The sequence below is a fragment of the Citrobacter telavivensis genome (assembly GCF_041807075.1).
GTDB lineage: Bacteria > Pseudomonadota > Gammaproteobacteria > Enterobacterales > Enterobacteriaceae > Citrobacter_A > Citrobacter_A telavivensis.
Genome location: NZ_JBGUBF010000001.1, coordinates 1,203,799 through 1,260,302, shown reverse-complemented (window position 1 = coordinate 1,260,302; position 56,504 = coordinate 1,203,799). Strand labels below are relative to the sequence as shown.

Annotated in this window: 54 protein-coding genes, 2 tRNA genes and 1 pseudogene (1 of these 57 running past the window's edge); 27 read left to right on the top strand and 30 right to left on the bottom strand. The window is 55.0% G+C overall.

The genetic code is table 11. From position 1 onward, the window contains the following. Window positions 1-286: pseudogene (locus tag ACERJC_RS06055) on the top strand (FUSC family protein); it begins 1,755 nt to the left of the window's first position. Here ACERJC_RS06055 and sodC read toward each other — a convergent pair. The 3 genes from sodC to ACERJC_RS06040 all read right to left on the bottom strand — a co-directional run bounded on the left by sodC (window position 262) and on the right by ACERJC_RS06040 (window position 2,047). After that, window positions 262-783, bottom strand: a complete 522-nt coding sequence (sodC, locus tag ACERJC_RS06050) for a superoxide dismutase [Cu-Zn] SodC (protein WP_286633195.1) — start codon at window positions 781-783, stop codon at window positions 262-264. The pseudogene ACERJC_RS06055 and the gene sodC sit on opposite strands and share 25 nt — an antisense overlap. A gap of 78 nt (window positions 784-861) precedes the next feature. Then, complete coding sequence (locus ACERJC_RS06045) at window positions 862-1,758, bottom strand: aldo/keto reductase (RefSeq protein ID WP_286633194.1); 897 nt, start codon at window positions 1,756-1,758, stop codon at window positions 862-864. 49 nt (window positions 1,759-1,807) lie between these two features. After that, complete coding sequence (locus tag ACERJC_RS06040; protein WP_373671260.1) at window positions 1,808-2,047, bottom strand: DUF1289 domain-containing protein; 240 nt, start codon at window positions 2,045-2,047, stop codon at window positions 1,808-1,810. A gap of 101 nt (window positions 2,048-2,148) precedes the next feature. On the opposite strand from ACERJC_RS06040, the gene ACERJC_RS06035 reads away from it, so the two are divergent. The 5 genes from ACERJC_RS06035 to ACERJC_RS06015 all read left to right on the top strand — a co-directional run bounded on the left by ACERJC_RS06035 (window position 2,149) and on the right by ACERJC_RS06015 (window position 9,986). Further along, on the top strand, window positions 2,149-2,748 hold the full coding sequence (locus ACERJC_RS06035; RefSeq protein ID WP_152404832.1) for a TetR/AcrR family transcriptional regulator: 600 nt from the start codon (window positions 2,149-2,151) through the stop codon (window positions 2,746-2,748). Window positions 2,749-2,805: 57 nt separating this feature from the next. Further along, window positions 2,806-3,903 (top strand): alkene reductase, encoded by a 1,098-nt coding sequence (locus ACERJC_RS06030; protein ID WP_152404833.1) that lies wholly within the window; start codon window positions 2,806-2,808, stop codon window positions 3,901-3,903. A gap of 97 nt (window positions 3,904-4,000) precedes the next feature. Next, window positions 4,001-4,408, top strand: a complete 408-nt coding sequence (gloA, locus tag ACERJC_RS06025) for a lactoylglutathione lyase (RefSeq protein ID WP_373671259.1) — start codon at window positions 4,001-4,003, stop codon at window positions 4,406-4,408. 103 nt (window positions 4,409-4,511) lie between these two features. Then, window positions 4,512-5,159, top strand: a complete 648-nt coding sequence (rnt, locus tag ACERJC_RS06020) for a ribonuclease T (RefSeq protein ID WP_102601897.1) — start codon at window positions 4,512-4,514, stop codon at window positions 5,157-5,159. 147 nt (window positions 5,160-5,306) lie between these two features. Further along, on the top strand, window positions 5,307-9,986 hold the full coding sequence (locus ACERJC_RS06015) for an ATP-dependent helicase (protein ID WP_373671258.1): 4,680 nt from the start codon (window positions 5,307-5,309) through the stop codon (window positions 9,984-9,986). Between the two features lie 82 nt (window positions 9,987-10,068). On the opposite strand, the gene grxD is transcribed toward ACERJC_RS06015, so the two are convergent. After that, window positions 10,069-10,416, bottom strand: coding sequence for a monothiol glutaredoxin 4 (grxD, locus tag ACERJC_RS06010; RefSeq protein ID WP_042319226.1), 348 nt, complete (start codon window positions 10,414-10,416; stop codon window positions 10,069-10,071). A 335-nt stretch (window positions 10,417-10,751) separates the two neighbouring features. Here grxD and ACERJC_RS06005 point away from each other — a divergent pair, with 335 nt between their 5' ends. Beyond that, window positions 10,752-11,585, top strand: a complete 834-nt coding sequence (locus tag ACERJC_RS06005; RefSeq protein WP_373671257.1) for a C40 family peptidase — start codon at window positions 10,752-10,754, stop codon at window positions 11,583-11,585. A 126-nt stretch (window positions 11,586-11,711) separates the two neighbouring features. Next, window positions 11,712-12,293 carry a superoxide dismutase [Fe] gene (sodB, locus tag ACERJC_RS06000; RefSeq protein ID WP_061077390.1) on the top strand — a complete coding sequence of 194 codons (582 nt, stop codon included), beginning with the start codon at window positions 11,712-11,714 and terminating at the stop codon, window positions 12,291-12,293. Window positions 12,294-12,339: 46 nt separating this feature from the next. On the opposite strand, the gene ACERJC_RS05995 is transcribed toward sodB, so the two are convergent. Together ACERJC_RS05995 and cydH are read right to left on the bottom strand one after the other, a co-directional pair. Then, window positions 12,340-13,506, bottom strand: coding sequence for an MFS transporter (locus ACERJC_RS05995; protein WP_286633191.1), 1,167 nt, complete (start codon window positions 13,504-13,506; stop codon window positions 12,340-12,342). Window positions 13,507-13,674: 168 nt separating this feature from the next. Further along, window positions 13,675-13,764 (bottom strand): cytochrome bd-I oxidase subunit CydH, encoded by a 90-nt coding sequence (gene cydH, locus ACERJC_RS05990; RefSeq protein ID WP_086512609.1) that lies wholly within the window; start codon window positions 13,762-13,764, stop codon window positions 13,675-13,677. 294 nt (window positions 13,765-14,058) lie between these two features. Here cydH and purR point away from each other — a divergent pair, with 294 nt between their 5' ends. Further along, window positions 14,059-15,084, top strand: coding sequence for an HTH-type transcriptional repressor PurR (gene purR / locus ACERJC_RS05985; protein WP_373671256.1), 1,026 nt, complete (start codon window positions 14,059-14,061; stop codon window positions 15,082-15,084). Here purR and punR read toward each other — a convergent pair. Continuing rightward, window positions 15,081-16,013: a DNA-binding transcriptional activator PunR gene (punR, locus tag ACERJC_RS05980; protein ID WP_152404843.1), complete on the bottom strand. Its 933-nt coding sequence runs from the start codon at window positions 16,011-16,013 to the stop codon at window positions 15,081-15,083. The genes purR and punR overlap by 4 nt on opposite strands. 111 nt (window positions 16,014-16,124) lie before the next feature. Here punR and punC point away from each other — a divergent pair, with 111 nt between their 5' ends. After that, window positions 16,125-17,330, top strand: coding sequence for a purine nucleoside transporter PunC (gene punC, locus ACERJC_RS05975; RefSeq protein ID WP_373671255.1), 1,206 nt, complete (start codon window positions 16,125-16,127; stop codon window positions 17,328-17,330). A 291-nt stretch (window positions 17,331-17,621) separates the two neighbouring features. Next, entirely contained in the window at window positions 17,622-18,770 is a 1,149-nt protein-coding gene (gene cfa, locus ACERJC_RS05970; RefSeq protein ID WP_152404845.1) for a cyclopropane fatty acyl phospholipid synthase, read from the top strand. 38 nt (window positions 18,771-18,808) lie between these two features. Here cfa and ACERJC_RS05965 read toward each other — a convergent pair whose 3' ends face one another. Next, window positions 18,809-19,450 carry a riboflavin synthase subunit alpha gene (locus ACERJC_RS05965; protein ID WP_373671254.1) on the bottom strand — a complete coding sequence of 214 codons (642 nt, stop codon included), beginning with the start codon at window positions 19,448-19,450 and terminating at the stop codon, window positions 18,809-18,811. Between the two features lie 218 nt (window positions 19,451-19,668). On the opposite strand from ACERJC_RS05965, the gene mdtK reads away from it, so the two are divergent. From mdtK to ACERJC_RS05950, 3 genes are all read left to right on the top strand, one after another. Continuing rightward, window positions 19,669-21,042: a multidrug efflux MATE transporter MdtK gene (gene mdtK / locus ACERJC_RS05960; protein ID WP_152404847.1), complete on the top strand. Its 1,374-nt coding sequence runs from the start codon at window positions 19,669-19,671 to the stop codon at window positions 21,040-21,042. Between the two features lie 151 nt (window positions 21,043-21,193). After that, a tRNA-Val gene (locus ACERJC_RS05955) sits at window positions 21,194-21,270 on the top strand. 14 nt (window positions 21,271-21,284) lie between these two features. Then, window positions 21,285-21,361 (top strand) — tRNA-Val (locus ACERJC_RS05950). A gap of 54 nt (window positions 21,362-21,415) precedes the next feature. Here the strand turns inward: ACERJC_RS05950 and ACERJC_RS05945 are convergent. Together ACERJC_RS05945 and ACERJC_RS05940 are read right to left on the bottom strand one after the other, a co-directional pair. Then, entirely contained in the window at window positions 21,416-23,146 is a 1,731-nt protein-coding gene (locus tag ACERJC_RS05945) for a phospholipase D-like domain-containing protein (RefSeq protein WP_373671253.1), read from the bottom strand. A 45-nt stretch (window positions 23,147-23,191) separates the two neighbouring features. Next, on the bottom strand, window positions 23,192-24,256 hold the full coding sequence (locus tag ACERJC_RS05940; RefSeq protein ID WP_373671252.1) for a hypothetical protein: 1,065 nt from the start codon (window positions 24,254-24,256) through the stop codon (window positions 23,192-23,194). Between the two features lie 240 nt (window positions 24,257-24,496). On the opposite strand from ACERJC_RS05940, the gene ACERJC_RS05935 reads away from it, so the two are divergent. Beyond that, a complete protein-coding gene (locus ACERJC_RS05935; RefSeq protein WP_152404851.1) occupies window positions 24,497-24,802 on the top strand; it encodes a monooxygenase in 306 nt (101 codons plus the stop codon). 36 nt (window positions 24,803-24,838) lie between these two features. Here the strand turns inward: ACERJC_RS05935 and ACERJC_RS05930 are convergent, their stop codons facing one another. Further along, window positions 24,839-25,636, bottom strand: coding sequence for an MBL fold metallo-hydrolase (locus tag ACERJC_RS05930; protein ID WP_373671251.1), 798 nt, complete (start codon window positions 25,634-25,636; stop codon window positions 24,839-24,841). A gap of 167 nt (window positions 25,637-25,803) precedes the next feature. On the opposite strand from ACERJC_RS05930, the gene ACERJC_RS05925 reads away from it, so the two are divergent. Together ACERJC_RS05925 and ACERJC_RS05920 are read left to right on the top strand one after the other, a co-directional pair. Next, entirely contained in the window at window positions 25,804-27,414 is a 1,611-nt protein-coding gene (locus tag ACERJC_RS05925) for an FAD-NAD(P)-binding protein (protein WP_373671250.1), read from the top strand. An 83-nt stretch (window positions 27,415-27,497) separates the two neighbouring features. After that, the gene (locus ACERJC_RS05920) at window positions 27,498-27,638 is read left to right on the top strand and encodes a hypothetical protein (RefSeq protein ID WP_152404854.1); all 141 of its coding nucleotides are present in this window, start codon (window positions 27,498-27,500) and stop codon (window positions 27,636-27,638) included. A 117-nt stretch (window positions 27,639-27,755) separates the two neighbouring features. Here ACERJC_RS05920 and ACERJC_RS05915 read toward each other — a convergent pair whose 3' ends face one another. After that, a complete protein-coding gene (locus ACERJC_RS05915) occupies window positions 27,756-27,947 on the bottom strand; it encodes a hypothetical protein (protein ID WP_152404855.1) in 192 nt (63 codons plus the stop codon). Between the two features lie 231 nt (window positions 27,948-28,178). Here ACERJC_RS05915 and ACERJC_RS05910 point away from each other — a divergent pair, with 231 nt between their 5' ends. Genes ACERJC_RS05910 through ACERJC_RS05895 form a run of 4 tightly spaced genes read left to right on the top strand, consistent with a single transcriptional unit; the run spans window position 28,179 to window position 31,278 of the window. Continuing rightward, the gene (locus ACERJC_RS05910) at window positions 28,179-29,012 is read left to right on the top strand and encodes an ABC transporter substrate-binding protein (RefSeq protein ID WP_373671249.1); all 834 of its coding nucleotides are present in this window, start codon (window positions 28,179-28,181) and stop codon (window positions 29,010-29,012) included. Window position 29,013: 1 nt separating this feature from the next. Further along, window positions 29,014-29,832 carry an amino acid ABC transporter ATP-binding protein gene (locus ACERJC_RS05905; protein ID WP_373671248.1) on the top strand — a complete coding sequence of 273 codons (819 nt, stop codon included), beginning with the start codon at window positions 29,014-29,016 and terminating at the stop codon, window positions 29,830-29,832. Further along, window positions 29,829-30,611 (top strand): amino acid ABC transporter permease, encoded by a 783-nt coding sequence (locus tag ACERJC_RS05900; protein WP_373671681.1) that lies wholly within the window; start codon window positions 29,829-29,831, stop codon window positions 30,609-30,611. Before ACERJC_RS05905 ends, ACERJC_RS05900 begins: the two co-directional genes overlap by 4 nt. Next, window positions 30,601-31,278: an amino acid ABC transporter permease gene (locus ACERJC_RS05895; protein WP_152404859.1), complete on the top strand. Its 678-nt coding sequence runs from the start codon at window positions 30,601-30,603 to the stop codon at window positions 31,276-31,278. The genes ACERJC_RS05900 and ACERJC_RS05895 overlap by 11 nt, the downstream gene beginning before the upstream one ends. 4 nt (window positions 31,279-31,282) lie before the next feature. Here ACERJC_RS05895 and ydhT read toward each other — a convergent pair whose 3' ends face one another. From ydhT to ttrS, 9 genes are all read right to left on the bottom strand, one after another. Next, a complete protein-coding gene (gene ydhT, locus ACERJC_RS05890) occupies window positions 31,283-32,092 on the bottom strand; it encodes a protein YdhT (RefSeq protein ID WP_373671247.1) in 810 nt (269 codons plus the stop codon). Window positions 32,093-32,095: 3 nt separating this feature from the next. Then, window positions 32,096-32,881, bottom strand: coding sequence for a thiosulfate reductase cytochrome B subunit (gene phsC / locus ACERJC_RS05885; protein ID WP_373671246.1), 786 nt, complete (start codon window positions 32,879-32,881; stop codon window positions 32,096-32,098). After that, window positions 32,878-33,546, bottom strand: coding sequence for a 4Fe-4S dicluster domain-containing protein (locus ACERJC_RS05880; protein WP_373671245.1), 669 nt, complete (start codon window positions 33,544-33,546; stop codon window positions 32,878-32,880). Before ACERJC_RS05880 ends, phsC begins: the two co-directional genes overlap by 4 nt. 50 nt (window positions 33,547-33,596) lie before the next feature. After that, window positions 33,597-34,247 (bottom strand): YdhW family putative oxidoreductase system protein, encoded by a 651-nt coding sequence (locus ACERJC_RS05875; RefSeq protein WP_373671244.1) that lies wholly within the window; start codon window positions 34,245-34,247, stop codon window positions 33,597-33,599. Between the two features lie 10 nt (window positions 34,248-34,257). Then, window positions 34,258-36,360, bottom strand: coding sequence for an aldehyde ferredoxin oxidoreductase (locus ACERJC_RS05870; protein WP_286633180.1), 2,103 nt, complete (start codon window positions 36,358-36,360; stop codon window positions 34,258-34,260). 20 nt (window positions 36,361-36,380) lie between these two features. Beyond that, window positions 36,381-37,007, bottom strand: a complete 627-nt coding sequence (locus ACERJC_RS05865; protein ID WP_042319271.1) for a ferredoxin-like protein — start codon at window positions 37,005-37,007, stop codon at window positions 36,381-36,383. 464 nt (window positions 37,008-37,471) lie between these two features. Then, a complete protein-coding gene (gene fumD, locus ACERJC_RS05860; protein ID WP_178823322.1) occupies window positions 37,472-37,681 on the bottom strand; it encodes a fumarate hydratase FumD in 210 nt (69 codons plus the stop codon). A gap of 93 nt (window positions 37,682-37,774) precedes the next feature. Then, complete coding sequence (ttrR, locus tag ACERJC_RS05855) at window positions 37,775-38,377, bottom strand: tetrathionate respiration response regulator TtrR (protein WP_373671243.1); 603 nt, start codon at window positions 38,375-38,377, stop codon at window positions 37,775-37,777. After that, a complete protein-coding gene (gene ttrS / locus ACERJC_RS05850) occupies window positions 38,352-40,124 on the bottom strand; it encodes a tetrathionate respiration histidine kinase TtrS (RefSeq protein WP_373671242.1) in 1,773 nt (590 codons plus the stop codon). The genes ttrR and ttrS overlap by 26 nt, the downstream gene beginning before the upstream one ends. 178 nt (window positions 40,125-40,302) lie before the next feature. On the opposite strand from ttrS, the gene ttrB reads away from it, so the two are divergent. Genes ttrB through ttrA form a run of 3 tightly spaced genes read left to right on the top strand, consistent with a single transcriptional unit; the run spans window position 40,303 to window position 45,117 of the window. Beyond that, the gene (ttrB, locus tag ACERJC_RS05845) at window positions 40,303-41,031 is read left to right on the top strand and encodes a tetrathionate reductase subunit TtrB (protein WP_373671241.1); all 729 of its coding nucleotides are present in this window, start codon (window positions 40,303-40,305) and stop codon (window positions 41,029-41,031) included. Further along, window positions 41,031-42,053 carry a tetrathionate reductase subunit TtrC gene (ttrC, locus tag ACERJC_RS05840; protein ID WP_373671240.1) on the top strand — a complete coding sequence of 341 codons (1,023 nt, stop codon included), beginning with the start codon at window positions 41,031-41,033 and terminating at the stop codon, window positions 42,051-42,053. Before ttrB ends, ttrC begins: the two co-directional genes overlap by 1 nt. Continuing rightward, window positions 42,046-45,117, top strand: a complete 3,072-nt coding sequence (ttrA, locus tag ACERJC_RS05835; protein ID WP_373671239.1) for a tetrathionate reductase subunit TtrA — start codon at window positions 42,046-42,048, stop codon at window positions 45,115-45,117. The genes ttrC and ttrA overlap by 8 nt, the downstream gene beginning before the upstream one ends. An 88-nt stretch (window positions 45,118-45,205) precedes the next feature. Here ttrA and ACERJC_RS05830 read toward each other — a convergent pair whose 3' ends face one another. From ACERJC_RS05830 to ACERJC_RS05820, 3 genes are read right to left on the bottom strand one after another with little or no spacing between them, the layout of a single operon-like run. Continuing rightward, window positions 45,206-46,018, bottom strand: coding sequence for a MetQ/NlpA family ABC transporter substrate-binding protein (locus tag ACERJC_RS05830; RefSeq protein WP_046480434.1), 813 nt, complete (start codon window positions 46,016-46,018; stop codon window positions 45,206-45,208). Between the two features lie 21 nt (window positions 46,019-46,039). Next, window positions 46,040-46,708 (bottom strand): methionine ABC transporter permease, encoded by a 669-nt coding sequence (locus ACERJC_RS05825; RefSeq protein WP_042319288.1) that lies wholly within the window; start codon window positions 46,706-46,708, stop codon window positions 46,040-46,042. After that, entirely contained in the window at window positions 46,701-47,723 is a 1,023-nt protein-coding gene (locus ACERJC_RS05820; RefSeq protein ID WP_373671238.1) for a methionine ABC transporter ATP-binding protein, read from the bottom strand. Before ACERJC_RS05820 ends, ACERJC_RS05825 begins: the two co-directional genes overlap by 8 nt. Window positions 47,724-48,008: 285 nt before the next feature. On the opposite strand from ACERJC_RS05820, the gene ynhH reads away from it, so the two are divergent. The 3 genes from ynhH (at window position 48,009) to lpp (ending at window position 50,205) form a co-directional block, all read left to right on the top strand. Further along, window positions 48,009-48,239: a protein YnhH gene (ynhH, locus tag ACERJC_RS25500; protein WP_442548511.1), complete on the top strand. Its 231-nt coding sequence runs from the start codon at window positions 48,009-48,011 to the stop codon at window positions 48,237-48,239. 7 nt (window positions 48,240-48,246) lie between these two features. Next, window positions 48,247-49,659, top strand: a complete 1,413-nt coding sequence (gene pykF, locus ACERJC_RS05815) for a pyruvate kinase PykF (RefSeq protein WP_152404873.1) — start codon at window positions 48,247-48,249, stop codon at window positions 49,657-49,659. A gap of 309 nt (window positions 49,660-49,968) precedes the next feature. Then, on the top strand, window positions 49,969-50,205 hold the full coding sequence (gene lpp / locus ACERJC_RS05810; RefSeq protein ID WP_001082307.1) for a murein lipoprotein Lpp: 237 nt from the start codon (window positions 49,969-49,971) through the stop codon (window positions 50,203-50,205). 68 nt (window positions 50,206-50,273) lie between these two features. Here the strand turns inward: lpp and ldtE are convergent, their stop codons facing one another. The 6 genes from ldtE to sufB all read right to left on the bottom strand — a co-directional run bounded on the left by ldtE (window position 50,274) and on the right by sufB (window position 56,503). Further along, the gene (gene ldtE, locus ACERJC_RS05805; RefSeq protein WP_373671237.1) at window positions 50,274-51,269 is read right to left on the bottom strand and encodes a L,D-transpeptidase LdtE; all 996 of its coding nucleotides are present in this window, start codon (window positions 51,267-51,269) and stop codon (window positions 50,274-50,276) included. Window positions 51,270-51,367: 98 nt separating this feature from the next. Next, a complete protein-coding gene (sufE, locus tag ACERJC_RS05800; protein ID WP_152404875.1) occupies window positions 51,368-51,784 on the bottom strand; it encodes a cysteine desulfuration protein SufE in 417 nt (138 codons plus the stop codon). Window positions 51,785-51,796: 12 nt separating this feature from the next. After that, the gene (gene sufS, locus ACERJC_RS05795; RefSeq protein ID WP_373671236.1) at window positions 51,797-53,017 is read right to left on the bottom strand and encodes a cysteine desulfurase SufS; all 1,221 of its coding nucleotides are present in this window, start codon (window positions 53,015-53,017) and stop codon (window positions 51,797-51,799) included. Continuing rightward, window positions 53,014-54,285, bottom strand: coding sequence for a Fe-S cluster assembly protein SufD (gene sufD, locus ACERJC_RS05790; protein ID WP_373671235.1), 1,272 nt, complete (start codon window positions 54,283-54,285; stop codon window positions 53,014-53,016). Before sufD ends, sufS begins: the two co-directional genes overlap by 4 nt. Continuing rightward, on the bottom strand, window positions 54,260-55,006 hold the full coding sequence (gene sufC / locus ACERJC_RS05785; RefSeq protein ID WP_152404878.1) for a Fe-S cluster assembly ATPase SufC: 747 nt from the start codon (window positions 55,004-55,006) through the stop codon (window positions 54,260-54,262). Before sufC ends, sufD begins: the two co-directional genes overlap by 26 nt. A 9-nt stretch (window positions 55,007-55,015) precedes the next feature. Further along, window positions 55,016-56,503, bottom strand: coding sequence for a Fe-S cluster assembly protein SufB (sufB, locus tag ACERJC_RS05780; RefSeq protein ID WP_152404879.1), 1,488 nt, complete (start codon window positions 56,501-56,503; stop codon window positions 55,016-55,018). Between the last annotated feature and the right edge of the window lies 1 nt (window position 56,504).

The window sequence follows — 56,504 nt, the reverse complement described above, 5'->3', positions numbered from 1 at the left end:
CTTCGCGCCTGGGAATCGCGCTCCGATCCGCTGTCGCGCGTGCGGGATATCTGTATTTCGTTACTACGCGATGTAATGAATGAGCGCGGTGTCCAGCAGCGCCCCCTCGCCGCCACGCTCACCGAATTGCTGCGCATCTGTGAGACGCTTTCGCATCATCATCAGCCGGCTGCGCAAGAACTGGCAGCCATCATCTGGCGGCTGTATTGCTCACTTTCTCAGCTGGAACAAGCGCCGCCAGAAGGAACGCTCACGTCCTGATTACTTGATCACCCCACAGGCGTAACGCGCCCCGCCGCCGCCCAGCGGTTTAGGCTGATCGGACATATTATCGCCGCCGACATGGATCATCAGCGCTTTGTCTTTGACATCATTCAGGGATTTCAGGCGTGTTGCCGTGACGGGAATAATGGCTTTACCTTCGTTATTAACCACCAGCACAGGCAGATCGCCCTGGTGCCCTTCGCCATCCGGTCCGGCATGTTTACCGGTTTTGTGCGGGTCAAAATGTCCTCCTGCGGACTCAGCAGGAGACGCTTTGCCATCTTTAATCGCGGGCTGACAGCTGCCGTTGGCATGGATATGAAAACCATGTTCTCCCGGCGGCAGCGCTTTCAGATCCGGCGTAAACTCCAGCCCTTTCTCCGTTTGGGTAATGGTCACCTCCCCAATAGACTGCCCAACGCCTTGCGAGGTGACCAGATTCATCTCCACTGTCTCACTGGCGGCTTGCGCGCCCGTACAGGCTAACAGGGTTAACACAGCCAGACTCAATCGCTTCATAGGACCTCCGTTCTGTATGCATGTCGGTTAAGTGTAAACCAGTGACACCATTTTGAACGCAGAACCATGATTTAGCGATTACGGTACGTCGTACCCCAACGCCGCTTTTCGGATACGGAACCACTGCTGACGGCTCATTTTGAGCGACTCCGCTTCCACCGCCGCGCGAACGCGTTCAATTTTACCGGAGCCGATGATCGGCAGCGGCTGCGACGGCAGACGCAGTATCCAGGCGTAAACCACTTGCTCAATGGACGAGGCGTTGAGTTCTTGTGCAATGACCGCCAGTTCGTTGCGCAGTGGCTGGAACGCATCGTCATTAAACAGGCGCCCGCCACCGAGGCAGGACCAGGCCATCGGACGAATACGCAGTTGCTGAAGTTGATCGAGCGTGCCGTCTAATAGCAGCGGTTGGTAAACCGGTGAAATCTCCACCTGATTGGTCGCCAGCGTGAAAGGAAGACGCGATTGCAACAGCGTGAACTGTGCGGGGGTAAAGTTGGAGACGCCAAAATGGCGCACTTTACCGCTCTGGTGCAGGTGTTTGAAGGCTTCAGCGACCTCATCGGCATCCATCAGTGGGTCCGGGCGGTGGATCAACAGCAGATCCAGATGGTCAGTCGCCAGGTTAGTCAGCGACTGTTCCGCGCTTTTCACAATATGATCGCGGTCAGTGATGTAGTGGCCAAGCGCGTTTTCCGCGCGGGCGGTGGTGGCGATACCGCATTTGGTGACGATCTGCATGCGCTCGCGCAGATGAGGAGCCAGTTTCAGCGCCTCGCCAAAGGCGGCTTCGCACAGATAACCACCGTAAATATCCGCATGGTCCACGGTGGTGACACCTAAATCCAGGTGCGCTTCAATAAAGCTCACCAGCTCCCGGGGGGACATTTTCCAGTCCATCAGTCGCCAGTATCCCATGACAAAGCGGGAGAATTCCGGGCCTTGCGGTGCAAGAGTAATACGCTGAACCATAACAGCTTCCTCGTGAAGTAAATTACTGCGAGTATATACAATTAGTGGCTTAAAAGAGTGAAGGCTGTTGAGGTTCTTCTGGCACCGCAGGTTTATTTGCGCGTAATTTACGCAGCAGACGCTGGCGGCATAACCGCAGCACGTCTTGTTTTTGTCCGTCGCTCATGTTTTGCCAGTTGAATCGCTCCTCCCTGCTGCGCAGACACCCCCGGCAAAAACCGCGCTCATCTGACTGGCAAATTCCCCGACACGGGCTCTGCACGGGGAAAAACTCTAACTGCTCTGCCACGCCCTTTCCTCTTAATCAGGTCTTCATTCTATTGAAGACGTAAACACGCTTTCTGGCAACCTGACTTGCATTAGACCGACTGGTCTATTACACTCCCTGCCATGAACAAGCAAACTGAATACGATACTCGCGAACACTTACTGGCTACCGGTGAGCATCTTTGCATGCAGCGGGGCTTTACCGGTATGGGACTGAGCGAGTTGCTTAAAACCGCCGGGGTGCCGAAAGGATCGTTTTATCACTATTTTCGATCCAAAGAAGCCTTTGGCGTCGCGATGCTGGAACGTCACTTTGCCGGTTATCATCAGCGGCTGGCGGCGCATTTTGACACGGGCCCTGGCAATTATCGCGATCGCATTCTGGCTTATTATCAGCAAACTCTGAACCAGTTTTGCCAGCAAGGGATCATCAGCGGCTGCCTGACGGTTAAACTTTCCGCCGAAGTGTGCGATCTGTCGGAAGATATGCGCACCGCGATGGACCAGGGCGCCGGAAAGATTATGACGATCCTGGCGCAGGCGCTGGAAAAAGGCCGCGACAGTCATTGTTTGACGTTTGCAGGCGAGCCGCTGCAACAGGCGCAAATTCTCTACGCGTTGTGGCTGGGGGCGAATCTGCAGGCCAAGATTTCGCGCAGTGCCACCCCACTGGAAAATGCGCTGGCACATGTGGAACGTATTATTGCAACGCCTGGTGCTTAACAGGCGTTTTATTTACTCTCTCACTAGACGACCGGTCTATTTATAACGGGAAATATTATGTCATCTGATAAACTGTTTACCCCACTGAAAGTGGGCGCGATCACCGCACCAAACCGTATTTTTATGGCTCCTCTGACGCGTTTGCGCAGTATTGAGCCTGGCGACATCCCGACTCCGTTAATGGCCGAGTATTATCGCCAGCGCGCCAGCGCGGGTCTTATCATCAGCGAAGCAACACAGATTTCCGCACAGGCGAAGGGTTACGCCGGCGCGCCGGGTCTGCACAGCGATGAGCAAATCGCCGCGTGGAAGAAAATCACCGCGGGCGTCCATGCTGAAAACGGTCATATCGCCGTTCAGTTATGGCACACAGGCCGTATTTCTCACTCCAGCCTGCAACCGGGCGGTCAACCGCCGGTGTCAGCATCGGCTATCAGTGCCGGTACCCGTACTTCCCTGCGTGATGAACACGGTCAGGCGATCCGCGTAGATACCTCAATGCCTCGTGCACTGGAAATCGATGAAATTCCGGGCATCGTCAATGATTTCCGCCAGGCCATCGCCAATGCGCGTGAAGCCGGTTTCGATCTGGTTGAACTGCACTCCGCGCACGGTTACCTGCTGCACCAGTTCCTTTCCCCTTCTTCTAACCATCGTAACGATCGGTACGGCGGCAGCGTAGAGAATCGCGCACGTCTGGTGCTGGAAGTGGTTGATGCAGGCATTAAAGAATGGGGTGCAGACCGTATCGGTATTCGCGTCTCGCCTGTCGGCACCTTCCAGAACGTTGACAATGGTCCGAACGAAGAAGCCGATGCGCTGTATCTGATTGAAGAACTGGGTAAACGCGGCATCGCTTATCTGCACATGTCTGAACCCGACTGGGCGGGCGGCAAGCCGTATACCGACGCGTTCCGTGAAAAAGTGCGCGCTCGTTTCCACGGTCCGATCATCGGGGCCGGCGCCTATACGCCAGAGAAAGCAGAAACCTTAATTGAGAAAGGACTGATCGATGCTGTCGCCTTTGGGCGCGATTACATCGCTAACCCGGATCTGGTCGCGCGCCTGCAACGTAAAGCCGAACTCAACCCACAGCGCAGCGAAAGTTTCTACGGCGGCGGCGCGGAAGGTTATACCGATTACCCGACGCTCTGATCCCCCCATCCGCATTACTGCATTGATAGCGGCGTAAAAACGCCGCTATACTAAAACAACATTTTGAATGTATTGACCATTTTTAAGGGGACAAAACATGCGTTTACTTCACACGATGCTGCGCGTTGGCGATCTGCAACGCTCCATTGATTTTTACACTAAAGTCCTGGGCATGACGTTGCTGCGTACCAGCGAAAACACGGAATACAAATACTCTCTGGCGTTCGTCGGCTACGGCGAAGAGAGTGATGAAGCGGTGATTGAGCTGACCTACAACTGGGGCGTCGATAAATACGAACTGGGCACCGCTTACGGTCATATCGCCCTGAGCGTGGATAATGCGGCCGAAGCCTGTGAACGCATTCGTCAGAACGGCGGAAACATCACCCGTGAAGCCGGTCCGGTGAAAGGCGGCACGACCGTTATTGCATTTGTTGAAGATCCGGACGGTTACAAAATCGAACTGATCGAAGAGAAAGATGCCGGGAAAGGTCTCGGTAACTGATTCCTGCCGGGCGCAGTCGCTTTCTGCGCCCGTAGTTTTACTGCATCACTCCGCTTTTTTTGGCATAATGCGCGCTGCAATTTTTCCGTACTAAGAGACCCTGATGTCCGATAACGCTCAACTTACCGGTCTGTGCGACCGTTTTCGTGGTTTCTATCCCGTCGTCATTGATGTTGAAACGGCTGGATTTAACGCCAAAACCGATGCGCTGCTTGAGATAGCCGCCATCACGCTGAAAATGGATGAACAAGGCTGGCTGATGCCGGACAGCACGCTACAATTCCACGTGGAGCCGTTTGAAGGCGCGAATTTGCAGCCGGAAGCGCTGGCGTTTAACGGTATCGACCCGTCTAACCCACTGCGTGGCGCGGTAAGCGAATATGACGCCCTGCACGCCATTTTCAAAATGGTGCGCAAAGGCATTAAAGACAGCGGTTGCAGTCGCGCCATCATGGTGGCGCATAATGCGACGTTCGATCATAGCTTTATGATGGCTGCCGCCGAGCGAGCGTCGCTCAAGCGCAACCCGTTCCATCCGTTCGTGACGTTTGATACCGCCGCCCTGAGCGGACTTGCTCTCGGACAAACGGTGCTCTCCAAAGCGTGTCTTGCGGCAGGCATGGAGTTTGACGGTACCCAGGCGCACTCTGCGCTTTATGATACCGAGCGCACCGCCGTGCTGTTTTGCGAAATCGTCAACCGCTGGAAGCGTCTGGGCGGTTGGCCGTTACCCCTGCCTGAAGAAGCCTGATGATATGGCCTGATAACGCGGTTTATCAGGTCGTGCCTCCCCCACTCCCGACACTGTATATTTGACCAGTATCAATACACCCTGCTTATTTCCCGCTATTCTGTAAAAAGGTCTTGATCCGCCAACACCGCAAAAGGGACAGGGAACATGTCAGCAAACAATGCGTCGCCCCCACTGCCGGATATTTTCTCGCAGGCGACCCGCGACTGGTTTATCTCGGCATTTCGGCATCCCACGCTGGTGCAGTCGCAAACGTGGGCCGTTACCGCGACGAATCAACATGCGCTGGTGATCGCCCCAACCGGTTCGGGGAAAACCCTTGCCGCGTTTCTCTACGCACTGGATCGCCTGTTTCGTGAAGGTGAGGAAAAGCCCACGACGCCGCTCTCCGGCAAAGAAAAGAAAGTCACCCGCATCCTCTATATTTCTCCGATAAAAGCCCTCGGCACGGATGTTCAGCGCAATCTGCAAATTCCCCTTCAGGGGATTAGCGAAGAGCGGAAGAAATGCGGCGCGACAGAGGTGGCCATTCGGGTCGGTATCCGTACAGGAGATACGCCACCTCAGGAGCGTGCGAAGCTCAGTCGTCATCCGCCCGATATTCTGATCACCACGCCGGAGTCGCTTTATCTGATGCTCACCTCGCGCGCCAGAGAGTCGCTGCGCGGGGTTGAAACGGTGATCGTCGATGAAGTACACGCGGTGGCAGGCACAAAACGTGGTGCGCACCTCGCGCTCAGCCTTGAACGACTGGATGCGCTTCTGACGAGGTCGGCGCAGCGTATTGGTCTGTCGGCGACGGTGCGTTCCGTTACGGAGGTTGCGGCTTTTCTGGGCGGCGATCGCCCGGTTACCGTGGTCAATCCCCCCGCGACTCGTCACCCGGATATCCGCATTGTTGCACCTGCCGCCAATCTGGATGACGTCTTAGCCGATAATAGTGACAGCAGCGATGCCATTCACAAAGGCAGAGAAGGTTCCGTCTGGCCGCGCATTGAATCCGGTATTCTCGATCAAATCCTTCGCCATCGCTCCACCATTGTCTTCACCAACTCGCGCGGGCTGGCGGAAAAACTGACGGCTCGTCTGAATGAACTCTATCTCTCGCGGCGACACGCCCCCCCTGAATCGCAGGCGAAACCCGTACACTATGACTCGTCAACCGGTTCCACCAGCAATCGGGCGCAGGACGCCGGAGAATACATTGCCCGCTCGCATCACGGTTCGGTGTCCAAAGAGCAGCGGGCCGTCACGGAGCATGCCCTGAAATCAGGCGAACTTCGCTGTGTGGTGGCGACGTCAAGTCTGGAGCTGGGGATCGACATGGGTGCCGTTGATCTGGTGATTCAGGTGGCGACGCCCCTTTCAGTCGCCAGCGGCCTGCAGCGCATCGGGCGGGCCAGTCACCAGGTTGGCGGTGTCTCGAAGGGGCTGTTTTACCCCAGGACCCGCCGGGACCTGATTGATTCGGCGGTGATTGTCGAGTGCATGTACGCCGGGCAACTTGAGACCCTGACGCCTCCGCGCAACCCGCTGGATATTCTGGCGCAACAAACCGTGGCCACCGTTTCCATGGATCCGGTCAATGTCGATGACTGGTATGCCCTCGTCCGCCGGGCTTCTCCATGGAAAGCGCTGCCAAGAGGCGCGTTTGACGCCACGCTGGATATGCTGGCGGGACGCTATCCCTCTGGCGATTTTGCGGTATTCCGACCGCGTATTATCTGGAACCGCGAAACCGGGTTATTAACGGCACGCCCCGGCGCACAACTTCTGGCGGTGACCAGCGGTGGTACCATTCCGGACCGTGGCATGTTCAGCGTGCTGCTCCCCGAAGGGGATGAACAGGCGGGGTCACGACGCGTGGGCGAACTGGATGAAGAGATGGTGTATGAGTCTCGCGTCAACGACATTATTACGCTTGGTGCCAGTTCGTGGCGTATTCAACAGATCACCCGCGACCAGGTTATCGTCGTCCCTGCGCCCGGACGCTCGGCCAGGCTTCCGTTCTGGTGCGGCGAAGGCGTCGGGCGTCCTGCGGAACTGGGGGAACGTATTGGTGATTTTATCCATACCCTGTCCGATGACAACGCGGAACGACAACTCTCCCCCCGACTGCGCGACGATAATGTTTTATCGAATATCAAAGGGTTAATTAACGATCAAAAGAATGCCACGGGCGTGCTCCCCTGGAGCCGTCATCTGGTACTTGAACGCTGTCGTGATGAGATGGGTGACTGGCGGGTCATTCTGCATTCGCCTTATGGCCGCCGGGTACATGCCCCCTGGGCCCTTGCGATTGCCGGACGCCTCCATGCGCAGTGGGGGGCTGACGCATCGATTGTCGCCAGCGATGACGGGATTGTCGCCCGCATTCCGGACAGCGACGGAAAGCTGCCGGATGCCGCCATTTTTCTGTTCGATCCGGAAAAACTGTTGCGCATTGTCCGGGAAGCCGTCAGCAGCACGGCGCTGTTTGCCGCCCGCTTCAGAGAATGCGCCGCCCGCGCTCTGCTGATGCCAGGCCGCACGCCGGGACGTCGCTCACCACTCTGGCAGCAGCGCCTGCGCGCCAGCCAGCTTCTGGAAATTGCAGCGGGCTATCCTGACTTTCCCATTATTCTGGAAACCGCCCGAGAATGCCTCCAGGACGTCTACGATCTTGACGCGCTCGAACAGGTCATACGCCGCCTGAACACCGGCGAGATCCAGATATCTGAAGTCACCACGCCCGCTCCTTCGCCGTTTGCCACCGATCTGTTATTTGGTTATGTCGCGGAATTTATGTACGCCACTGACGTTCCACTGGCGGAGCGGCGGGCCTCGGTACTGGCGCTGGACAGCGAACTGCTGGGCAACCTGTTAGGCCAGGGCGATCCGCTGGAGTTGCTCGACCCGGAGATTATCCGCCAGGTTGAGGATGAACTTCAGCGGCGGGCGACAGGCAGAAAAGCTCAGGGTATGGAAGGCGTTTACGATTTGCTGCGCAAACTGGGGCCAATGACCATCGAGGATATTGCGGCCAGACACGAAGCAACGATCGCTGACATCGATCCCTGGCTCGATGGCCTGACGGCTGACAAGCGTATTTTCCCGGTTGTTATTGCAGGTACTGCGCAGATGGCCTGTATGGATGACGCGGCCAGACTTCGTGATGCGCTGGGTGTCCGCCTGCCAGCGACGATTTCGGCTGCATGGTTGCATCCGGTGAACACACCGCTGCGGGACCTCTTCATGCGCTTCAGCCGCACCCATACGCTCTTTACCGGCGATCAGATTGCGCAGGCGTTCGGGTTGGGCGTAGCCGTCGCCGACGATCTCCTGCGCCAGTTACGCGATGAGGGCGTCCTGATCCAACTGCGGGCGGGGGCGTCATCCACACCCAACGACGCGCGTTCTTCAACGTGGGTGAATGAAGACATATTTCATCGGCTGCGCATCCGCTCGTTGCATGCCGCCAGAGAAGCAACCCGCCCTGTCCCGGCGGCGAGCTACACCCGCCTGCTGCTGGAACGTCATGGGCTCATTTCACCCGCCGACGGCAGCCCGGCGCGCATTCCGGCGTCCTCAGCGGGAATGCTGGAAGGAAGTGACGGTGTCACGAGAGTTATTGAACAACTGGCCGGACTCGGCCTGCCCGCCTCACTGTGGGAAAGCCAGATTTTCCCTGCCCGGGTCAGAGACTATTCGCCGGACATGCTCGATGAGCTGCTTGCAACCGGTGAAGTCATCTGGTCAGGGCAAAAGAAACTGGGCGATGATGACGGACGAGTGGTACTGCATCTACGGGATTATCTGGCGGAGACGCTTTCCCCGCCATCCGGTGACAGCGAGTCGCTTTCAGACTTACAGCGCGCCATTTTAGACGTCCTCTCAGGCGGCGGCGCATGGTTTGCACAGCAACTCAGCGCGTTGATTCAGGCCCGGACGCAAAGGTCTGGCAATGATCAGTGGATAACGCCGGCCACGCTGCATGAGGCCCTTTGGGGGCTGGTCTGGCAAGGGTACATCACAACCGATATCTGGGCCCCGCTACGTGGCCTGTCGCGCAATGTCTCTGCATCACGTCAGCCGTCGCGACGCTCACCGCGTATGCGTCGTGGACGCCCTGTCTATGCCTCAACTCGCCCCACGTCAGTTTCCGTACCGGTTTCTTACACCACTCCTGCGCTGGCCGGACGCTGGTCACTGCTGCCGCGAGAGACGTTAAATGATACCGAGCGAATGTTAGCCTGCGCGGAGAATATGCTCGATCGCTACGGCGTGATCGGTCGGCAGGCGGTGATTGCGGAGAATGTCCCTGGGGGGTTTCCTGCCATGCAGACACTGTGTCGAAGCATGGAGGATTCGGGACGCATTCTACGAGGGCGTTTCGTTGAGGGAATGGGCGGTGCGCAGTTTGCCGAGCGGCCTACTATCGATCGCCTTCGCGATCTTACCTCATCAAATACTGAACATCAGGCTTTTACGGCGGTGGCGTTATCCGCAAACGACCCGGCCAATCCCTGGGGCGCGCTTCTGCCGTGGCCGACGCATCCGTCGTCTCTGGTCCCTGGACGCCGTAATGGCGCATTTGTCGTTATTTCTGCCGGCCAGCTGCGACTGTATCTCGCTCAGGGCGGGAAAAAGATGATGGTCTGGAGCGAAAATGAGGAGACGATTTCAGCGGAAATATTCAGGGCGTTGGCGAGTGCTTTACGCCGTGAGCCGCGACTTCGTTTTACCCTGACAGAAGTTAACGATAAACCGGTCCGGCAAACCCGTCTGTTTACCCTGCTTCGGGAGGTCGGGTTTTCCAGTTCGCCGCAGGGACTTGACTGGGGGTAGACATGCCGAGGGTGCAGCAGAGCGGCAGAAATGAAAAGGAGCTTACCCTGACACGGGAAAGCTCCTCTTAACCATCTACTGATTACTCAGCATCTGATTCTTCAGATTTGTATTTTGCAGCGGTCTCTTTGATCAGTTGCTGCAGTTCGCCACGCTGGTACATTTCGATCAAAATGTCACAGCCGCCAACCAGTTCACCGTCAACCCACAGTTGCGGGAAGGTCGGCCAGTTCGCGTATTTCGGCAGTTCAGCGCGAATATCCGGGTTTTGCAGAATATCCACATAGGCAAAACGCTCACCACAGGCGGAAAGCGCCTGCACAGCCTGGGCTGAAAACCCGCAGCTTGGCAGTTTTGGAGAACCTTTCATGTACAGGAGAATCGGGTTTTCAGCGATCTGGCGCTGGATTTTTTCGATAGTGGTGCTCATTGTCTTGCTTCCTTAACTTCTCTTACGGCAGTCGTCTGACATTGTAGCGGTTCAGGGCGACATCGGAAAATAACATTTTCATTACGCTTTACTATTTTATCGTCTGAACGCTTAAGTTGCATTCCCAATAATGGTTTCCCCGGTGCTTATGTCAGAAGTGCGCGCCAAATAACCAAATTTAGCTTTGGCTGCTGTTTTTTTTTGCACTCAATAGCGAAACCGCATTTTTAACAATAAAAGCTATTAACTTTATCCGTTTCTATAGATTAGAATCATCAGGTTTTGTAAATCACACGCAGGTATGATTGCGACCTGCCTTAACAGAGGAATGCTCAGTGGCGCGGATAAACCGACTTTCCCTCACGCTCTGTGCTTTGCTATTTACAACGATTCCCTTTATGCCGATGGCACATGCGTCCAAGCAAGCCAGGGACACCGCTGATCTTTCGCATAGTAAGAAAGCCAGCGACAAAAAGAAAAGTACGGCAACAGCGAAAAAAACGAATAAAACCAGTCAAAAAACCGTTAAGAAAACCACCAGCAAATCCAGTACTAAAACCGCCTCTTCTTCTAAGAAAAAACTTACCGCTCCCGCTAAAGCCAGCAAAACAGCCAGCCGCAAAGGAAAAACCGTCGCGACGAAAAAGACAGCCTCCGTCACCTGGAGCGAAAAATGCACCCCGCGCAAAGGGCACAAACCGACGTGTGTCAAAGTGAAGAGCACAGTGCCAGGCAAGATTGCGGATGCACATAAAGTCAAAGTGCAAAAAGCGACCAGCACGGCGATGAACAAATTAATGAGCCAGATTGGCAAGCCGTACCGCTGGGGAGGCACGTCGCCGCGCACCGGTTTCGATTGCAGCGGTCTGGTTTATTACGCCTATAAAGATCTCGTAAAATTCCGTATTCCGCGCACCGCAAATGAAATGTATCACCTGCGTGATGCCGCACCGATTGACCGTGAAGAATTAAAAAATGGCGATCTGGTGTTCTTCCGCACTCAGGGACGCGGCACCGCCGATCACGTTGGCGTTTATGTCGGCAACGGCAAATTTATCCAGTCGCCGCGCAGCGGCCAGGAAATCCAGATAACGTCGCTCAGCGAAGATTACTGGCAACGCCACTACGTTGGCGCTCGCCGGGTCATGACCCCCAAAACCATTCGTTAAAACTTTACCCTGTTGTTAACGCAACAGGGTAAGTTCATCTTTTGTCTCACCTTTCAATTTGCTACCCTATCCTTACGCACAATAAGGTTATTGCGCGAAATACTATTAATAATAAGGAGAGAAGCAATGTCGTTCGAATTACCTGCACTACCGTATGCCAAAGACGCGCTTGCGCCGCATATTTCCGCCGAAACGCTGGAATATCACTATGGCAAACACCATCAGACCTATGTCACCAACCTGAACAACCTGATCAAAGGCACCGCCTTTGAAGGAAAATCACTGGAAGAGATCGTACGAAGCTCCGAAGGTGGCGTGTTCAACAACGCCGCTCAGGTCTGGAACCACACATTCTACTGGAACTGCCTGGCGCCGAATGCGGGCGGCGAGCCAACCGGTAAACTGGCTGACGCGATTGCCGCCTCTTTCGGCAGCTTTGCGGAGTTCAAAGCGCAGTTTACCGATGCGGCGATCAAAAACTTCGGTTCCGGCTGGACCTGGCTGGTAAAAGGAAAGGATGGCAAGTTGGCTATCGTTTCAACATCTAACGCCGGCACGCCGTTGACCACCGACGCCACCCCGCTGATGACCGTCGACGTGTGGGAGCATGCGTATTACATTGACTACCGCAATGCGCGTCCTGGCTACCTGGAGCACTTCTGGGCGCTGGTGAACTGGGAGTTTGTCGCGAAGAACTTCGCCGCGTAAAAAAGATAACGCAGAAGGGCGTCCCTTCTGCGTTTTTGTTCTGCCGTTAACCTGCGACGCACACCTGTTCAGGCTGTTTTCTCGCCGAGACAAACACCAACAACAGCGCCATACCTGCCACAATCGCCCCCATCACAGGAACAAAACTGTAGCCTAACCCGCCTGAAATCACGGCCCCACCGGCGGCGGCACCCAGTGCATTTCCGAGATTAAAAGCGCCAATATTCACGGAAGACGACAGGCCCGGCGCTTCGTGAGCCACACGCATGACGCGCATTTGCAGCGGAGGCACCACCGCAAAGGTTGCCGCCCCCCAGACCACCATACTGACCGCCGCCCCCAGTTCATTTTGAGCCAACAAGGGGATAGCCAGCATAATCACCATCAGCAGCAGCAAAAAGCCCTTCAGCGTACCGTTAACCGAGCGATCGGCCAGTTTACCGCCGAGGTAGTTACCAATGGAGAAGCCCACGCCAATCAGAACCAGCATCCCGGTCACGAAGGTCGGGGTCGCATGGGTGATGCTTTGCAGGACAGGCGAAATATAGGTATACAGCGTAAACATAGCGCCCGCCCCCAACACGGTAGTCAGCAGCGCGGAGAGCACCTGAGGACGCATTAACACCGCCAGCTCTTTTTTCACTTCCGGACGCGCCCCGGCACCGCCTTTCGGCAACGAGAAAAAGAGACTCAGCATCGAGATAACGCCCAGACCGGCTGTCGCCATAAACGACATTCGCCAGCCGATGGTTTCCCCCAGCCAGGTCGCCGCCGGAACGCCGCCGATATTGGCGATAGTCAGCCCCATAAACATCGTGGCAACGGCGCTGGCCTGTTTGTGCTTCGGCACCACGCTGGCTGCTACAACGGAACCCAGGCCGAAGAACGCGCCATGGTTGAGGCTGGTTAAAATGCGTGACAGCATCAGCGTGGTGTAATCCGGCGAAATCGCCGAGAGCACGTTACCAAGCGTAAAGATAGCCATCAGAAAAATCAGCGCATTACGGCGTCCACGATGTGACAGAAGCAGCGTCATCAGCGGGGCCCCAACCATCACGCCGACGGCATAGGCGCTAATCAACATGCCTGCGGCGGGGATGGACACATCAACGCCACGCGCAATGACGGGCAGCAGCCCCATTGGCGAGAATTCGGTCGTACCGATGCCGAATGCGCCGATGGCCAGCGCCAGTAACGGATAATTAATTTTCATGCAGTGATGACTCCGGCTCTTCGCGATGAGGCGCGAGGCTTAACTAAGAGTCAAAAGCATGACATCAATCACAAAAAAAGAGAAGTTAACAAAAATACAAAAGACTTTTGCAGATTCGATAACAATATGGCGGGAGGTTCGAGGGAGCAGGCACTCCCCCGAGGGAAATCAATGCAGTGCCGCTGTCAGACCGCCAGCAACGATTAAAGCCAGAACAATAAACGTGGTCACTAATGAAAATTTCAGATCGGTGCTCATCAACTTTTCTCCTTTTTATTCCCACACAAAAAGTGATATAGCGCATTTTTGCACACTTGAGTGCAAAAATCTCCCACGATTTAGAGTGATATGTGCTTTTAATACTTCCCCTTTTCGTTAAGATCAGCCAAAATTCGACGCTTACTTGATTAGCGTACCGGCCATTGACCCCTTCCTGACGCTCTGTGGCGTTTTCCCGGCATGCCGCAACCCTGACGTTGCGCACAGGATGATTAAAGGCAAACGTTTACTTAGCATATTTTAATGTTCAGGTTGGGTCTGGAGTGAGATTTAATGGCAACAATTAAAGATGTAGCGAAACGCGCAAACGTTTCCACTACAACCGTATCACACGTAATTAACAAAACGCGTTTCGTCGCTGAAGAAACACGCAATGCAGTGTGGGCGGCAATCAAAGAATTGCACTATTCCCCCAGCGCTGTTGCCCGTAGTCTGAAGGTCAACCATACCAAGTCTATCGGCTTGCTGGCGACCAGCAGCGAAGCCCCCTACTTTGCCGAAATTATCGAAGCCGTTGAAAAGAACTGCTTCCAGAAAGGCTATACCCTGATCCTCGGTAACGTCTGGAACAATCTGGAAAAACAGCGTGCCTATTTGTCCATGATGGCGCAAAAACGCGTTGATGGCCTGCTGGTGATGTGTTCCGAATATCCCGAACCCCTGCTCTCGATGCTGGAAGAGTACCGTCATATCCCGATGGTGGTCATGGACTGGGGCGAAGCCAAAGCCGACTTCACCGATACGGTGATTGATAACGCCTTTGAGGGCGGTTATATGGCTGGCCGTTACCTTGTCGAACGCGGACATCGCGAAATTGGCGTGATCCCGGGACTGATGGAGCGCAACACCGGCGCGGGCCGTCTGGCCGGTTTTATGAAGGCGATGGATGAAGCGCTGATTAAAGTGCCGGAAAACTGGATTGTGCAGGGCGACTTCGAACCGGAATCCGGCTACCGTGCAATGCAGCAAATTCTGTCGCAGGCGCATCGCCCGACGGCGGTCTTCTGTGGCGGCGATATCATGGCAATGGGTGCCCTTTGCGCTGCGGATGAGATGGGCCTGCGCGTACCGCAGGACGTGTCGCTGATAGGCTATGACAATGTGCGCAACGCCCGCTTCTTTACGCCCGCATTGACCACCATCCACCAGCCAAAAGATTCGCTGGGTGAAACGGCCTTTAACATGCTGCTGGACCGTATCGTCAATAAGCGCGAAGAGTCACAGTCCATTGAAGTCCACCCACGCCTGGTGGAGCGCCGCTCCGTTGCGGATGGCCCTTTCCGCGACTACCGCCGTTAAACCTCTTTTGCGGGAGTCTCGTCAGGCTCCCGCAGCCACTCTTTGTTCAGCGTTTCGCTGTCTCCCAGATAGTCCAGCAGCCAGATCAGCGCAGGTGACATATCGTTCTGCTGCCAGGTCAGGCAACAGGCTGCGTCCGGGAAAGGGTTCTCCAGATCCAACGCCACCCACTGCCCCTTATTGAGATACGGCTTGGCAAAATGTGTCGGCACCATGCCGACACAAAGTCCGGCGCTGATACAGGTCGCGGAAGAGTCCCAGTCCGGAACCACCACCCGCTTCTGGTTGTCCAGCAGCCAGGTCACGCGTTTCGGCAGCGTGCGGGAGGTATCTTCCAGTACCAGTGACGGCCAGTTGCGCAACGTGTCATCGCTTAAAGGCCCGCTCATGGCGGCCAGCGGATGTGTGCTGGCAACGACACAACACCAGCTCAGTTTGCCCATATCGCGGAAGGTGTATCGACCTCCTACCGGGATCGCCTGGGTTGCGCCGATAGCGAGTTCAACCCTGCCATCTGACAGCGCGTCCCAGACGCCATTGAACACCTCCTGAAAGACCAGCAGTTCCACGTCATCAAAGTGGCGATAGAAATCGACTATCAGCTGTCTTGTGCGTTCAGGGCGCACGATATTGTCCACCGCGATGGGAAGTTGCCCACGCCAGCCGTTGGCTATCTGCTGACACTGCTGGCGCGTGATCTGCATTTTTTTGATGACAGAGCGGCCCTCTTTCAAAAACCAGGCTCCCGCCGGGGTCAGTACTACATCGCGATGACGACGTTCAAAGAGCGGGACCGCCAGCCACTCTTCCAGTTGCCGGACCGTATAGCTGACCGCTGAGGGCACCCGGTGCAACTCCTGAGCGGCGGAGCTGAAACTCCCGTTGCGCGCCACGGCATCAACGACTTCCAGTGCATATTCTGACCACATAATCTGCCTACAAAATTTTTGAATGCAATAAACAAATATTACCGTTTCACAAGCCGAAATTCACTCCCTACACTCTGCGCCAGTGTTATTCATTAAAATTAGAGAACAACTATGCAACCAGGAAAAGGGTTTTTAGTCTGGCTGGCAGGGCTCAGCGTGTTGGGTTTTCTGGCAACCGACATGTATTTGCCCGCTTTTGCCGCCATTCAATCTGACCTGCAAACACCGGCATCTGCCGTCAGCGCCAGCCTGAGTCTGTTTTTAGCCGGCTTTGCCGTCGCGCAACTGCTTTGGGGCCCGCTCTCGGACCGCTACGGCCGTAAACCGATCCTGCTGCTGGGTCTGTCCATCTTCGCCCTCGGTAGCCTGGGTATGCTGTGGGTCGAAAGCGCGACAGGGCTGTTGGTTCTGCGCTTTATTCAGGCGGTGGGCGTCTGTGCGGCGACCGTCATCTGGCAGGCGCTGGTCACCGATTACTATCCCTCGCATAAAATTAACCGTATTTTCGCGACGATCATGCCGCTGGTCGGACTGTCTCCTGCCCTGGCGCCGTTATTAGGAAGTTGGATCCTGACCCATCTTTCCTGGCAGGCGATCTTTGCCACGTTGTTTTTCATCACGCTGCTGCTGATGCTGCCTGCGCTGTTCTTAAAACCCTCAACCCGGGCGCGAAACGACAGCAAGGATAAATTGACCTTCACCACGCTGCTGCGCGCGAAAGCGTACCGCGGTAACGTCCTGATTTACGCTGCCTGTTCCGCCAGCTTTTTTGCATGGCTGACCGGCTCGCCGTTTATTCTGAGTGAAATGGGCTACAGCCCGGCGGTGATTGGACTGAGCTATGTACCACAAACCATCGCGTTTCTGATTGGGGGCTACGGTTGTCGCGCCGCGCTGCAAAAGTGGCAGGGACAGCAGCTTCTGCCCTGGCTACTGGTCATCTACGCGCTGAGCGTGGTGGCGACGTGGGCGGCAAGCTTTATCCATCACATTTCGCTTGCGGAGATCCTGATCCCGTTCTGTGTAATGGCGATTGCCAACGGGGCTATCTACCCGATTGTGGTTGCGCAGGCGCTGCGTCCTTTCCCGCAGGCAACGGGTCGTGCCGCTGCCCTGCAAAATACCCTGCAGTTGGGTCTGTGCTTCCTGGCAAGTCTGGTGGTCTCCTGGCTTATCAGCACCCCGCTGCTGACCACGACCAGCGTGATGCTGTCGACGGTCATACTGGCTGGACTGGGTTATAAGATGCAGCTGCAAACCTCAAGCGCCAGTGAACAGCCTGATAATCACGGGATTGCCCACAGCGAATCCCATTGATATTATTGATAATCACCCTTAATTAGTCGGCTAACAATTTTTGGTTGAATCATCGATTTTTGAGGCCTATACTAAATTTCGGTTGTTAAAATTACGATAATAATTATGTGCTAACGGGAACCGGAGCGTTCCCGGTTCACCACGGATGGCCTTTTCGGCAAGGGGTCCTCCCTTCCTCTGTTCTACGTCGGATAATAGACTCGCGGAATGATCCCGCGAGATTTCTCACAAAGCCCAAAAAGCGTCTACGCTGTTTTAAGGTTCTGATCACCGACCAGTGATGGAGAAGCTATGAGTTCATCGTGTATAGAAGAAGTCAGCGTACCGGATGACGACTGGTACCGTATCACTAGCGAATTATTAAGCCGCGCCGGTATTGCCATCAACGGCTCTTCACCAGCAGATATACGCGTCAAAAACCCCGATTTTTTCAAACGTGTTTTACAAGAGGGGTCGCTCGGTCTGGGTGAAAGTTATATGGATGGCTGGTGGGAGTGCGATCGACTGGACCAGTTTTTTAGCAAAGTCCTGCGCGCAGGACTGGAAAACCAACTTCCACACCATTTCAAAGATACTCTCCGCATCGCCGGCGCTCGCCTGTTCAATTTGCAAAGTAAAAAACGCGCCTGGATCGTCGGTAAAGAGCATTACGATCTCGGTAACGATCTGTTCAGCCGCATGCTCGACCCGTACATGCAGTATTCCTGCGCTTACTGGAAGGACGCTGACACTCTGGAAGCGGCGCAGCAGGCCAAACTGCGGTTAATCTGCGAGAAGTTGCAACTGCAACCCGGTATGCGGGTGCTGGATATCGGCTGCGGCTGGGGCGGTTTGTCGCACTACATGGCGACGAACTACGACGTTAGCGTGGTTGGCGTGACAATTTCCGCCGAGCAGCAGAAACTGGCGCAGGCGCGCTGTGCGGGACTGGATGTGTCGATTTTGCTGCAGGATTATCGTGACTTGCGCGATCAGTTCGACCGCATTGTGTCAGTAGGTATGTTTGAGCACGTCGGTCCAAAAAACTACCCGACCTATTTCGACGTCGTTGATCGCAACCTGAAACCGGAGGGGTTGTTCCTGCTGCACACCATCGGTTCGAAAAAAACCGACAACAATGTCGATCCGTGGATCAATAAGTACATCTTCCCCAACGGTTGCCTCCCGTCAGTGCGCCAGATAGCTAACGCCAGCGAAGCGCACTTTGTGATGGAAGACTGGCACAACTTCGGCGCGGATTACGACACAACGCTGATGGCGTGGTACGAACGTTTCCTCGCCGCCTGGCCGGAAATTGCCGATAACTATACCGAGCGCTTTAAACGGATGTTCAGCTACTACCTGAACGCCTGCGCCGGTGCGTTTCGCGCCCGCGATATTCAGCTCTGGCAGGTGGTGTTCTCACGCGGCGTCGAAGACGGCCTGCGCGTTGCCCGCTAATCTTCATGCCCCCGCCGTCCTGCGGGGGCTGCGCTGTCTTACGCTTCGCTGGCGGTTTTCACCACCGCAGCTTCACGCGCAGCCAGCACGCGTTCCACCGTATCCACCACGGCCTGCGTTTGCGGGTCGATTTCGATATTGACGCGCGCGCCCAGTTTCTTTCTCCCAAGCGTCGTGCGTTCCAGTGTTTCCGGAATAAGATGTACGCAAAAGCGCGTCGCAGTCACTTCGCCAACGGTCAGGCTGATCCCGTCAATGCCAATGAATCCTTTGTACAGAATGTACTTCATCAACGTCGGATCCTGGACTTTGAACCAGACCTGACGGTTATTCTCAGACGTCAAAATCTTTGATACTTCCGCCGTGGTCATAATGTGACCGGACATCAGATGTCCGCCAATCTCATCGCTGAATTTTGCCGCGCGCTCGACGTTCACCAGGTCACCCACTTTCAGATCGCCCAGATTGGTAATGCGCAGCGTCTCCTTCATCAGATCAAAACTGATGCGGTTACCGTTAATTTCTGTCACGGTCAGGCAGCAGCCGTTGTGCGCCACCGATGCGCCCGTTTCCAGCGCGTCCAGCATGTATTCAGGTAATTCCACTACATGGGTGCGAAAATTTGGTTTTTCATCAATCGACACCAGTTTGGCGGTGCCCTGCACAATACCTGTAAACATACCTGCAACTCCTGAATTCAGTTAAACCATTTCTGCCTGCCACAATAGCAGTTGGAAAATCAGGTTGCCAGTGAAGCACCCATTGCGCCTGTTTTTTCACTGGAGAAATATGTATTCATCGCTACAATAGACTGAAATTTCCCCTGCATCTTCTTCTTGCTGCCACTCGTGGCGGCTTTTTTAGTCTCTCAAATAAAAACAAAATGATAGGTGTACACGTGCAGAAGTATATCAGTGAAGCGCGTCAGTTATTGGCTCTGGCAATTCCGGTGATTCTTGCGCAAATCGCCCAAACCGCAATGGGGTTCGTTGATACCGTGATGGCGGGTGGCTACAGCGCCACCGACATGGCCGCCGTCGCCATCGGGACGTCCATCTGGCTGCCCGCCATTCTGTTCGGTCACGGGCTGCTGCTGGCGCTAACCCCGGTGATTGCTCAGCTCAACGGTTCCGGACGTCGTGAACGCATTGCGCATCAGGTTCGCCAGGGATTCTGGCTGGCGGGTTTCGTCTCGGTGCTGGTTATGGTCGTGCTGTGGAACGCCGGTTACATCATCCGCGCGATGCACAATATTGATCCGGCCCTGGCGGATAAGGCCGTCGGTTACCTGCGCGCATTATTATGGGGCGCACCGGGTTATCTGTTCTTTCAGGTCGCGCGTAACCAGTGTGAAGGTCTGGCAAAAACCAAACCCGGTATGGTGATGGGTTTTCTTGGTCTGCTGGTCAACATCCCGGTGAACTATATCTTTATCTATGGTCACTTCGGCATGCCGGAACTCGGCGGTGTCGGCTGTGGCGTGGCTACCGCAGCGGTCTATTGGGTGATGTTCTGCGCGATGCTCTGGTATGTCAAACACGCACGTTCAATGCGCGATATTCGTAATGAGCAGCGCTTCAGTAAGCCAGATAGCGTGGTGATGAAACGTCTGGTGCAACTGGGTCTGCCGATTGCGCTGGCGCTGTTTTTTGAAGTCACGCTGTTCGCCGTCGTGGCGCTGCTGGTTTCACCGCTGGGCATTGTCGATGTTGCAGGCCACCAGATTGCCCTGAACTTCAGTTCACTGATGTTTGTATTGCCGATGTCGCTGGCGGCGGCGGTCACCATTCGCGTGGGCTACCGTCTGGGACAAGGCTCTACGCTGGATGCGCAAACCGCTGCGCGTACCGGTTTAGGCGTTGGCGTCTGCATGGCATGCCTCACTGCCATCTTTACCGTGACGCTGCGTGAGCATATCGCCCTGCTCTATAACGACAATCCTGAAGTGGTGACGCTGGCGGCGCAACTGATGCTGCTGGCGGCGGTGTATCAGATTTCAGACTCCATTCAGGTCATCGGTAGCGGGATCCTGCGTGGTTATAAAGATACGCGCTCGATTTTCTTTATCACCTTTACAGCGTACTGGGTGCTGGGACTGCCGAGCGGTTATATCCTCGCACTGACCGATCTGGTGGTAGATCGTATGGGTCCGGCGGGATTCTGGATGGGCTTTATCATCGGCCTGACCTCGGCCGCGATTATGATGATGCTGCGGATGCGCTTCCTGCAACGCCAGCCGTCGACGGTCATTCTGCAACGCGCTGCGCGATAAAACGGCAATAGCCGCCAGTTGGCGGCTATTCTCTCGACATTTTGCGCACTTCCTCCGCAATCGGGTGAAATCCGGAAGAAAATTACCATTTCCCTCTTGCCTCATCCCGGCTCTGCCGCTAATATTCGTCCCCGTTGTCACACACAACATTGCGTTCATAGCTCAGTTGGTTAGAGCACCACCTTGACATGGTGGGGGTCGTTGGTTCGAGTCCAATTGAACGCACCATCTCATCTTTATATGCGTCTGTAGCTCAGTTGGTTAGAGCACCACCTTGACATGGTGGGGGTCGATGGTTCGAGTCCATTCAGACGCACCATTTCGTTATCTTCCTGTTATACCCCAAATTCTCATCTGCTAACCGGTAATCCCGTTAATGACTGAACAGTAAACGGTCGTTTTGCGCCTGGCTGTCCGCGATATAGAAACGGGTAAACCACGCTGGCTGCCCTGTTATCGCCGTGGGTTTGAGCAGTTTGAGCACCTGAACGTCGCCAGCCCCCTGCATTCGCTGACGAAACTGGAGATGATCAAACACTCTGATGGCTTCAATAACATAGGCCGTCGCAATCTTTTGATCTTCAATCATGATCAGGTGGTCACCATTATTCTTCTCACCCGAGGGGGCCAGATTGCTCGAGCCGGTGAACACTTTGGCGCTGGCCAGATTAAAATCGGTCACCACAAATTTATGGTGAATATTGATTCCCTTACCACCTGCCCATTCAGCGCGAAATGGCTCTGGCGCTTTTTTCGCCAGGTAGGCAAAATCGGCAACGGCCAGCGTGCCATCCGGTTTAATCACCTGCAATTCTCCCGCCGTATTCACCGTGCCATAGCTGAAAACAGGACGATTCAGTAATTCTGCAAGCGCAACGCCCACCGGCGATTCCCTCATGTTATTAAGAAAAGCGATGGAGTAGAACACTGACGAACTCGCCTGGTTAATGGCGTTCACCACCGGGTCCAGCGAAAGCGACGTTGCGCGATGGGGAGAATAAGAGACGTTAATCGTCGGCCCATTTGCATGTTTTATTGTCTGTATACTCTGCGATAACGGAGAATGGCGAAACGCTTTAGGCTCGGTAAACGCCTTATCAAACATCTGGCCGAACGATGCCGCAACGCCAGAGGAATGAAAGACCAGCACGTTATTCGCCTGGATATAGAGACCGCGGAAAGAAAAATTGGTTGAGCCACACAGCACTTTAACCGCCTGATTTTGCTTATCGCGCTGGATCAGTACCTTATGGTGCTGAAGGTTAAAAAAGCGGGTACGTGTAACCTGCGCCCCCGCGACAGCCAGTCGCTCCGACGCCACACTTTCGCTGCTGTTCTTCGCGCCGTGCCCTTCCAGGATGCCCGTCTCTTTATCTTTCTTCGAAGAATCATCAATAACCGCGCGCAGGCGTGGGCCGATCGCCTCCAGCTTTTCGACCAGGTCCGGAAGATTCAGATCGTAGGCCATGAAATCAAGACGGAGTTCAGGATTGTCTAATACCTCCTGAATAAAAGTATCAATCAGGGTTTTTGCTTCAAATCCCAGCCAGTCATAAACGGTCTCGCCCCGGTTATTTTTCACCTCGTCGCGCAGTTTAAAATTGAGTCCATCCTCATCCTGACCGGGAATAATGTCAGCGTTATTATTAAACTGGTCGCGATATGCCTGCGACGACGCAAAGTTGCGCGTAAAACCAATATCAACAATATCGTCGTACGTGACCGGCGAAAGTTGAATACTGTTTTCCAGGGTAATTCCCGCGCGTAAACTTCCGTCAGGCTCCATATGCATTTTGGTTGCCTGATAGTGATAGATTCCTGCTACCGGTTGCCAGGGAAAATGGATCCAACGAAATTTCTGCAACGGTGCAATATTGGTATCAAACAACCGATCGCCCGTCACCTTCGCATCCGTATAATCAAAGGCGATACGATTTTTAAGGTAGGTATAATCTTTACTGTTCGGCGGGCACACTTTTATGGCAAAGCCAACAAAGTCTGGTTCGGGTTCATCAACATCAAACCCCAACAGTACCATTCTTTCCCCACGCCACAGCTTAAAATGAAAACCGTTATCCGTGGCATAACAGGTATATCCGGACATAGCGACCTCGATGGTTAAATAATTATGCCTTTCAGCGCTCCGATATTACGGCTGCAGTTTAACGACTGAGAAATCCACAATCGCCCTTGCGGCAAAACAGTAAGGCGCCGAGCGCCTGATATCGGGGATCTTATTGCCGTTCACGTCATAAAGCTGGTTGCTGTTGAGATCGCGAATGGCGAAGTAGTACAGTTTGTCCAGTGCAGTGACGCGCATACCGCCGCTGGCGGGAAGACGAGCGCGCGACGGAAACATTATTGCCTTTAACCGCCCCTCTCCCGGTGGCGTAAAAATCGCCAGGGTCGGTGCTGTCCCCACAGGCGCAACGTCTTCCAGCATTTCAACACTCAGACGCCGTCCTGGCAGAACCGCCGAAATATCCAGCGAAACCCAGGCTTCATTTTGTGCCAGTGAATCCCGTTCGGTATTCGGATCCTGGCGGGGTATCGCGGAGCGAAAGCCAAGCCCTGTCAGGATTTTGTTTACCCCTACGCTGCCACCGCTAACGATCATCGCGGTGAGTATCTCGGTAAACACGCCCCCGGACACCGTGAATCCACGGTAGGCGGAAAATAATTCAGCCATCAGATCGAGCTTAAACGAGCTGACGACAAGCCAGGAGCCCACCAGCATAATGGGGGTACGCCAGGCGCGTCCCACCACAACGGCCTGAAAAAGACGCCAGTTAAACAGTAGCGCGAAGGCGCTTTCCATCAGCAGCGCCAGCACAAAGGCCGCCATCAACACCACGAAGGCCTGCTGGACAGAGGCTGATGAGATCTGGGTCTGTTGTTGCGGAATGACCTGTATCTGCAACGGTTTGTCCCCTGGACAAGGAACGAGGTTGGTTTCTCCGGTATCAATCGTCACCAGGAAAGGAACCTGCTGTGCCGCGGGTACGATGATACTGGCAACGTACAGCTCCCCGTCCTTTTCCACGGCTATCTTACCGACAGGAGAAGCCTCCGGCGGCAGAATACAGGGCGCGCGGGCAATCGCCGTGGCGACGCCCGTCTGCACAGGGACAATGGCACTCGGCGCGGCCCGTAATTCAGTCGTGGGATTTAGCAATAAAAATGCGCTGACAGGAAAAATAATACGTGCTCGCATCGTGGCCTCGTGACGAATAATGAAGGAATATCACGTGATTCAGTTGCTTTTGTGAGAATAGCGGGTTTAAACGTATCGGGACTAAGCGTTATCCATGATCTAAGCGTGAATCTTTCACCCGTTGAGGTGATCGCAAAATAATATTCCGGTCAGAGAAAATGTGTCGACATTATTGTTCCCCCTGAATCTGGTACAATCCATGACACAATTAATCGTTGAGTATTGAGAGGGAGAAGGATTATGCCTAAATTATTACAGCTTCACTTCGCGTTTCATGGACCGTTTGGACAAGAAATGGCAGACCAACTGCGTGGTCTGGCGGAGTCAATTAATCAGGAACCGGGTTTTTTGTGGAAAGTGTGGACAGAAAGCGAGCAAAATCAGGAAGCGGGAGGGATTTATCTTTTCGAAAATGAAGAGACCGCGCTGGCCTATCTGGACAAACATACCGCGCGCTTAAAAAATCTCGGCGTTGAGGAAGTGATTGCCAAAATTTTTGATGTGAATATCCCGCTAAGCAAAATCAATAAGGCAAAAATCGACTAACGGATATTGATGAGGGGGCGTCTCCCCTCAATTAATTCAACGAGACGTCAGGCAGGAGAGATATTTTGCGCCCGAACGTTGCACGATCTCGTGGGCATCGCCAACAATATTCAGTCCTTCAAACGCGCCGTACAAACTGGCGAATTTCACACCTTCGAGCCGACGCATAATGCCTGCCACTGTATCAGACGATAAGGGTAGCATGTTGGGATAACTCCACATAAATGATACCGCGTCGGCGCCGGGGGTGACCTGCAGGATATCCCCGCAGAGGATAGTCCCTTCCCCCTCGTCCTGGTACAGAACGGTTCCACCGGCAAAATGGCCGCCCAGACGCAACAACGTGATGCCGGGAAGCAAACTGTGTTCCTCTCCTTCCCACTGGCGAATCCAGGGACTGTCTCGCATGATCCAGGCACTGTCAGCGGCATGGAGCCAGACGGGAGCGTCAAACGCCTCCGCCCAGTCCTGCATCGTGGTGTAGTAGTGAGGATGAGAGATCGCGATGGCGCTTAATCCGCCCAATGCATGGATGAGCGTTCGGGTTGCCGGATCCAGATTCGCAATACAATCCCAGAGGACATTTCCCACCGGCGTTCTGAGCAGAAACGCCCGCTGGTTTATCGCAAAAGAAGGAACGGTTATCAGGCTTAACAACTGCGGCGTATGTTGCTGCCACTTGTTGGTATGGCTACGCGTCAGTTCGTCAGAATCGATCCACGCCTGCCCGGTGACCGGCACATATTGCCGCTCATCCTGACAAATTTTGCAGCGCTCGACGGGGCGCTGACTGTCGTCATACGAAGTACCACAGGCTTTGCACAGCGTTATCATCTTCACTCCTGACCAGGCCTAAAACCACGGTAAGTATGGCAGAGGATGCTGCCAGTCAGGGACGCAATGCTCTTCCAGACCGGAACAGCCGAACCTTACTCATCTACACTTACCTGATGTATCAGGCGTGTCAGTGGCGAAATAAGAATAATGGGACGGACAGGAATATGAAAAAAATCGCGATTATCGGGGCGGGTCCGACAGGGGTTTATACCTTTTTCTCATTACTCAAAGAGGAGCAGCCGCTGGAGATCGCCGTCTTTGAACGCGGGAGTGAGGCAGGAATTGGAATGCCTTATGGCCATTCTGAAAATACCCCAATGATGTTGGCAAATATTGCCAGTATCGAGGTCCCCCCGCTTTTTGACACCTGGCTTGAGTGGCTGCAGACCCAGGACGCACAGTATCTTGCGCACTATGGCGTTAACAAGGAAGCACTGCACCAGCGTCAGTTTCTGCCACGTATTTTACTGGGCGACTATTTCCGCGCGCAGTTTTTGCTCGCCGTTCGCCACGCAGAAGATCGTGGTTTTAGGGTCACATTGTATGAGTCCTGTGAAGTCACGGATGTGGCAGCCAATCCCACTGGTGTACAACTCTGGACTGAACGGCACACGGAGCCGCTGCAAGTCGACCTCGCGGTGATCGCCACTGGACACGTCTGGCCGGACGATGACGAATCAACGCGCGCATTTTATCCCAGCCCCTGGTCCGGCTTGATGGAGGCCGATGTGCCCGCCGCCAGAGTGGGTATTCTGGGGACCTCGCTGAGCGCCCTGGATGCCGCAATGGCAGTGGCGGTACAACACGGAACGTTTCACGAAACGGATGAAAATCAGGTCCATTTCTCGCTGAATAAACACAGTGAAGCGCTGGAGATCACGCTGATGTCCCGTTCCGGCATTTTGCCGGAAGCCGACTTCTACTGCCCCATTCCCTATGAACCCGTAGAGTACGTTACCGGGGAGGCCATCACGCGCGAAATCGATGCCGGTTCAGTCGGACTCCTCGATCGCGTTTTTAGACTCATGCAACAGGAACTCGCGTTAGCCGATCCGAAATGGGCTGAGCAAATATCGCTCTCCTCGTTGGATGCCGATAGCTTCCCCGTGGCGTTGTTTGCCGACAGAATGCACAGCGATCCATTCGAATGGGCGGCAGCAAATTTGAAAGAGGTCGAGGCCAACAAGCGTGACAAGCGCACCGTTGCCTGGCGCTACACCCTGCTGCGTTTACATGAGCGGGTTCAGGAAATCGTTGCCCATCTGGATGAAAAAGATAGCAAACGGTTCAGCGCGGGGCTCGCCCGCGTGTTTATTGATAATTATGCAGCGATCCCGTCAGAGTCCATTCGCCGTATGCTGGCGTTGCACGCAGCCGGTATTCTGCGCATTCTCACGCTGGGACAGGACTACGGGAAGGAGATAAAGGCGGATCGTACCGAGATTACGACACACAACGATCGCCTGACGTTTGACGTATTCATCGATGCGCGAGGCCAAAGGCCCCTGAAGACAGCGGATTTACCGTTCCCGCGATTACGCAGGCAATTACTGTCGTGTGGTGAGACGATTCCAGAGGTTGGCGAAGACTATACGCTTCAGGCACCGGAGCATGTTCGCGGGAGAATTGCCTTCGGCGCATTGCCCTATTTGATGCATGATCGGCCCTTTATCCAGGGGTTAGTCGCCTGTCAGGAAATTGGCGACGCGATGGCCAGGGCAGTGTCGAAACCGGCATCCCGCCTGCGCAGGCGTTTATCCCTTTACGATCGGTAATGCAGCACACATTGTGGATGCATCCGGCGTCAAATTTGCCCTATACTCGTGTGATGTCAAAAATGAGATAAGAAGGGTGAACGATGGAAATTGATCTCGATAATCTGGTCTTTAACGGGCTGGAAGAAGCACAAGAGCGTAACGCGGAACGTCTGGAAGATGCGGACAAAAAAGCAGAATCGGTGATTGCCGATGATGACTGCGGCGACGCGTGCAAAATCTAATTTAGTTCAACCTGCCGCGCATTTCCGCGCGGCAGGCCTGTAAGCGGTTTACTCCCCTCAGCATTTCCACGGTAATTGCAGATTTCATTCCAGTACACCTCGCGCATCCGACGATGTTCAGCGTGTTGTTTGATCACGAAACCACTCCGGGTCAATGTTAGCAATGTCCACGCCGTACAGGCTGGCGACAGGAAGAATAGACTCCACAACGCGCTGCAGATTGACCTCCGCACCAGGTTGTCGGGTCGGGTCAGGCGTGATAACACCGTGCGCCCAAAGACGCGCTATCCGCATTTTTATCTTCTCCATCTCCCGCTCCTTTGCTTGTCAGATACTTTTCATTGCAACGCAAACGGCGTGAAAAATGAAATACGAATTTTGCTCACCGTTATCTGTTTTTGTTCGTTAGCAACGCTTCGTTAACATGCTGTTCACTAATAACTTTTTGCATATAAATAAGTCCTTTTTCTTCTTTTGTCCTGGGTTTGGGTTGTGGGAGCGTAAAAGGACAAACCAATAACTCCAGGGATATCAAAGAAAATGATGGCAACGAAAATGCACAGCTCAAAAAAAACGATCCTCGCGCTCGGCGTCATGCTCGCCACAAGCTTCATCAGCGCCCAGGCGCAGGCCAACCAACTCGCCGACATCAAAGCCGCGGGCGTGGTCAAAGTCGCGACGTTTGACGCCAACCCGCCGTTTGGCTCCGTTGACCCGAAAACGCATCAGATTGTCGGGTACGATGTCGATTTTGCTCAGGCGCTGGCGAAGTCACTGGGTGTGAAACTGGAACTGGTCGCCACTAACCCCGCCAACCGTATCCCGCTGCTGCAATCGGGCAAAGCTGACCTGATCGTCGCCGATATTACGATCACCCCCGAGCGCGCCCAGGTAATCGACTTTTCTGTCCCCTACTTTGTCACCGGACAGCAGTTCCTGGTACCGGTCTCGTCACCCGATAAGCTTGATGAATACAGCCGTGCGCGCATCGGTGCGGTGAAGGGAACCACCGGTGAGCAGGCGTTGCATCAGCGATTCCCGCAATCCCGCGTTCTGGCTTACGACGATATTCCGCTGGCGTTAACCGCACTGCGTAACGGCAACGTGCAGGCCATCACGCAGGACTCCACTATCCTGGCAGGCTTGCTTGGCGGCGCACCGGACAAAGCACAGTTTAAAATCCTGCCCGATTTACTCAGCAAAGAGGAGATCGGCGTGGGCGTGAAGAAAGGCGAAACGGCATTGCTGAAGGCGGTTAACGATGAATTGCTGAGGCTCGAATCCAGCGGACAGGCAAGCAAAATTTATGACGTCTGGTTTGGCCCGGAAACGAAAAATCCGCAGCCGCGCGCCTTTAAAATTGAGGCCAGATAAGATGCTGGCGGGTTTATTCACCCCTTCCGCAGCCCAGGCTGCGGATTTCAGCCAGTTACACCAGGCGCGGGTTGAATTACGCGATGTGGTGAAAGCGTACGGCGATCACCGGGTACTCAACGGTATTAATCTCACCGTTGAACCTGGCGAAGTCGTGACCATTCTTGGCCCTTCGGGATCGGGAAAATCAACCCTGATTCGCCTGATCAACCAACTGGAATCACTAAGTGGTGGCGACATCCTTATTGATGACAAGTCTGTCGGTCGGCTCAAGGGGGCCGCGCTGCGCCACTTGCGCAGCCGTATAGGCTTTGTTTTCCAGCAGTTCAATCTGTATGCACACCTGACGGCACAGCAGAATATCACCCTCGCACTGGAGTACGTCCACGGCTGGAATAAAGCCGACGCCACACAGCGCGCCTTTGCCTTGCTGGAGCAGGTCGGGCTGGAAGAGAAAGCCAATGCTTATCCGGCACAGCTTTCCGGCGGTCAACAGCAGCGGGTGGCGATCGCCCGCGCGCTGGCCTCCTCACCGCAAATCATCCTGTTTGATGAACCCACCTCCGCGCTCGATCCGGAAATGATCGGTGAGGTTTTGCTTGTGATGAAACGCCTGGCGCACAGCGGTATTACGATGATTGTGGTCACTCACGAGATGCATTTTGCTCGCGAAATTGCTGACCGGGTCGTGTTTATCGACGGCGGCGATATTCTCGAAGTCGCGCCACCGGACGACTTTTTTACCCGACCACAGCACCCGCGGACTCAGCGCTTTCTGCAAAAGGTGCTGGATCCGCTGCATCAGGAGTCATCGCGATAATGCCGTCAATGGACTGGCAGGGAGTGCTCACCGGCCTTCCCCTGCAATGGATCCTCTCCGGATTTCTCACCACGCTGTGGGTCAGCGCCGCAGGAATTCTTCTCGCCACGCTGCTGGCGATTATTCTGTTGGCCCTTCGTCTTTCCGGCCATATTACTGGTCGCCGCGTAGTAGCCGGCTGGGTATCGCTGTTTCGAAACACCCCGCTGCTGGTACAACTGCTGTTCTGGTACTTCGCTGGCTGGAACCTGCTTCCTCGCGGGTTTGTTGATTTTGTAAACGCAGAACATAGCGGGTCAATCCTGCCCGGCAACGTCTGGTGGTTGACGCCCGAGTTTCTCTGCTCGGCTTGGGGACTCGGCGTGTTTACCTCGGCGTTCCTGGTCGAGGAGATCGCCTCTGGGTTACAGGCTGTCTCAGCCGGACAGCGCGAAGCCGCTGTCTCGCAGGGGTTCTCCTCGTGGTTGACCTTCCGCTATATCCTGTTACCGCAGGGGCTAACCAATGCCTGGCAACCGGTGATAGGGCAATATCTCAACCTGATGAAACTGTCGTCATTAGCCAGCGGCATTGGCTTTGCGGAACTCACCTACCAGGTTCGCCAGATTGAAAGCTATAACGCCCATGCGCTGGAAGCCTTTGCCGTAGGTACGGGGCTTTATCTGTTCACCGGTGTGGCTCTCGGCCTGCTGCTGACCCGTCTGGGCCCCGCCCCCCGGCAGGAGAAAAAGACACAAACCCGCCGGTTACGTTTCAGGAGTCCACAGCATGATCGCTAATATTGCCGTGATAACCGACAACCTGGATTACCTCCTGTGGGGACGACTGGCCGATGGTCAACCCGGCGGCGTGCTGTTGACCCTGATGATGGCGCTGGGTGCGGCGGTACTGGCCTTGCCTGGCGGTATTGCCCTTGCCGCTATCGCCTGGCGTTTTCCGGGCATCATCCGTAAAGGATTGTTCGTCTGGGCAGAGCTCATTCGCGGGATCCCGCTGATCTTCGTCATTTTCTGGATGTGGTATCTGTTGCCCATGCTTACCGGCAGCGATCTGCCCGGCGCGACAACCGTGACGCTGGCGCTGGCCTGGTTTACCGCCGCGTCAGTTATGCATTCGGTGTACGCCGGACTCAACGCGCTGCCTGACGGACAGTACGATGCTGCCGTATCCCAGGGTTTCAGTCCTGTTCAGGCACTAAGAGGGGTTCTGCTACCGCAGGTGTTACGTCATGTCCTGCCCTCCCTGACCGGGATTTGCATTGGTCTGCTGAAGGACACATCGCTGGCATTTATTGTCAACGTGCCGGAGCTGACAACGGTGGCAGGACAGGTTAACAGCCGGGAACAGATTTATCCGGCGGCTATCTTCATCTTTACAGGGCTGGTTTACTATCTGCTTTGCTACGGCCTGGAGAAAGCGACCCGGCGACGATTTGTTCTGCGCTAACCCGTCAGCATTCTACAAACTGGTGCGCGTCGTCGAGTCGGTACTTCACGCCGGCGCGGATCCCCTCTTCACCTTCAACCGCAACGGCAAAGCGCATGCGTTCACCGTCGTGATAGGCCAGCGCCGCACAGCCACCCGGCCCCAGCACTACGGAGTCAACAACCCCCGTACTGGCAACGATCGCGTTGTCGCCGTTGCAGATGATATGTACGTTGTCACCGCTGTTGGCGATTTTAGCGTCTGCGCCAAAGCTCACAATCTGGCTCAGGTCGCCGTTACTGGCGACATGGCTTCGCTCACCCAGGGTGCTCACCCGCACGCGCATACCGCTGCTGGCGATCCGCGTTCCATTTCCGGCACTGCTAATGCGCGTCGAGTTTCCTGCGGCGGCAAGCCTCGCGCGATCTCCTGAACTGCTGATATGACTGTTATAGCCAACGCTGCCAATGCGCACGCAGTAGCCTGCACTGGCAATTTGTGACGCATAGCCTGCGCTGGCGATCTTCATATTATCGCCAGCACAGCCCAGATTCGCGTTATCACCGGCGTTTGCCACCTGCCAGTCGCCCACTGAGGCATCAGGTTTTGCCAGCCGCGACATGGCGGAGATATCCTGGCGGGCAAAATTTTCTTCATCCAGCCAGCGCGACCAGGCGTATTCCACCAGACTGTTCGCCCAATCGAGATACCCTTCGCGACTCAACGCCCGGTGCACATCGGCGTAGTTACCGCCCTTGGGAAAACGGCGCAGAAACCAGCGGTACATCACCGCACCAACCCGCCAACTGCGCAAATCCTCTCGCGTGATCAGCATCGGTTAATGCCGGTGATAGCCATCGACCATGCAGCGGAACGTCTCGCCGGGCGTACGGCCCGTGGTGCACAGGTAGAGGTGACCAAAAATAAAGAACAGGCTGATGACAGCCAGTGCGAAGTGCGCCTGTAACAACCAGTAGCGTACGCCGGGGAACGGTTCTCCCACGACCTGCGGATAGAGCGCCAATAACCCACTCAGCAGCAGCAGCGGCAACAATCCGTACATTACGCCGACATAGGCCGCCTGCTGTAACGGATTAAACTTCGAGCGCGGCGTGGCCGGGAACGGATGCGCTTCACCCTGCATAATGCCGTAGAGGTAGAAACGGGTCTGTTTCATCGCCCGCGCCATCCAGCCCTGGGGACGAATAAGGTAATGGTGGCCGTTCCCCCCCAACGCATTGATCAGAACGAAACCAACCCAACACGCCAGCAGCAGAAATCCGCAGACTTCATGAACCGTCAGCAAGCTTTTGATCGCCGCTGGGCTGACCAACGAAAAGTGATTGATGAGTCCGCTACCGAGCAGGAGTATAAACAACAGTGCATTCGACCAGTGCCACAGCCGAACCGCCCGTGAGTACAGATAAACCTTCTCGCCATGCCCGGCAGCAGCCTTGTTGGCCGCACGAAAACGAAGCCAGGCGTGCAACCCCAGCACCAGCCACATCGCCACCAGCAGAAGTCCGGCCATCACCAGCCAGACGGGCCAATACTCAGGGGAAAACACCGGCACATAGTTTGCCAGTTGGGCCTGAAACTGTTCAGCATTCTGCGACGCGTTCATACATTATCCTTTTTAATCAAATGTTGACCGAACCGACGATACAGATGGGGCTTACCCGCGCCCGGAAGTTGATATTGGTAGTAATTATTTTCCTGTAGCCAGCGCTGAATGTCCGGGCTGTCCTCGCGACCAAACAGCAGCGCATGCTCCGGGCAGGACGTGACACAGATAGGCGGAAAACCTTTGGCCAGCCGTGACTGGGCGCAAAAATCGCATTTGTCCGCCACTTTGGTGATTGGATTAAGGTAACGCACCTGATAAGGACACGCGCCAATGCAGTAACTGCAGCCAATACAGCGCGAACTATCGACACGAACAATCCCGTCCTTATCGCGCCACGACGCGCCGGTCGGGCAAACCTCAATGCAGGGCGCATCGTCGCAGTGCTGACAGGACTGACGGAAGTAGTGATACAGCGTCTCGTTGTCATTATCTGAAACGGGAATATGCGCGATAGACAAGCGACTTCCCTGCGCAGGAACATTATTCGTTTTGCGACAGGCGCGGGTACACAGGTTACAGCCGTTGCATCGTGATTCATCATGAATCATGACGTAACGAACGGGACTGCCAGCCGTTGTCTTCGCCAGCAGCGTCTGGCCGGGTCCGCTGAAGAAAATGACGGTTCCCATGCCAAGCACAAATTTTCGTCGAGTGAAGGACATCTTGTTATCCTCTAATGCTGTGGTCGCGCTCGTCCACGCTTTCCATAAAGTCAGGGATTCTGAAACTGCTCAACTTCCAGCCATTCGCATAAACCGTATGCTTTGCCGTAACTCATAAAGCGTTCGCTGAATAAGTACGGCACGTCGTTTGATGACGCGACCGTGCGGATATCGGCATAGTCGGGATGCGTTTCAATCGCGGCCAGCGCGGCTTGTATCTGCTGTGGTTCGAAACCATAAGGCGATTGTTCCAGCATGGCTATCTTGTACGGACGCGGATAGGTCTGGCAGTCAAAGCGCACCGCCTGTGCGATTGCCCGACAGATATCCTTTTCCACCACCTGAACGCACATGTCAGCATAGTTGGCGGTCATGGTCTGAGTTGAGTAGTAATAGTCATCCTGAGAGCCCTGCACCCAGGCGATATCATCCCCGGCAAGCCCCTCTCTGAGCGTTTCCAGTAGCGGTACGAGCTCTGCCTCTTCCACCGAGTACGGCGGCAGCAAGAACAGTTCGCGCGCGACAAGCTGGCCGTTCGCCGAAGACTGGCGGATAAAATCCGCTACGATCTCCGCGGGACTTTCTGGCACCGCCTGTTCATCAGCGTCGGCGACCTGCTCACGTCGCCCCTGCAGCCACTGTCGCTTTTCAAGATCCACATCCGGCGCAACAGGTTGACTCACATCCTCTGGATGGCTCATGTGATGTTCCTTATGCCGGCAACAGATTCTGCGCGGCCAGGTCGTCGGCGACGTCCTCCAGGCCGAGTCGATGCAACGTCTCACGCGTCGGGCAGCCCAACTCCGGGTGCCAGCCCATCTCTTTATAGAACAGCGTCAGGGATTCACGCATGTCGTCGCGGTCCATCTTGTCGGTGCCTTCGCTAAAGACCGGAATCTTCGGATCCTTATCAAACACCCACGAGCAGATCTGGTCGTGCGCATTACGCATATCGTTGGTCTGCATCAGCTTCACCGTGTAGGCGCGATGCAGAGTAAAGATGCGTTCTGCGGCTAAATCGAGGCTAGCCTGAGTGGTTTCATCACCGGTCACGGCCTGGAAGAACTTCGCTTCCAGATCCAGATCGCCGCGATAGTTGCGGCTTTTCAGCGGCGACACGGTCATCGGCCAGACCCAGTTACACAGCGTGACGGCGTTATGCAGGCACACTTTGAGCAGCGTCCATTTGGCATATTTGATTTTTGCCGCGTTGATCGGTGTGTAATTTTTGGTTTCATCGTAGGCGTCTGGCGAGCCAAACAGTTCAGCCGCCACTTCCCGCTGGAGTTTCAGAGGCAAACCCGAGCCGATGAAATTGATGTGGGTGTGGGTCATACAGTCGCGGTTGAACATACAGTTGGTGATGGCCCCAACCTGCGCCGAGGCTTCGTTGGCGTGGTGAACCGGAAATCCAAACGGCGACCACAGTTTGTTTTTTTCATACGCCCAGTATTCATCACCCAGTTGCCAGCGTTCGGCAATGGCGTAAGAGCCATCCGCCAGATGGCTAAGTTCACCGACGCGATGCGCCAGACGATAGTAGAAATCCTTGATGAAATTAGGATCGCCCGCTTCCAGTTGATCCCAGCGGATCTGGGCGTATTCTTCTGCCGGCAGGACGCGCTTGAACACCCCTTTGCTGTAGCAATACGTAAAGTCGCGGTGCAACTGCCCGTAGTTACACCAGATGCCGTAGTCGTCAAACAGATTCAGCCCCACCAGGTTACCGATGACGCGGCCATCGTCTTTGTCTTCAAAGTCTTTCGGGCCGTTTGGAAAAATGGTGGTATGGACAAAGTTCGCCACGCATGTATTCCCGCCAGTGCTCGGCACGCCAAAATCCTTCACGCGAGGAATGTTCATCTGCGTCATGCAGCGAATCGGGCAAGAATGGCAGCCGCTCATTTTAACCGTGTATTTTTCCGCCGCCGGCCCTAAGTCAAAAACCGACTTGTAGGTCCGGAAACCAACGGTGTTCTGATTACCCGGCGGGATCTCGCCGGTCTCTATCGGCCCACCTTCTGCCGCGCCCCAGAACAGTCCTTTGCGCGCCGTCCAGCGCGACGCGGGAGAGGAATATTCCGCCCACGCCTGCGGAGTACTGGGCACCACATGGTTGTTATTCGCCCCAATCAGCTCCGTCATCATGTAATCATTCAACCGCTTCATCTCTTTGCGGTCGGCAATATTGACGCCTTTTGTTCCTTCCACGGCAATCGCTTTCAGTTTCTTGGCGCCCATCACCGCGCCTGTCCCTGCGCCGCCGCTGTGGTTGCGGCTGTTGAGCATACAGGAGAGCGGCACGAGGTTTTCACCCGCCTGACCAATCGCCGCCACGCAGGTTTCCGGCGAGGTCATCCGGCAAATTTCTTCCGTGGTCGCACGGGTGCCTTTTCCCCACAGGAAATCGGCTTTTTCGAGAGTGACCTTGTCGTCTTTAATATTCAGCCAGACGGGGGATGCCGCCTTGCCTTCAATAATGATGGCGTCATAACCCGCGAATTTCATTTGCGCCGCGAAAAAGCCGCCCATATGTGCATCGACAACCAGATTGCCTTTTGTAAATGTGGAGAGCGACGTGATATTAACGCGAGAGCTACAGGGGGCACCGGATCCAGTAAGCGGTCCCGTCGCAAAAACTAATTTATTGCCTTCATCAAAGGGTTTCGTGCCGGCAGGAACTTCGTCGTACATAATTTTGTAGCCGAACCCCATACCACCGACAAATTTTTTAAATTTACTGGAATCTTCAAGGGTAATATCGCCTGTTGTAAGATTGACCCGTAAAATATTACCTGTCCAACCGTTAGCCATAATGTTTTCCTTTGCAAGACTCAAACAGTAATATCTTTCCACTCGATGATTTTTAATGCCCCGGTCGGGCAGGCACTGGCGCACTCACCGCATAAAACGCATTTTGCCGATTTCTTCGTTTCAGTATTGACGGTGGCCATCATCCAGGGACACGCGGTGGTACAGGCGCTGCAACCGATACAGCGTCGGTGATCGACAGCAATGCAACCGTCTTCCTGATTCCAGGTAATCGCCCCAATCGGACAGACCTTCATGCACTGCGGATCTTTACACTGACGACAGGTGTCCGGGGTATAATTCAGATCGCCATACAGACCGCCGCCTGAACCTATACCCTTGTCGCCAAAGAAGAAATGACGGTGAATTTTAATGCGGGAAAAGAAGGTGCCGACAGCGCCATCATTGTAATTGGTACAGGAAATTTCACAGCGATGACAACCGGTGCAGCGAGCGCGTTGGGTCACTAACACCCCTTTTGGTGTCGAAATCAACCCCACGGTGCCGCTATCGATATCTTCTTGCTTACAGCCAAAAAGCGACAGTAACGCGGGCGCGATGGTTAACCCAGCCAGGCCTTTTCCCGATATGCGCAGGAATTCCAGCCGCGTCAAGCCAGTATCTAATAATGGACGATCAACCTGGTTCATTTATTTTGCATCCTCTTCGCAAACGCAGTGCTGACAACACGTCCCAGGCCGATGCTAATTATGCTGAAACAGAGCCTCTGATGTTGCCTCCCACAGCTGAAGTTTTGCCGTAACCGGATTGCATAAATAACGCAATTTAACGCAAATAAACTAATCCTTTAGGGTTAGGCGAATTAAATAATGGGAGTTATTGGTGGGCATGACTTTGATCGTCATCAATTAATAAAGGGGAAGAGAAATATTAAAAGCGTAGTGATATTTATTATCATAAAGACCGGTGAAACACTGTTCCGTCAGATTACAAATAAATGTGAAACTGTTCCCATATATAAATTAAAAAACACGCGTAATATATTTAATAATATAACGAATTTTCCATGAATTTTCTCTTTCACCAGAATAAACGTTCTGTCGGACATTTTCTCGTGACGGGAAATAAGGGATGAGTTCATCCCTCGTTGTGGTTAGCCGGCCAGCGCGTTGATCGCCGTGACCATCGCCCGCTTTTCGAGGTCGCTACGCTGAATACGCTGGTTTGCCAGCGCGGTTCGTAATACCCCGGCTATCACGATATGTTTGGGCTCTTGTCCCAGATCGCGCATTTCCAGCACCACTTTGCCAACCACTCTGCACATCTCACGGTACAGTTCATCGTCTTTTGTCAGGTTTCCCATTATTGTCTCTCATTGCAGGTCCAGATAAACAGCATATATCACTCTGAATGGGATGACAAAAAACAAAGAAAATCAAAGAAATAACCCACGGTACTATTCAACGCCTTGCGTTTCTTTTAACCGCTGCCATTTGTTGACCAGTTCCGCCAGATTTGCCGCCTGCATCTTTTCCATCACTCTGGCGCGATGTACCTCCACCGTGCGTACCGCGATGTTCATCACCTGCGCTATCTCGCGGTTCATCAGTCCCTTAACGACTAACCCGGCCAACTCTCGTTCTTTGGCCGTGAGCGCCCGGTAGCAGATGGCGATCTGTTGCCGGGCAACGGACTGCGCGGAAACCACCAGCGCATGCTCCAGCGCCGTTTGCAGCGGTTTTACACTGACCGGCTTTTGCAGGAAATCTACCGCGCCGTGTTTCATCTGTTCGACGGCCATCGGTACATCGCCATGCCCGGTGAGAAACACCACGGCCAGCGTACTTTCGCGCTGACGCAAGGCCTCATGGACGTTCTTGCCGTCCATTGTCGGCATCCGCATGTCCAGAAGCAGCACGCCCGTCTGGTACAAATCAGCCTGTTCAAGAAAAACAGCCCCTTCTTCCCAGCACGTGACCGGGTAGCCCAGGCTCTCCAGTAGAAAGGCGCAGGCATCGGTGACCGCCACATCATCATCCAGTAAATGAATCATTGCCATTGCCGCCCTTTTCCTCCCGTTGTGTAAAATCCAGTCTCACCGCCACGCCGGGCAGTCCGTCAGGCGCGGTCTGATTGCACAGACCGATCTCCCCCTGACCGTAACGCACCAGCCGTTGGCAGATAACTAACCCCAGTCCCATGCCCTCTTTCCGGCTGGTCATAAAGGGCTGAAAGACCTGATGCAGCAAGGCATCGTCAATGCCGCCGCCATTATCCTGCAACGTCACGCGCACGCCATGTGGCAAATATGAAGCATTAATCCACAGCGCGGTGGCCCCCGCCTGCGCCGCATTGAGGATCAGATTGGCCAATACCTGCTCCAGCAACACCGGCGGTAACGAAATCGTCAGTGCGCGATCGATACTGCTGTGTAAGGTTAACCTCGGAAACTGCTGCGCCATACGCAACAACTGCCAGACATGATGAACCGCCTCATGAATGCTGATGTCCTCCCATTCTTCCGTGCGGGTCGGGCTTCCCTGGGCCTGACTCACCCAGCGCCGCAGATTACGCAGCGTATCTGCCCCGCGCTGCGCCTGTTGATCGATATGCTCCAGCGCTGGCAATAACGCATGCGCCGGATCCTGCGACTGCAGGCGAATCAGGCAGCCCTGTGCATAATGGCGGATTGCCGAAAGCGGTTGATTCAGTTCGTGCGCAAACCCGGAGGTCATTTCGCCGAGGACGCTCATTTGCCTGGCTGTTTCCAGCGCCAGTTCCTGCTGGCGCAGCTGGACGCCGTTGCGTTCAAGCTGTTTACCCCGACGACGTACCAGCAGCATGACCCAGATGTAGTTCAGGGTCAGCAACAACAGGGTAAGCGCTGTCCCGCCCATCAGCCACTGATGCTGTATCAGCCAGCTTTTCACATCCAGCCACAAACGCCGCTGCTGCGGATGCTGCTGTACGTCGCGCAGCAACGACTCCACCTGACTGGTCGACGCCGGCGCTCCCCAGTGAAACGCCGCGGTGTCTGGCGCCGCCAGCAGCGCGCGGGTGACGCGATCGGCCAGCGCATCGCTCACCGCAGGCAACGCGGCGAATGACCAGTCGGGATAGAGCGGCGTGCTGGCTAAACAGGCGATGTCTCCGGGACGGTTGAGCACCGCGACGTAGTCGGCTTTATCAACCAGTCCCTCTTCGTCCATTTTTTCCAGCAGGCAGACCGGGACAATCACGGCCTGTACCGCTTTTTCACGGAGTAAGTAGAGAAGCGCATCGGCCGGAAAACCGGTAAAACGCAGGTTGAGGTCGCGCTCGGGGCGCAGACCGGCGTCGCTCAGCGCTTTATATCCCAGCAGGTAGCCGCCGAACGCCTGGGGATCGATGGCCCCCACCGTTTTACCGATCAAATCGTGCGCGCCGGTGATACCGCTGTCGCGCCGGGTAAGGATCGCACTGCCAATGACGTTGCCCGTTCCACGTGCGGAGCGTAAAGACGCCAGCCAGCGCAGCGGCGAACGACTGTTCAACTGCACAAACTGCGCCGGGTTGGTCACCACAAATTGTACGCTTCCGTTGTTCACCGCCGCCTGCATCTGGTGCAGATCCAGCGGCAGGATGTGGAACTGTTCTCCGGGAAGCTGTTGGTTAAGCAGGGTTTCCAGCGGCTGCCAGTGACTGCGGGTGGAGACGTCTCCACGCATCGCCAGGATCCCGATATTCCAGGAGCCCGCCAGCGCAGCGCCACTGAACATTAAGGCCGACGCCAGTAGCGTCAGCCCCTTCACCGTTTTACGTCTCACGCCATTATCCCTGTTGATTATGTTGTTTTAGATCAACAACCCGCCGGGTATGTGGTTAACCACAATAGAGCGGCCCCACCCCGATTTTTACACTGTAAATCATCGACATTCTTTATTCATCACACGCAAACCAACGGCGTGACAAATGTTTCGTTGTTGCCTTGAGACGGGAGAAAAAATGGACAGCAGTAAACGGCAGTTTCTCCAGCAACTGGGCGTCCTGACCGCAGGCGCGTCGCTGGTTCCGCTGGCGCAGGCAAAGTTTCCTTTTTCACCTGAACGCCACGGCGGTTCCACACAGCAGCGTTACGCGATGCTTGTCGATCTGCGCCGCTGTATCGGCTGTCAGGCCTGCACCGTCAGCTGTGCGATTGAAAACCAGACGCCACAGGGTGAATTCCGTACCCATGTGAATCAGTATCAGGTCCAGGTGGCGGATGAAGTGACCAACGTGCTGCTACCGCGTCTGTGTAACCACTGCGACAATCCGCCCTGCGTACCGGTTTGCCCGGTACAGGCCACATTTCAACGCGAGGACGGCATCGTCGTGGTCGATAACACCCGCTGCGTCGGTTGCGCCTACTGCGTGCAGGCCTGCCCCTACGATGCGCGCTTTATCAATCATGAAACACAGACCGCCGATAAATGTACGTTTTGCGTCCACCGTCTGGAGGCCGGGCTTCTCCCCGCCTGCGTGGAGTCCTGCGTGGGCGGCGCGCGCATCATCGGCGACATCCGCGATCCGCAAAGCCGGATTTCGCAATTGATCCGCACCCATCACGACGCCATCAACGTACTGAAACCGGAAAATGACACCGCACCCCATGTTTTCTATCTGGGGCTGGATGAGGCGTTTGTTACCCCGTTGATGGGTCGCGCGCAACCCGCGCTCTGGCAGGAGGTATGATGATGCACCCCTTAATCATTGAAGAAGTGCTGGCCCGTCCACAGGCGGTGAGCTGGCTTCCCTGGGCGGTACAGTACTTCTTTTTTATCGGCATTGCCGCCTGTGGGGCGCTGTTTGGTTGCGTGCTGCACTGGCGTAAAAAGGCCAATCCGACGCTGGAAAGCCTGACGCTGCTGATTGCCCTGACCTGTGCCATTACCGCCCCGCTGGCGCTGACCGCCGATCTCCACCAGACGGCCCGCGTCTGGCATTTTTACGCGTATCCTACACCGTGGTCGTGGATGCCATGGGGCGCACTGTTTTTACCGCTGTTCACCGCGTTCCTCGGACTCTGGTTTATGGCGCAGGTTTATAAACAACTTACCGGAAAAAGTTACGCCGTCACGAAGTGGTTCGCCGTTGCCAGCGCGCTCGCCGCGACGGGACTGTTGCTTTATACCGGACGCGAAGTGTCCGTGGTTCAGGCTCGCCCTGTCTGGTTCAGCTACGCCTTTGTGCTGGTGATGTTCCTGAGCGCACTACAGACCTTCCTGGCCCTGTTAATCGTCGGGATACGTGATGATTTCCTGTCACAAAAGCGGCTCGCCCTCGGACAACTGCTGACGCTGCTCGTCCTCGCAATCGTCATCGTTTTCTGGGGCAGCGGCAATACGCTTTCCGGTACGGCAATCCGTCAGTGGCTGGCAATCTCTGCAACGGCCCGCCATTACGCCTTTGGCTTACTGACATTCTGGCTGGTTTCACTCCTTTTCAGTGCTGTTGCCCTGCGTCGTCCGCTGTCATTACCGCTGCGCAGCCTGCTGGCGCTGAGCGCGATGGCGCTGTGCTGGTTCCTGCGCTGGACTCTGCTGATTCAGGGGCAGACGCTGCCGAAATTCAACGCCCAGTTCAACCCGTACACCCTGCCCGCCGGTACCGACGGCTGGCTTGCCATCCTCGGCACCTTCGGCCTGTGGGTAGCACTGCTTATTATTGTTCGCGAGAGCGTGAACGGACTCGCTAGGAGATTGCAACATGGCTAATTTAACCCGTCGTCAGTGGCTCAAAGTTGGCCTGGCCGTTGGTGGTATGGCGACGTTCGCCCTCAGCTATCGTGACGTGGCGAAGCGCGCCATTGATGGCTTAAAAAACGGCACCTCCGGTAAAATCACCCGCGATCGTATCGTGGGGAATGCGCTTACCCCTGAAGCCAGCGCGCACCCGCGCTGGCAGCAGAATACGCAGCAAACCATTGCCATGACCCAGTGTTTCGGCTGCTGGACACAGTGTGGCATCAGGGTGCGCGTCGATCGGCAAACCAACCGGGCGCTGCGCATTGCCGGCAATCCGTATCATCCCCTTTCTCATGAACATCATGTTGATGCGTCGGTCCCCTTCAGCACGGCAATGGCGCAACTGGCGGGCGAGAACGGTCTTGATGCCCGCTCGACGGCCTGCGCCAGGGGCGCAACACAACTGGAAGGACTGTACAGTCCGCTACGCATTCTTGAGCCGATGAAGCGCGTGGGCAAACGCGGTGAAGGCAAATGGCAGCGCATCAGCTTTGAACAACTGATCAATGAGGTGGTGGACGGCGGCGATCTGTTTGGCGAAGGTCACGTCGACGGCCTGCGCGCCATTTACGCTCCAACGACGCCGATTGATCCGCAGCACCCTGGATTCGGACCTCAATCTAATCAACTTCTGGTCACCAATACCAGCGACGATGGGCGAGACACCTTTTTGCGCCGTTTTGCCCTCAACAGTTTTGGCAGCAAAAATTTTGGCGCGCACGGATCCTATTGTGGCCTGGCCTATCGCGCGGGTTCCGGCGCGCTGATGGGCGACCTTGATAAAAACACCCACGTGAAACCCGACTGGGATAACGTGGAGTTCGCGCTGTTTATGGGGACGTCACCCGCCCAGTCCGGCAACCCATTTAAGCGCCAGGCCAGACAGCTTTCCAGCGCACGCCTGCGCGATGACTTCAGCTATGTGGTCGTCGCCCCGGCGCTGCCGTTAACCACCGTGCTGGCTGACGACCATGGTCACTGGTTACCGGTGATCCCCGGCAGCGACTCCGCGCTGGCGATGGCGATGATCCGCTGGATTATCGAAAACCAACGCTACAACGCCGATTATCTGGCGCAGCCCGACGTACAGGCGATGCAGCACGCGGACGAGAAGAGCTGGACCAACGCCACGCATCTGGTGATCACAGACGATCTTCCCGAACTGGCCGGACAGCACCTGACGCGCGCCCATCTGGACGCCGCCGCCGCCAGCGACCCACTGGTCGTGAATGAGAACAACGAACTGGTCCCCGCCCGTGATTGCCTGCGCGCTACGCTGTTTGTCACGCGTCAGGTAACGCTTGCCGACGGACGCAGCGTGACGGTAAAAAGCAGTTTCCAGTGTCTGAAAGAGTCGGCGGAAAAAATGACGCTTGCCCAGTACAGCCAACTGTGCGGCGTTGCGGAGAACAAAATCATCGCGCTGGCGGACGCTTTTACCCGTCATGGACGAAAAGCGGCGGTCATCACCCACGGCGGGATGATGGCGGGAAATGGCTTTTACAATGCGTGGGCGGTGATGATGCTGAACGCGCTGATCGGTAACCTCAGTCTGGAAGGTGGCGTCTTTGTTGGCGGCGGGAAATTCAACGGCGCAACGGACGGCCCGCGCTACAACATGGCGGATTTTCCGGGCAAAGTGAAGCCCAAAGGGCTGAGCATCGCGCGAAGCAAAACGGCGTATGAATCCTCCGAAGAGTATCGCGACAACCTCGCCGCCGGGCGTTCTCCCTTCCCGGCCAAAGCGCCATGGTATCCGTTTGTCGCCGGTCAGTTAACCGAATTGTTGAGTTCCGCGCTGGAGGGGTATCCGTACCCCCTCAAGGCGTGGATCTCCAACATGACCAATCCCTTATATGGCATCCCCGGTCTGCGCGCCGTTGCCGAAGAAAAACTGAAAGATCCGGCGCGATTACCGCTGTTTATTGCTATCGACGCCTATATGAATGAGACCACCGCCCTTGCGGATTACATCGTGCCGGACACGCATAACTTCGAAAGCTGGGGGTTCAGCGCGCCGTGGGCTGGCGTCGCCAGTAAAGCCACCACGGCACGCTGGCCGATTGTCGACCCTGCCACCGCCACAACCGCCGACGGTCAGCCCGTTTCGATGGAGGCATTCTGCATTGCCGTCGCAAAGAAATTGCATCTGCCGGGATTTGGCGACAATGCGATTTCCGACAGTGAGGGAAACCGCTATCCGCTCAATCGCGCGGAAGACTACTATCTGCGTGTTGCCGCCAATATCGCGTTTATGGGAAAAGCCCCGGTCGCCGAAGCGGTGGCAGAAGACATTGACCTTACGGGCGTGAGCCGCATTATGCCCGTCATTCAGCAGACGCTGAAAGCGGAGGAAGTCCGTCGGGTGGCATTTATCTACTCACGCGGTGGACGTTTCGCGTCAGATAAAAGTGGGCGAGCCGAAAACAGGGTCGGTAACGCGTGGGAAAAGCCGCTGCAAATCTGGAATGCCGAGGTAGCCGCCCACCGCCATGCGATCACCGGCGAACGCTACAGCGGCTGTCCGGCATGGTATCCGGCAAGACTGTCTGACGGGCGTTCGGTGGACGACCTGTTCCCGCTAACACAGTGGCCGCTCAGGCTTATCTCGTTTAAGTCCAATACCATGGCCAGCGCATCGGCGGTGATCCCGCGGTTACATCACGTCAAACCGGTCAACCTGGTCGCGCTGAACCCACACGACGGGCAGCGTTTTGGGCTGGCACATGGCGACACGGTACGGATCACCACGCCGGGTGGGCAGGTTGAAGCGCAAATCAGTTTGCTGCACGGCGTAATGCCAGGGGTCATTGCTATCGAGCACGGCTACGGACATCGGGAGATGGGCGGCGCACAGCACACGCTCGACGGTGTACCGCTACCGTTTGATGCGAACGTGAAGTCGGGGATTAACCTGAACGATCTGGGCTTTGCCGATCCGACACGAAAAGTGAGCAATACCTGGCTGGACTGGGTATCCGGCTCCGCGGTACGTCAGGGGTTGCCGGCAAGAGTTGAGCGACTGCAAGGCTAATGCCGGATGGCAACGTTCGCGCGTTTTATCCGGCCTACAGGACGTCGTAGGCCGGGTCAGGCGAAGCCGCCACCCGGCAGAAAACGGATCAGTTATTCACCGGGATGACCGCGCCTTTGTATTTGGTGCGGATCCAGTCCTGAATCTCTTTTGAGTGCAGGACGTCAACCAGCGCGACAATATCCTTTTTCTTCTCATCGCCACGATGAACGGTAATGATGTTGGCATATGGGTTGTTCTCACCGCTTTCCACGGCGATCGGATCGTGTACCGGATCCAGACCGGCGTCGATGGCGTAGTTGGCGTTAATCACCACCGCATCACCTTCATCGTTGTTGTACATCTGCGGCAGCAGCGCGGCTTCAACGTTAGGCAGGAACTTCAGCTTCTTCGGGTTTTCCACGATGTCGCTGATACGCGCGCTGACTTTATCCACGCCCGGCTTCAGTTTAATCACGCCCTCTTTCTCGAAGATAGACAGGATGCGCCCTTCTTCCGACACCGCATCACGCATGATGATTTTGCCGCCTTCCGGCAGATCCTTCAGCGATTTGACCTTTTTCGAATAAATGCCGATAGGTTCAATGTGGATTGCCCCCGCACTGACGAAATCGTAGGTTTTATCCCCGGCATGATCTTTCAGCACGCTGTTCAGATAGGGAATATGCTGGAAGTAGTTGGCGTCAATTTCACGGCCCGCCAGCGCGGTGTTTGGCAGGATGTAGTCCTGGAACGGTTTAATCTCCAGATCGATCCCCTGTTTCGCCAGAATCGGTTTGGCCTGCTCAAGAATTTCGGCATGCGGCACGTTGGACGCGCCCACGGTCAGCGTGTCCGCCCAGGAGGCGAAGCTCAGGGCACTTAAGGTGGCTGCTGCGAGAAGTGTCAGTGATTTTTTCATGATAATGGTTTCCGTATTTTATTAGCGTTTATCTAACAGAGAAGTGATCACATCGCCGCAGAACTGGATAATGAAGACAATAACCAGAATGGTCACCGTCGCCACCAGCGTGACGTCGTTGTGGTTGCGCTGGAATCCTTCCAGATAAGCCAGATTCCCTAAACCACCTGCCCCGATCACCCCGGCCATCGCGCTGTAACTGACCAGCGCAATCAGCGTCACGGTGATACCGGACACCAGAGCGGGTGACGATTCAGGTAACAAAACCCGAAAAATTAAGGTGCTGAGACGAGCGCCCATAGAACGCGTCGCTTCAATGACGCCCTTATCCACTTCACGCAGGGCTATCTCAACCAGACGTGCATAGAATGGCGCAGCACCGACAATCAGCGCCGGTAATGCGGCGTTGGCGCCAAGAATGGTGCCGACCAGCGCTTTGGTAAACGGGATCAGCAGGACTATCAAAATGATGAACGGGATCGAGCGGAAGATGTTCACCACCAGAGAAATGCCGCTGTACAGCGCGCGGTTCTGGAACAGTCCACCGCGGGCGGTCAGGAACAGCGCCAGTCCGAGGATGATACCGAGCACAAAGGTGGCGACGCCGGAGAGCGCGGTCATATAGAGCGTCTCCTGGGTGGCCGCAAAAAGTTGATCCCATTTCAGATGGGGAAACAGTTCCTCAGCCATGTTGAATCACCTCACCGTCAATGCCGCTTTTTTGCAGATCGTCCAGAATGTTATTGAGTTGCTCTTGTGAAGCCACCACGTGCAGCCACAGTTGACCGAACACGCCGTGCGCCGTCTGGGTCATTTTGCCGTGCAGGATATTTAATGGCAGGCCGTAGCGAAGCGTGAGTTCACCAACGATCGGCTGATGCGTATTGTGACCCGTAAACGTTAACTTAATCACCGTGCCGCCCAGTTCGCGCGCCAGCTGCAAATCAAATGCCTCTTCGTCAGCATACTGCCCCACCTGGCGGACAAACTGGCGAGTAATCGGCTGTTGCGGATGGGTGAAAACGCTCAACACGTCGCCTTCTTCCACTACCTGACCGTTTTCCATCACCGCCACGCGATCGCAGATTTTGCGCACCACGTGCATTTCATGGGTGATCAGCACGATCGTCAACTGGAAGCGACGATTGATGTCGAGCAGCAGTTCAAGAATTTGATCGGTCGTCTGGGGATCCAGCGCTGATGTGGCTTCGTCACACAACAACACATCCGGGCTGTTCGCCAGCGCCCGCGCAATCCCCACGCGCTGTTTTTGTCCGCCGCTCAACTGTGACGGATACGCATTTTCGCGCCCCGTCAGCCCCACCAGCTCAATCAGTTCCGCCACGCGCGCCTGAATTTTCGCCTTCGGCGCGCCAGCGATTTGCATGGAAAAGGCGATGTTTTCGCGCACGGTGCGCGACCACAGCAGATTGAAATGCTGAAATACCATACTGATTTTCAGGCGCGCCTGGCGCAGCGATTCGCCGCGGGCGGCGGAAATCTCGTGACCGTTGATGGTCACGCTGCCCGCCGTCGGCTTTTCCAGCCCGTTAAGCAGACGAATCAGGGTGCTTTTCCCGGCACCGCTGTAGCCAATGATCCCGTAAATCTGCCCCTGCTCCACGGTCAAATTGACGTCATCAACCGCGGTAATGGATAGCCGGCCTGGCGTAAACACTTTTGTAATATTTTTCAGGACAATCATGTCGTTTGGGTATCCGCTGCTGCTTATTGTTATCCTGCCAGCGCTTTCAGCTATTTAGCAGTATGGATGTCCAAACGAGTGTAATCAGGGTGATTTAGATTTGAAATGATTTAAAAGTCATTTGATATAACGCTAAGGAATAAGTCTGGTTGCGCAACAGTGCCTGGTTTTTGCGTTTGCGCAATTGGCAGACACGACTTGTTTAATAACAATTTGTTGTGTAACTGCCTGGATGTATTCTGAAACACTGTTTCCATTTTCCTTTTGCGTAAATTTCAGCGTATAATGCGTGACAATTGTCACTTGAATGGTTTCAGCACATTGACCTGTCATACTCAGAGACTACAAAACGTCCCTTTTTGTCGGGCTGAAATACGAGCACACATTCCTCTGCACGCTCTATCGATGTCACCTATCCTTAGTGCGAGGCATCACAACTTTCGTAATACAGGTTTAACTTCCAGGCAGGGCGTCCCGGAAGTCGGCTTTCCATATCCTTCTCAACTTAAAGACTAAGACTGTCATGAAAAAGACGAAAATTGTTTGCACCATCGGTCCGAAAACCGAATCTGAAGAGATGTTAACCAAAATGCTGGACGCGGGCATGAACGTCATGCGTCTGAACTTCTCTCACGGTGATTATGCAGAACACGGTCAGCGTATCCAGAACCTGCGCAACGTGATGAGTAAAACCGGCAAAAAAGCCGCAATCCTGCTCGACACCAAAGGTCCGGAAATCCGTACCATTAAACTGGAAGGCGGCAACGACGTTTCCCTGAAAGCAGGTCAAACTTTTACGTTCACCACGGACAAATCCGTCGTTGGTAACAACGAAATCGTGGCGGTCACCTACGAAGGTTTCACCTCCGATCTGTCTGTCGGTAACACCGTACTGGTCGACGATGGTCTGATCGGTATGGAAGTCACCGCGATCGAAGGCAACAAAGTGATCTGTAAAGTGCTGAACAACGGCGACCTCGGCGAAAACAAAGGCGTTAACCTGCCTGGCGTCTCTATCGCCCTGCCGGCGCTGGCTGAAAAAGACAAACAGGATCTGATTTTTGGTTGCGAACAAGGCGTTGACTTTGTTGCGGCGTCCTTTATCCGTAAGCGCTCTGACGTAGTTGAAATCCGTGAGCATCTGAAAGCGCACGGCGGCGAGAAGATCCAGATCATCTCCAAAATTGAAAACCAGGAAGGCCTGAACAACTTCGACGAAATCCTCGAAGCCTCTGACGGTATCATGGTCGCGCGTGGCGACCTGGGCGTTGAAATCCCGGTTGAAGAAGTTATCTTCGCGCAGAAGATGATGATCGAAAAATGTATCCGCGCACGTAAAGTCGTTATCACGGCTACGCAGATGCTGGATTCAATGATCAAAAACCCGCGTCCGACGCGTGCTGAAGCAGGCGACGTGGCGAACGCCATCCTCGATGGCACCGATGCGGTTATGCTGTCTGGCGAATCCGCAAAAGGCAAATACCCGCTGGAAGCCGTCACCATTATGGCGACCATCTGTGAACGCACCGACCGCGTGATGACCAGCCGTCTGGACTTCAACAACGACAGCCGCAAACTGCGCATCACCGAAGCCGTCTGCCGCGGTGCAGTGGAAACGGCTGAAAAACTGGAAGCGCCGCTGATCGTCGTTGCCACTCAGGGCGGTAAATCTGCTCGCGCAGTGCGTAAATACTTCCCGGACGCGACTATTCTCGCACTGACCACCAACGAAGTGACTGCTCGTCAGCTGGTACTGTGCAAAGGCGTTGTGCCTCATCTGGTGAAAGAAATCGCCTCTACCGATGATTTCTACCGTCTGGGTAAAGACGTTGCTCAACAGAGCGGTCTGGCGCAGAAAGGCGACGTTGTGGTGATGGTTTCCGGTGCTCTGGTACCGAGCGGCACCACTAACACGGCATCTGTTCACGTACTGTAATAATTCCCGTGTGAATTAATTCGATTAAAAAAGCGCCCTCGTGGCGCTTTTTTTATTTTTCCAATAGCTACTATTAATAAAAAAGCAAATCGGATTGAGCTATCTAATTACAGATTATCTAAGACGAATCCGATGGAAGCCGCCTGTTTTCACTCAGTTTTTTAGCCGTTTTTGCACATTTCGATGCTTCTTTGAGCGAACGATCAAAAATAAGCGCCTTCTCATCAAAAAAATATTCTCAACATAAAAAACTTTGTGTAATACTTGTAACGCTACATGGAGATTAACTCAATCTAGAGGGTATTAATAATGAATCGTACTAAACTGGTACTGGGCGCGGTAATCCTGGGTTCTACTCTGCTGGCTGGTTGCTCCAGCAACGCTAAAATCGATCAGCTGTCTTCTGACGTTCAGACTCTGAACGCTAAAGTTGACCAGCTGAGCAACGACGTGAACGCAATGCGTTCCGACGTTCAGGCTGCTAAAGACGACGCAGCTCGCGCTAACCAGCGTCTGGACAACCAGGCTACTAAATACCGTAAGTAATAGTACCTGTGTAATAGAAATGGCGCACATTGTGCGCCATTTTTTTTGCCTCTCGTTTTAGCTTCCCACTACTGCGTCTGCATCTCTTCCTGTACTGAACCGTTCTGCGCTGACTGAACAGTCGGTGTTGCCACAACGGCTGGCGTTTGCCCGGCGGACACGGCCACCGGATATCCCGCCCGGCGATACAGCGCTTTCTCTACCAGACCGTCATCCACCTCTTTCGTCGCCTTAAACTGGCTGAACCCGGCTGGCAGCACATACGGCATCGTCTGCACGTTTTGCTCTTCTTCCGGCGACAGCGGTCGATGAACCTCAACGTAGCGCAGGCCGTTCGGCTCTACGGAATATTTCACCGGCTCGTTAATCACTTTCACCGGCGTTCCTGGTCTGACCTGAGAGAACAGCGCTTTGATGTCCGGGGCGTTCATCCGGATACACCCGGAACTGACGCGCAGACCGACGCTGTCAGGCTGGCTGGTGCCATGAATGAGATACTCGCCATTACCGTGCGCCAGACGCAGTGCAAAGAGCCCCAGCGGGTTATTGGGTCCAGCGGGGACCACCGGCGGTAACGTAACGCCACGCTCCAGAGAGCGCTTACGAATACCTGCTGTCGGCGTCCAGGTGGGATTTGGGATTTTCTGCCCAACGCGGGTTTCCATCACCGGCGTTTCCAGTCCCTGCAAGCCGATACCGATCGGATACACCTGGACGATATTTTCTCCAGGCGGATAGTAATACAACCGCAGTTCAGCCAGATTGACAATAATACCTTCACGCGGCGCATCGGGCAGCAGAAGCTGTGACGGGATCGTGACCAGCGTGCCCGGCTTTGGCACAGGAGCAATGGTATTATTCGCCTCCAGAATGAGCATGGCGGCAGTATCAAAACGACGGGCAATCGCCTGAAGGTTTTTATCGCCTTCCTGCACCGTGTACGTTTGATTCTGCCCAACAAGACGACTGCCTGCTGGCGGTAAGGGATAATCTACCGCCCAGGCGGCCGGTAAGGCGCTGTAAGCGCCGATAAGCATTAGAGTAATAAGAGACGCGCGTTTCATACCCAACCTCCTGTATTCACTGGCATGGCCAGAATGCTGATAATCCTGTAAGACAGCCTGGCTGCCTTACCTAACAGGATGAAAGCTGTCTATTGAGTTTAGCTAAGAGTTGCTGCTTTGGTACGGATCGCGCGAATCATCGCTTCCAGACCCTGTGAACGAGACGGGGTGAGATGCTGCGCGAGCGCCATTTGTTCAAACCACGGTCGCACATCAAAATTCACGATATCCTGAGCCGTCATCTGGTGATACAGAATGAAGACGACCGCAATCAGTCCTTTCACAATGGCAGCATCACTGTCGCCCTGCAGTTCAATAACGCCTTGCGCATTCTGGCGCATCACTATCCAGACCTGACTCTGACATCCCTGAATCGTATTTTCAGGGCAGCGATCCGCGGCGGATATCTCCGGCAGTCGCTGTCCCAGTTCAATGATGTACAGATACTTCTCTTCCCAATTAGCGCAACGCTGAAAATTACGCAACAATTTTTCTTTATCCGGCAGCGCGGCCATAGTGCCTCCCTGTTATCCCAGTAAGCGATGAATACGTTGCAACCCCGTCACCAGGCGATCCACTTCTTCATGGGTGTTATACATTGCCAGCGACGCCCGACACATGGCCGGCACCTGATAAAACGCCATCAGCGGCATTGCGCAGTGGTGTCCGGTCCGCACGGCGATCCCGTAATTATCGAGAAAGCTGCCGACGTCATAAGCGTGATGTTTCCCGAGATTAAAGGCAATCACGCCAAGCCGGTCAGTCGGACCATACAGCGTGAGATCCGGCACCGTCGTCAGTTGCTCCAGCGCATAGTGCATCAGGTTCTGTTCGTACTCACCAATCGCCTCCAGCCCCAGCGCTGAAACATATTCCAGCGCCGCACCAAAACCGATAATCCCGCCGGTATTCGGCGTCCCCGCTTCGAAGCGCCACGGCGCTTTCGTCCAGGTGGTGCCCTGCGTCAGGCTGACAGTGGCGATCATCGACCCTCCCCCTTCCCACGGCGGCATCTGTTGCAACACCGCCTCTTTGACGTAGAGCACGCCAATACCGGTCGGACCATACAGCTTGTGGCCCGAGAAGACGTAAAAATCACAGTCCAGCGCCTGAACGTCTACCGGGTGGTGCATCACCGCCTGCGCACCGTCCACCAGCACCTTCGCACCATGCTGATGCGCCAGCGCGGTCATTTCGGCGATCGGGTTTTCAGTGCCCAGCACGTTTGAGACGTGAGTGATCGCCAGCAGTCGGGTTTTCTCATCAAACAGAGTGGGCAGGACTTCCTGTTGCAATGTACCGTCGGGGTTCAGCGGGATCACCCGCAGTTCGGCCCCCACGCGCGCGCACAGCATCTGCCACGGCACAATGTTGGCATGGTGCTCCATCTCACTGATGATGATGTTGTCGCCCGCATGCACGTTCTCTGGCCCCCAACTGTTGGCGACCAGGTTAATGCCCTCCGTCGTACCACGCACAAACACCAGTTCTTCCGCCGAGCGCGCGTTAATAAACAGCGATGCCAGCTTACGCACGTTTTCCATTTTTTCGGTCGCCTGGGCGCTGAGGGTGTGGATCCCCCGATGCACCGCCGCATAGCCGTGACGATAAAACTCGGCTTCTGCGTCAATCACCTGCGCCGGTTTTTGTGCGCTGGCGGCACTGTCAAGATACGCCAGCGGCAGGCCGTTCACTTCACGCGTGAGGATGGGGAAATCCGCACGCACCTTGTCGATGGGAAATGTCATGCTACGCCTCCCGGCAGACGCTGGCCTATCCGCGACAGCACCTGGTGTTTCAGCGCCTCGTCGCTCAACGCTTCCGTCAGTTCTGCGGCAAAGGCATAAAGGATCATCTGCTGCGCATCCCGCTGAGCTATCCCGCGCGAACGCAGGTAGAACATCTGCTCATCGTCAATGCGCCCTATCGTCGCTCCGTGGCTGCACTTCACGTCATCGGCGTAAATCTCCAGTTGCGGTTTGGTATCCACCTCCGCGAGCTTTCCGAGCAGCAGGTTGTTGTTCGTCATCTGCCCGTCCGTTTTGATCGCGTGTTGGGCAACGTTAATCAGCCCGTTAAACACCGCACGGCCCTTATCGCTGACGATCGTTTTATGCAGTTGTCGGCTGTTGCAGTAGCCTTTGTTGTGCTCAAGCCAGGTGCGGGTATCACAGACCTCATTTTTCACCGGCATCGCCAGGCTGTTGATCCTGAGCGTCGTGTTCTCTCCGTTCAGTTGAGTACTGGTGTTATGACGCAGCACCGCATCGCCAAGCAGAAAACTGTGGCTGTGGGCCGAGGCATCCGCCGCCAGCAAAATATCGTTATGAGCAAAGTGATGGCTGAGCGGATTTTCAAACGCCAGCTTGATGTGACGCAGGTGCGCGTTTGCCGCCACGTTCATGGTCAGGCGCGCGCCGGTGAAATGTCGGGCATCGTTCAGACTGACGTAATGTTCGATGATCGTCGCCTCCGCGCCTTCCGCCAGCTCAAGGTGATGGCGATAGTGCGCCGTGTTTACTTCCTCAGCGGATACGCCCTGGGTGATGTGCATCAGCACCAGCGGTTTTACCGGGCGCTGATTACGCTTAACGCGGATATGCGTCACGCTACGCGCCAGGCCTTCAGTGAGATGCAAGAACACCTCCGGCTGTACCGCCGTCGGCAGGGTCTGGCGTTCATCGTTGATCGCCACCTCAAAGCCGCTGTTTTCCCAGTTGTCGCTAAGCGTCGGGCTGAACTGACCGTCAACAAACACCAGCCGCAGCGCCTCAACGTTGAGCGCTAACGCATCGCGCTGCGCCGGGGTAACATCGGCGTTGCGACTGACGAACAGGCTGTTGGTAAGGCCTTCCAGCGGCGTATATTTCCAGTTCTCATGCTTGCGCGTCGGCAGCCCCAGGCGCAGAACCTGCTGGAGATGCTGTTGCGCCTGCTGTGAGCGCGTCTCGCCCTGCGCTTCAAACAGATGATGCCATTGTTGCAGCGCATTACTGCTGTTCGGTAAGCCAGCCATATCCCTGCTCCTCCAGTTGTTTGACCAGCGTGAAATCGCCAGACTTCACAATCCGCCCCTGATACAGGACGTGGACAAAATCAGGTTTGATATAGTCAAGAATACGCTGATAGTGGGTGACAATAATGAACGAGCGCTTACCGTCACGCAGTGAGTTGACGCCATCGGCAACCACTTTCAAGGCATCAATATCCAGCCCGGAATCCGACTCATCGAGAATACACAGTTCCGGCTCCAGCACCGCCATTTGCAGAATGTCATTACGCTTCTTCTCGCCACCGGAAAAACCGACGTTCACCGAGCGGGTTAGCAGATCTTCCGGCATCTTCAACAGCGCGATTTTCTCTTCCATCAGATCCTGAAAATCGAAGCGATCCAGCGATTCCTGTCCGCGATAAGTGCGCACCGCATTGAGCGCCGTTTGCAGGAAAAACTGATTGCTGACGCCAGGGATTTCCACCGGATACTGGAAGGCCATAAAGATGCCTTCACCCGCTCTCTCTTCCGGCGCCAGGTCGAGCAGGTCTTTCCCTTTAAACATCACCGACCCGCCGGTGACTTCGTAATCTTCACGCCCTGCCAGCGTCGCAGAGAGCGTACTTTTCCCGGAGCCGTTTGGTCCCATAATGGCATGCACTTCTCCCGGACGAACCTCGAGGCTCAACCCACGCAGGATCGCTTTCTCTTCCACACTGACCTGTAAATCTTTAATCGTTAACATGTTGCTTCCTTAACCGACGCTGTGTTCAAGGCTAATGGCTAATAATTTTTGCGCTTCAACGGCGAACTCCAGCGGCAACTCCGAAAAAACGTCCTTACAGAAGCCGTTGACGATCATCGAGATCGCATCCTCTTCGCTGATGCCGCGCTGCAGGCAATAGAACAGCTGATCTTCACCAATCCGCGAGGTGGTCGCTTCATGCTCCAGCTGCGCGCTGTTGTTCCGGCATTCGACATACGGGAAGGTATGCGCCCCGCAGTCGGCGCCAATCAGCATTGAGTCGCACTGGGTGAAGTTACGGGCATTGGTGGCCGTCGGCATAATTTTGACCAGACCACGATAGCTGTTCTGGCTGTGTCCGGCAGAGATCCCCTTTGAGATAATGGTCGACCGGGTGTTCTTGCCAATGTGGATCATCTTGGTGCCGGTATCCGCCTGCTGATGTCCGCTGGTCAGCGCCACCGAATAAAATTCACCGATGGAGTTGTCGCCACGCAGAATGCAGCTTGGGTATTTCCAGGTAATTGCCGATCCGGTCTCCGACTGGGTCCACGACATTTTGCTGTTCTCACCCTCGCACAGCGCGCGTTTGGTGACGAAGTTCAGAATACCGCCGGTGTTGTTATCGCCAGGGAACCAGTTCTGAACGGTGGAGTATTTCACCTCGGCGTCTTTGTGGATGATCACTTCCACTACCGCCGCGTGAAGCTGATAGCTGTCGCGCACCGGTGCTGAACAGCCTTCGATATAGCTCACATAGCTGCCTTCATCCGCTACCAGGATCGTGCGCTCAAACTGCCCGGTCTTCTCGGCGTTAATGCGAAAGTAGGTGGAAAGCTCCATCGGACAGCGCACGCCTTTCGGCACATAAATAAAGGTGCCATCAGAAGCGACCGCCGCATTTAGCGCGGCGAAGAAGTTATCGTTGCCGGGTACGACGGTGCCAAGATACTGTTTCACCAGTTCGGGATGATCGTGAATCGCTTCGCCGAACGAGCAGAATATGATCCCCTGCTCCGCCAGTTTTTCACGATAGGTGGTGGCAACAGAGACAGAGTCAAAGATGGCGTCAACTGCCACCTCACGGCCTTCGCGCACCGGTACACCGAGCTGTTCAAAGGCAGCCTCCACCTCTTTACTGAGGAAAGCATTCGCCCCGGTTTGCTGTACCGCTCCCGGTTCCGACACGCAGGTCTCATCACAATTCCCGCACGAGGGCGCGGAATAGTAGCTGTAGTCCTGATAATTCAGCTTCTCATAGTGCGCCTTTAACCAGTGCGGCTCCTGCATGTCGACCCAGGCCCTGTACGCATTGAGGCGAAACTCCAGCATCCACTCAGGTTCATTACGTTTGGCCGAAATGGCGCGTACCACCTCTTCGTTGATCCCTTTCGCCAGCTCATCCGTTTGCAGTTGGGTAAAGAAACCCTCCTTGTAATTCAGAGGGCCGCCGGTCCAGGTTTTGACATCGTCAGTTGCTTCAGTATTACGAGACATA

What these genes read in the sequence shown, in the direction of transcription:
- gloA (WP_373671259.1), top strand. Translation starts at nt 4,001, where the DNA reads ATGCGTTTACTTCACACGATGCTGCGCGTTGGCGATCTGCAACGCTCC.
- ACERJC_RS05935 (WP_152404851.1), top strand. Translation starts at nt 24,497, where the DNA reads ATGCCTAAATTATTACAGCTTCACTTCGCGTTTCATGGACCGTTTGGA.
- ACERJC_RS05945 (WP_373671253.1), bottom strand. Translation starts at nt 23,146, where the DNA reads ATGTCCGGATATACCTGTTATGCCACGGATAACGGTTTTCATTTTAAG.
- ttrC (WP_373671240.1), top strand. Translation starts at nt 41,031, where the DNA reads ATGATGCACCCCTTAATCATTGAAGAAGTGCTGGCCCGTCCACAGGCG.
- sufB (WP_152404879.1), bottom strand. Translation starts at nt 56,503, where the DNA reads ATGTCTCGTAATACTGAAGCAACTGACGATGTCAAAACCTGGACCGGC.
- ACERJC_RS05910 (WP_373671249.1), top strand. Translation starts at nt 28,179, where the DNA reads ATGATGGCAACGAAAATGCACAGCTCAAAAAAAACGATCCTCGCGCTC.
- ACERJC_RS05930 (WP_373671251.1), bottom strand. Translation starts at nt 25,636, where the DNA reads ATGATAACGCTGTGCAAAGCCTGTGGTACTTCGTATGACGACAGTCAG.
- ttrR (WP_373671243.1), bottom strand. Translation starts at nt 38,377, where the DNA reads ATGGCAATGATTCATTTACTGGATGATGATGTGGCGGTCACCGATGCC.
- ttrB (WP_373671241.1), top strand. Translation starts at nt 40,303, where the DNA reads ATGGACAGCAGTAAACGGCAGTTTCTCCAGCAACTGGGCGTCCTGACC.
- ACERJC_RS05865 (WP_042319271.1), bottom strand. Translation starts at nt 37,007, where the DNA reads ATGAACCAGGTTGATCGTCCATTATTAGATACTGGCTTGACGCGGCTG.
- ACERJC_RS05940 (WP_373671252.1), bottom strand. Translation starts at nt 24,256, where the DNA reads ATGCGAGCACGTATTATTTTTCCTGTCAGCGCATTTTTATTGCTAAAT.
- ttrA (WP_373671239.1), top strand. Translation starts at nt 42,046, where the DNA reads ATGGCTAATTTAACCCGTCGTCAGTGGCTCAAAGTTGGCCTGGCCGTT.
- lpp (WP_001082307.1), top strand. Translation starts at nt 49,969, where the DNA reads ATGAATCGTACTAAACTGGTACTGGGCGCGGTAATCCTGGGTTCTACT.
- ACERJC_RS05830 (WP_046480434.1), bottom strand. Translation starts at nt 46,018, where the DNA reads ATGAAAAAATCACTGACACTTCTCGCAGCAGCCACCTTAAGTGCCCTG.
- sufS (WP_373671236.1), bottom strand. Translation starts at nt 53,017, where the DNA reads ATGACATTTCCCATCGACAAGGTGCGTGCGGATTTCCCCATCCTCACG.
- ACERJC_RS05820 (WP_373671238.1), bottom strand. Translation starts at nt 47,723, where the DNA reads ATGATTGTCCTGAAAAATATTACAAAAGTGTTTACGCCAGGCCGGCTA.
- punR (WP_152404843.1), bottom strand. Translation starts at nt 16,013, where the DNA reads ATGTGGTCAGAATATGCACTGGAAGTCGTTGATGCCGTGGCGCGCAAC.
- ACERJC_RS05825 (WP_042319288.1), bottom strand. Translation starts at nt 46,708, where the DNA reads ATGGCTGAGGAACTGTTTCCCCATCTGAAATGGGATCAACTTTTTGCG.
- ACERJC_RS06015 (WP_373671258.1), top strand. Translation starts at nt 5,307, where the DNA reads ATGTCAGCAAACAATGCGTCGCCCCCACTGCCGGATATTTTCTCGCAG.
- cfa (WP_152404845.1), top strand. Translation starts at nt 17,622, where the DNA reads ATGAGTTCATCGTGTATAGAAGAAGTCAGCGTACCGGATGACGACTGG.
- pykF (WP_152404873.1), top strand. Translation starts at nt 48,247, where the DNA reads ATGAAAAAGACGAAAATTGTTTGCACCATCGGTCCGAAAACCGAATCT.
- ACERJC_RS05870 (WP_286633180.1), bottom strand. Translation starts at nt 36,360, where the DNA reads ATGGCTAACGGTTGGACAGGTAATATTTTACGGGTCAATCTTACAACA.
- sufE (WP_152404875.1), bottom strand. Translation starts at nt 51,784, where the DNA reads ATGGCCGCGCTGCCGGATAAAGAAAAATTGTTGCGTAATTTTCAGCGT.
- phsC (WP_373671246.1), bottom strand. Translation starts at nt 32,881, where the DNA reads ATGAACGCGTCGCAGAATGCTGAACAGTTTCAGGCCCAACTGGCAAAC.
- ACERJC_RS06030 (WP_152404833.1), top strand. Translation starts at nt 2,806, where the DNA reads ATGTCATCTGATAAACTGTTTACCCCACTGAAAGTGGGCGCGATCACC.
- purR (WP_373671256.1), top strand. Translation starts at nt 14,059, where the DNA reads ATGGCAACAATTAAAGATGTAGCGAAACGCGCAAACGTTTCCACTACA.
- fumD (WP_178823322.1), bottom strand. Translation starts at nt 37,681, where the DNA reads ATGGGAAACCTGACAAAAGACGATGAACTGTACCGTGAGATGTGCAGA.
- ACERJC_RS05905 (WP_373671248.1), top strand. Translation starts at nt 29,014, where the DNA reads ATGCTGGCGGGTTTATTCACCCCTTCCGCAGCCCAGGCTGCGGATTTC.
- ACERJC_RS05965 (WP_373671254.1), bottom strand. Translation starts at nt 19,450, where the DNA reads ATGTTTACAGGTATTGTGCAGGGCACCGCCAAACTGGTGTCGATTGAT.
- ACERJC_RS06035 (WP_152404832.1), top strand. Translation starts at nt 2,149, where the DNA reads ATGAACAAGCAAACTGAATACGATACTCGCGAACACTTACTGGCTACC.
- ACERJC_RS05880 (WP_373671245.1), bottom strand. Translation starts at nt 33,546, where the DNA reads ATGTCCTTCACTCGACGAAAATTTGTGCTTGGCATGGGAACCGTCATT.
- sufD (WP_373671235.1), bottom strand. Translation starts at nt 54,285, where the DNA reads ATGGCTGGCTTACCGAACAGCAGTAATGCGCTGCAACAATGGCATCAT.
- ynhH (WP_442548511.1), top strand. Translation starts at nt 48,009, where the DNA reads ATGCGTGACAATTGTCACTTGAATGGTTTCAGCACATTGACCTGTCAT.
- punC (WP_373671255.1), top strand. Translation starts at nt 16,125, where the DNA reads ATGCAACCAGGAAAAGGGTTTTTAGTCTGGCTGGCAGGGCTCAGCGTG.
- ACERJC_RS05875 (WP_373671244.1), bottom strand. Translation starts at nt 34,247, where the DNA reads ATGAGCCATCCAGAGGATGTGAGTCAACCTGTTGCGCCGGATGTGGAT.
- rnt (WP_102601897.1), top strand. Translation starts at nt 4,512, where the DNA reads ATGTCCGATAACGCTCAACTTACCGGTCTGTGCGACCGTTTTCGTGGT.
- ydhT (WP_373671247.1), bottom strand. Translation starts at nt 32,092, where the DNA reads ATGCTGATCACGCGAGAGGATTTGCGCAGTTGGCGGGTTGGTGCGGTG.
- ACERJC_RS05925 (WP_373671250.1), top strand. Translation starts at nt 25,804, where the DNA reads ATGAAAAAAATCGCGATTATCGGGGCGGGTCCGACAGGGGTTTATACC.
- ldtE (WP_373671237.1), bottom strand. Translation starts at nt 51,269, where the DNA reads ATGAAACGCGCGTCTCTTATTACTCTAATGCTTATCGGCGCTTACAGC.
- grxD (WP_042319226.1), bottom strand. Translation starts at nt 10,416, where the DNA reads ATGAGCACCACTATCGAAAAAATCCAGCGCCAGATCGCTGAAAACCCG.
- sufC (WP_152404878.1), bottom strand. Translation starts at nt 55,006, where the DNA reads ATGTTAACGATTAAAGATTTACAGGTCAGTGTGGAAGAGAAAGCGATC.
- cydH (WP_086512609.1), bottom strand. Translation starts at nt 13,764, where the DNA reads ATGAGCACCGATCTGAAATTTTCATTAGTGACCACGTTTATTGTTCTG.
- sodC (WP_286633195.1), bottom strand. Translation starts at nt 783, where the DNA reads ATGAAGCGATTGAGTCTGGCTGTGTTAACCCTGTTAGCCTGTACGGGC.
- ACERJC_RS05915 (WP_152404855.1), bottom strand. Translation starts at nt 27,947, where the DNA reads ATGGAGAAGATAAAAATGCGGATAGCGCGTCTTTGGGCGCACGGTGTT.
- ACERJC_RS05895 (WP_152404859.1), top strand. Translation starts at nt 30,601, where the DNA reads ATGATCGCTAATATTGCCGTGATAACCGACAACCTGGATTACCTCCTG.
- sodB (WP_061077390.1), top strand. Translation starts at nt 11,712, where the DNA reads ATGTCGTTCGAATTACCTGCACTACCGTATGCCAAAGACGCGCTTGCG.
- ACERJC_RS05920 (WP_152404854.1), top strand. Translation starts at nt 27,498, where the DNA reads ATGGAAATTGATCTCGATAATCTGGTCTTTAACGGGCTGGAAGAAGCA.
- ACERJC_RS05995 (WP_286633191.1), bottom strand. Translation starts at nt 13,506, where the DNA reads ATGAAAATTAATTATCCGTTACTGGCGCTGGCCATCGGCGCATTCGGC.
- ACERJC_RS06045 (WP_286633194.1), bottom strand. Translation starts at nt 1,758, where the DNA reads ATGGTTCAGCGTATTACTCTTGCACCGCAAGGCCCGGAATTCTCCCGC.